Here is a 54,539-nt window from a genome sequence, read left to right on the forward strand (position 1 = left end):
AAAGATCCTGGGCGGGCTGGGGTCACGGCCTTCTCGGCGTGGTGATCTTCAGCGGATCGCTTCCGGCGACGCGGGCAGCGGTCGGCGGCTTCACGCCGCTGTTCCTGACCTCGGCCCGGGCGGTGATCGCCGCCGGGCTCGGGGCGGCGCTGCTGGCGCTGCTGCGGCAGAAGCGGCCGGGCCGGCGCGACCTCGGCGCCCTCCTGGTCGTGGCGCTGGGCGTGGTGATCGGCTTTCCCCTGCTCACGGCCCTAGCGCTGCAGCACATCACCTCGGCCCGCTCCATCGTCTTCATCGGCCTGCTGCCGCTGGCCACCGCCCTCTTCGGCGTCCTGCTGCGCGGGGGCGAGCGGCCGAGACCAGCCTTCTGGCTCTTCTCCGTGGCGGGCAGCCTGCTGGTGGCGGGCTTCGCGCTGGCGCGGGGCGAGGGCACCGATCCGGTCGGCGACCTGCTGATGGCGGCGGCGATCCTGCTCTGCGGCCTCGGCTACGCGCAGGGCGCGCTGCTGTCGCGCCGGCTCGGCGGCTGGCAGGTCATCTCCTGGGCGCTCGTGCTCTCGGCTCCCGCCATGATCGTTCTGGCAGCCGCCACCCTCCCCGCCGCGTGGAGCGGGATCGGCGCCTCGGCCTGGGCCGGGCTCGCCTACGTCTCGGTGTTCAGCATGCTGGTGGGCTTCGTGTTCTGGTACCGCGGGCTGGCCCTCGGCGGCATCGCCGGGGTTGGACAGTTGCAACTGCTCCAGCCCTTCCTCGGTCTGGCGCTCGCCGGCCTGCTGCTGCACGAGCCCGTCGAGGGCGCCATGCTCGCGGTCGCCGCCGGGGTGGTGCTCTGCGTCGTCGGCGCCAAGAGATTCGCGTGAGTCCCCCGTCAGAAGCCGCCCGCCTGATCGAAATCGAGATAGGCGGTCTCGATCACGATCTGCGTGCGGCTGATGACTTCGAGCTTGCGCAGGATCTCGGAGACGTGGGCCTTCACCGTCGAATCGCCGACCTGCAATTCGTGGGCGATCTGCTTGTTGAGCTTGCCCTGGCGGATCATGGCGAGCACCCGCATCTGCTGCGGCGTCAGGCGCGCGACGCGCTCGGCGACCGGCGGCTTGTCGCCGCCCCGCGCCGGGGCCGGGGCGAGGTCGGGCGGCATGAACAGGGCGCCGCCGAGCACCTCGGAGATCGCCCGGGTCAGGGTCGCCTTGTCCACGGCCTTGGGCACGAAGCCGGCCGCGCCGTGGCGCAGGGCCTCCTGCATGATGCGCGGCTCGGTGAGCCCCGAGACGATCAGGATCGGGATGCGGGGGAAGCGGGTGCGGATCGCCACCAGCCCGTCGAAGCCGGTCACCCCCTGCATCGAGAGGTCGAGCAGCGTCAGGTCGATGGCGGGGTTCCGGTCCAGGATCTCGCAGGCCGCGCGGATGCCGTCGGCCTCGTGCAGTTCCGCCGTGGGGAAGGCCAGGGCGATGGCGCTCGCCAGCGCCTCGCGGAAGAGCGGGTGATCGTCGACGACGAGGAGGCGCAGGGCGCTCTCGGCGTTGAGCGGTGCCGCGGCCGCGGGGCCGCCCTCGACGTCCGATGCTGCGTGAGCCATCATCGCCTTCATGCCTTCCGGCGGGCCGCGCTCCCCGGCAGGCGGCCCCTGTCCCGGACTCTTTTAAGGCATTTGGGCCGGCGCGGCTCCCGGTCTTTCGTACCCCCTTCGCGCGGTTCCTCGCGCGCTTCCCGTCCCTGCCCGTCACCCGCCCTCGAGGACGAGCTGGCGCCGGCCGGGGCGATGCCCCTCCGAGCCGGTCTCGCGAAAGCCGAGCTTGTGCAGCAGGCCCCAGGAGGCGACGTTGCCGGGCCGGCACTCGGCCACCACGACCCGGCGCGGGAAGCGGCGGCGCAGGCACGCGACGGTGGCCGAGACGGCTTCGGCCCCGAAGCCGCGCCCGCGGGCGGCCCCTCCGATCCAGTAGCCGATCTCGATCGCCCCCTCGCCGCGCAGATGTGCGCCGACGACGCCGACGAGGGAAGCGTTCCGATGACCACCTTCGTGGAGGTCGCCGGGGCTGGCGGGATCACGGTGCCAAGCGCCGAGGAAGCGGTCGCGCCCGTGCCGGGCCGAGCCGATCAGTGCCCGGGCATCGTCGAGCGTGAAGGGATCGGTGAGGAAATCGACGGCGCCGGTGATGGCGGGATCGTCGGTGAGGGCGCGCAAGGCCGGCGCGTCCCGGGCCTCCAGCGGCGCGATCGACAGGCGCGCCGTCTCGAAACCGGGCAGGTCGGTCAGGCTGTCGCGACGGGCGCGGCGGAAGAACATGGCGGAGTCTTACGCGCAGATGAGGGAGTAAACGAACGAGGCCGCCCACCCCATCCATCACATCTCGAAAAATTCCCGGCTCGAAAAAATCCGGCCGGCCCGGCATGGGAGACCTGCGGCCCGTGATGCGAACCATCGCGGCGGGCGCCGGTTGCCCTGCGAGGAGATCCCGATGACCGAGACCCGCGACGAGATCCGGGGTGACACCCGCTTCGAACCCCAGGCGCCGCTCAGCGTCGCCGCGCGCAGCGCCTGTCCGCGCTGCGGCCGGGGCCACCTGTTCAAGGGCTTCCTGGAGATCGCCCCGGCCTGCGACGCCTGCGGGCTCGACTTCTCCTTCGCCGACCCGGCCGACGGCCCGGCCTTCTTCGTGATGATGACCACGGCGATTCCCGCCGTGGCCTTCGGCCTGTGGCTGGAACTGACCTACGATCCGCCGCTCTGGCTGCACTTCGTGCTGACGCTGCCGGTGGTGTTGATCACCTGCACGCTCCCGTTGCGCTTCTTCAAGGGATGGCTGGTGGCGAGCCAGTACGTGCACCGGGCCGAGGAGGGGCGGCTCGCCCGACCCGCGCCGCCCGCGGACGCGGCCAAGCCGAGTGCCGTCGAGACGGACGCATCCGGCATCCGCTGACCGGGTTCAGGAACCGGGCCCAGGATCCGGGCCAAGGAACCGAACCAAGGAACCGAGCCAAGAAAAAGCCCGCCCCGTGGGACGGGGCGGGCTCTTCTTCGCGGCCGGTGCGGCCGGGCGTCAGTGCGCGGCGGGCGCGAGATTCGCCGGCGGGTGGATCACCATCTCGGTGAACGGGTAGACGTAGGCCTGGAGCATCACGAGGCCGCCGACGAGGCAGGCCAGCACGATCGAGTGCCAGAACACGAAGCGCAGGATCTTGCTCTCCTGGCCGAAATAGCCCGTCGCGGTCGAGGCGACGACGATCGACTGGGCGTCGATCATCTTGCCCATCACGCCGCCGGACGAGTTCGCCGAGGCCATCAGGATGCCCGATAGGCCGAGCTGCTCGGAGGTGATCCGCTGCAGGCCGCCGAACAGCACGTTGGAGGCCGTGTCCGAGCCCGTCAGCGCGACGCCGAGCCAGCCCAGCAGCGTGCCGAAGAACGGGTAGAGGATGCCCGTGCCGGCAAACGCCAGACCCAGCGTGGCGTCGACGCCCGCGTAGCGGGTGAGAACGCCGAGCGCCAGCATCGCCGCGATGGTGATGAGCGAGTAGCGCAGCACCCAGATCGTCTCGAGATAGGCGGTGACCAGGCGCGCCGGGGAGAAGCGCATGATCAGGCCGGAGATGATCGCGGCAAAGAGCACGCCCGTGCCGGTGTAGGACATGTAGGTGAAGTTGAAGATCGCGGCCTCGGCCTTGGGCGCAGCCTCCACGGGCGGCACCTTCATGATCATGTTGTGCAGGCCCGGCACCTCGTACTTCCACGAGAAGATCGGGTTGACGATCCCCTTGAACCAGCCGGTGCCCCAGATCGCGACGATGATCGAGAGGATGATCCACGGCACCCAGGCCATGAGGATCTCCTGCGAGGAGGCGGTGCGGCCGCCCAGATGCACCTTGGGCAGATCACCGGGGACGCCGGCACCGAGGGAGGCGGGCTTGGGCGCGCCGTAGCCGATCGACGGATCGTGGCCGCGCAGGGCCGGGGAGGTCCAAACCTGGGCCGGACGCCAGACCTTGAGGAAGGCGACGAGGGCGGCCATCGAGACCAGCGAGGCGCCGATGTCGACGATCCAGGGGTTGATGTAGTTCGAGATCAGGAACTGGGCGAGCGCGAAGGAGACGCCGCAGACCGCGATCGGCGGCCAGATCGCCATCATGCCGCGGAAGCCCGCGAACACCCAGATCAGCCAGAACGGCACGATCACCGAGAAGAACGGCAGTTGCCGGCCGATCATCGCGCCGAGCACGTAGGGGTCGTAGCCCGTCACCGAGGCCAGACCCTGAACCGGAGCGCCGAGCGCGCCGTAGGCGACGGGTGCGGTGTTGGCGATGAGCGAGAGGCCGGACGCGGCCAGCGGCGAGAAGCCGAGCCCGATCAGGATGGCGCCCGTGACGGCCACCGGCGTGCCGAAGCCGCCCGCGCCCTCGAAGAAGGCACCGAAGGCGAAGGCCACCAGCAGGAGCTGGATGCGCCGGTCCTCGGTGATGCCGGCCACCGATTGCTGGAGGACGGCGAACCAGCCCTTCTCCACCGTCAGGCGGTAGAGGAAGATGACGTTGAGGATGATCCAGCCGATCGGGAACATGCCCGTGACGACGCCGAGGATCGTGGCGCGGACGGCGAGATCCGTCGGCATGCCGAAGGCGACCACCGCCACGAGGAAGGCGACGATGAGGGCCAGAACGGCGGCGATGTGGACCTTGATCTTGCCGCTGGCGATCATGCCGAGCAGGGCGATGACCGGCAGCGACGCGACGAAGGTCGAGAGCCACTGGCTCCCGAATGGATCGTAGACCTGATTCCAGGGTGTCACGGGCGGCGCCCTCCTCCGATGCCCGGATCTTGTGCCGGGCCTAGCCTTGGGTGCTAGCAGAGCCGTTAATCCCGCTCAACGCACGTAATCATGTATCCAGGGCAAGTGTCGTGGATCTGCATCAGGTTAGCGCCCGCCGGGCCCGCCGCGGCGGGCAAGGGCACGCATTTTACCGGCCTTAATCGGGCGCGCCTCGGAACAGGGAGGGCGCCCCACGGTTCCCCCGCCACGACTTCAGAGGCCAGGGAGCCTTCCCCATGTTCATGCGCGTCGACAAGCTGCAGGCCGAGTTGCCCGCACCCAAGCGTCGGGATCCGAACGCGGCGGCTGCGCTGCAGGAACTGCTCGGTGGCAAATACGGCGAGATGTCCACGCTCGGGAACTACATGTTCCAGAGCTTCAACTTCCGCAGCAAGGACAAGCTCAAGCCGTTCTACAGCCTAGTGGCGAGCATCACGGCGGAGGAACTCGGCCACGTGGAACTGGTGAGCAACGGCGTGGCCATGCTCAACAACGGCCCCGACAACGATGGCGACAAGACGGATGGAGGCGACATCTCCGGGGCGCCGTTCGAGGATATGAAGGACATCCGGCTCGCCGCCGCCTTCCTCTCGAATGGCGGCGGCGCGGCGCCGATCAACAGCAACGGCGCCTCTTGGAACAACGACTTCATCACCTCGACGGGCAACGTCGTCGTCGACCTGCTGCACAACTTCCACCTCGAATGCGGCGCCCGGCTGCACAAGCTACGGGTCTACGAGACCCTCTCGGACCCCACGGGCCGGGAGGTCTGCGGCTACCTGCTGGTGCGCGGTTCGGTCCACGCCCACGCCTACGCCCTGGCGCTCAAGCAGATCACCGGCGTCGAGATCGAGAAGTTCCTGCCGACGCCCAACATCGTCCTCGACAAAATCCCGGAATGCCAGAAATACCTCCAGGAGGGCTCGCACCGCCGGCTCTATACTTGGAGCCCGAACGACTACAAGGATATCGCCGGCCTTTGGGGCAATGGCGAGCAGGCGCTGCCGGGCGACCCGCCGGGCGAACTCGAGGTCGTCGACGGCATGCCGGACGGCGGCAAGATCCACCAGCTCACCGGCGTCCCCTCCGCCTTCTCGCCGGATTACGCGCCGGAGGAGATGTTCGAGATCGCCCAGAAGCTGACGAAGAAGGCCCGCTGAGGCGACGAGGCGCGGGGCGTGAAGTGAATTCACGCCCCGCGCCGTCATCCGAGAGAACGCATTCTATCCCGCGAGATCGTCCAGGGAAACGCCGAGCGCTGCCGCGAGCTTGCCGTAGGTCTCGATGCTGCCCTCCCTGGCTCCGGTCTCGATCTGAGATAGGTAGGCCTGGGCGATGCCGGCCTTCTTCGCCAGCGCTGCCCCGCTCAAGCCGCGATGTTCGCGCCAGACGCGGACTCTGTTCTCTCCGGACAGAAGACGCTCCACGATTGCGGCCGGGATCAGCTCCTCCTCACCCGCTTCGAGTTTGCGCCGAAACTCGGCCACGGCGACGCGATCGGCGTTGTCCTCGGCGGCCGCCAGCAAGGTTTCGAAATCCGCCTCGGACAGCAGTACGAGGCGTTCGCCACCAGGGCTGGTGATGATCTGGGGATTCATGATCGTCATGCCTTCTCCACCGATCAGTCGTAAACGCCGCCGCGCGGCGCGATCCTGATGACGGCGATGATCTCGCCTTCCGCGGTGAAGAGCACACGCCAATCACCAATCCGAAGGCGCAGAACACCCGGCTCGCCTCGAAGAGTCTTTACATTGTTGGCGAGCGAATCGGGATCCACGGCGTATTGCTCGATCTTGGAACGGATTTTCCACGAGAGATCGATTGGAAGTCGGGCCAGGACCTTCAAGGCAGCCTTGCTGTAGGTAACCTGCACCATGGCCGACATCCATAGCAATTCGCTATGGATGTCTCAATCCGCGATCCGGCCGGATCGCGACATTCGGTTGCGCTCGAAGCAGGAGCCCTGCTTCTCACAGCCCCTTGCGCGCCGCCCGCCACAGCCGCCACAGGCGCCGCCAGCGCGGAATCTCGATCAGGCTGTTGAGCGGGTCGTAGCCGGGCCGCTCCATGACCGCGAGATAGGGCTCGACCAGGGCCACCGGCAGGAAGGCGGGCCGGGCTGCGGGCGCTATGGTGGCGCGGGCCGCTTCGTAAGCCTCCAGGTGCCGCCGCGCGAGCGCCCGCAGCTCGGCGCAGGCGCGCACGAGGCCGGGGCCGCCGCGGCCCGAGACGATGTCCTCGCGGGTGACGCCGTTCTGGCGCAGCAGGTCGCCGGGCAGGTAGACCTGTCCCTGCCGGGCGTGCCAGGGCAGCGCCCGCAGGAGCCCGGTGATGCCGTAGGCCACGCCCGCATGTCCCGCGGCGGCCGCCCCGCCGGGCTCGGCCCCGTCGGCGAGCACCAGCCCGGAGAGGCGGATCAGCGCGGAGGCGGTCTCGCCGCAATAGCCCTCCAGATCGTTCACCCGGGGCATCGGGTCGTCGTAGAGATCGAAGACGCGGGCGTCGATCAGGTCCACGAAGGGCTGGCGCCCGAGGCGGCGCCCGACGATCGCGTCCTCCAGGGCCGCCGCGACCGGATTGGCCCGCACGTCGCCGCGCGCCTCGCCCTGGAGTGCGTCGCGCCACCATTGCAGGCGGATCTCCCCCGCCATCGGGTTCGAGGCCGCCTCGCGGACCCGGGCGACCGTGAGGCTGAAAGCCGAGAGCGCGTAGAGATGCGGGCGGAAGGCGGCGGGCGCGAAGAGCGTGGCGAAGTAGCGGTCCGGGTCGCCCTCGCGCACCAGCTCCTCGCAGTGCCGGAACGCGAAGGCCAGACCGGCGCTGCCGGTCTCGGGGCTGCTCGTCTCGGTTCGGGTCTCGGGGCGCGTCATGGAGCGGGGCTCATGCGGCGGTGAGGAGGATCAGGCGACGGCGATCAGCGCGGCCGCGACCTTGCGGTTCTCGGCCATGAGGATGTTGTAGGTGCGCGCCGCCGCTCCCGTCTGCATGGCATCGACGCCGATGCCCGCGGCCTTGAGGCGCTGGCGCAGCGGATCGGGCAGGAAGACAATGTCGGCGCCGGTGCCGATGAGAAGAAGCTCGATGCTCTCGGCTTCCGCCAGCACCGGGCCGAGGCTGCGCGCGTCGATGGCGGCGGGCGCGTCCACCTCCCAGGCGCGGATGCCGGAGGGCAGAAGCAGGATCGAGCCGCGATGGGACATCTGCCCGAAGCGGAAGCCGCCATTGCCGTAGGCGTCGATGCCGTGACGGCCGGGCAGGAAGCCGTCGTGAATCTGGCCGGGATGACGCGTTTCGCTCACGCCGCGGCCTACTCGGCCGCCTGAGGCAGCCCGGCCTCGCGCTGCGATGATTTCGCACCCGACAGGCGCAGGCCGATATAGATCAGCGACGGCGTCGAGACGAAGATCGCCGAGTAGGTGCAGATCACCACGCCCGCGAGCATCACCACGGCGAAGCCCTTGATCGCCTCGCCGCCGAACAGCACCAGCGCCACGAGCGACAGGATCGTCGAGAGCGAGGTCATCACCGTGCGCGACATGGTGGAGTTGATCGAGAGGTTCAGGAGTTCGACCACGGGGATCGTCTTGTAACGGCGCATCAGCTCGCGGGTCCGGTCGAACACCACCACCGTCTCGTTGAGCGAGTAGCCGACGATGGTCAGGATCGCGGCGATCGAGGTCATGTTGAACTCGATGCGGGTGACGATGAAGATGCCGACGGTGAGCACGATGTCGTGCAGGGTACCGACGATGGCGCCGAGCGCCAGCTCCCGCTCGAAGCGGAACCAGAGATAGAGCAGCACCGCCAGCACCGAGAGCACGACGCCGACCGTGCCGGACTGCACCAGTTCGCCCGAGACGCGCGGACCCACGGTCTCGGTGCGGCGGAAGTCGTACCCGGCGTCGAAGGCGGCATGCGCCTTCTGCATCACCGCGGTCTGGCCCTGCTCGCCCGCCTGGAGCGGGAAGCGCACCAGCACCTGCCCCTCGCCGCCGAGTTCCTGCACCTCGGTCTCGCCGAAGCCGAAGCCGTTGGCGGTGTGGCGGATCTCCGCGACATCCGCCGTCCGACCGGCCTTGGCCTGCAGCTCGACCAGGGTGCCGCCCTTGAAGTCGATGCCGTAGTTCAGGCCGACCGTCAGGAACAGCACCACGGTCGCCACCGACACGAGCGCCGAGAGCGGGAAGGTGAAGCGCCGGAACCGCATGAAGTCGAAATGCGATTCGTCGGGCCAGAGGCGAAGGAGGCGCATGGTCGGTCTCGAAGCGTGGGAAGCGCCGGGCGCCCCCCTGAGAGTAGCATGGCGCGGCCGGGGGGCCGGCGCCGGAGGGGAGCGCGGTCGGCGCGCTCCTCAGAACGGCAGGGCCTTGGGCCGGAACACGTTGTACCACACTGCGATCATCATGCGCGTCAGCGTCACCGCCGTGATGACCGTGGTGAGGATGCCGAGGATGAACACCACGGCGAAGCCCTTCACCGGGCCGGAGCCCATGAAGAACAGCAGCAGCGCGGCGATCGCCATGGTCGAGTTCGAGTCGATGATGGTGGCGAAGGCCCGGTCGAAGCCGGCCTGGAGCGCCGAGACCAGGGAGCGGCCGGAACGGGCCTCCTCGCGCATGCGCTCGTAGATCAGCACGTTGGAATCGACCGCGGTGCCGATGGTGAGCACGATGCCGGCGATGCCCGGCAGCGTCATGGTCGCCTCCAGCACCGACATCAGGCCGAGGATCAGGCCCACGTGCACGATGAGCGCGATGTTGGCGATGAAGCCGAACACGCCGTAGGTCGCGAACATGAAGACGATGACGAGGCCCGCGGCCACCAGGGTCGCCTTCTGGCCGGCCTCGATCGAGTCGCGGCCGAGACCCGGTCCGACGACGCGGCGCTCGACCACGGTGAGCTTGGCCGGCAGCGCGCCGGCGCGCAGCAGCACCGAGAGGTCGTTGGCGTCCTTGACGGTGAAGTTGCCGGTGATCTGGCCCGAGCCGCCGGTGATCGCCGAGCGGATCACGGGGGCGGACTGGATCACGCCGTCGAGCACGATCGCCATGCGCCGGCCGACATTCTCCGAGGTCGCCTGACCGAAGCGCTGGGCCCCGCGCAGGTTGAACTTGAAGCTCACCATCGGCTCGTGGGTCTGCGGGTCGAAGGCGGGCTGGGCGTCGGTGAGGTCGCTGCCGTCGGCCATGACGCGACGCTCGACCGGCACCTTGGCCCCGCCCTCGTCCTTCGAGGGCAGCATGTCGACGTCGCCCGAGGGCGAATCGGCCAGCATGCGAAATTCGAGCTTGGCGGTCTTGCCGAGCTGGTCCTCCAGCTCCTGCGGGTTCTGCAGGCCCGGCACCTGAACCAGGATGCGGTCGGCGCCCTGCTGCTGGATCGACGGCTCCTTGGTGCCGCCGAAATCGATGCGCTTGCGCACGACCTCGATCGCCTGGCTCACCGCGCGGCGGGTGCGGTCGTTGATGCCGGCATCGGTGAGCACGAGCCCGATCGTGCCGTTCTCGGCCTCGTTGACCGCCAGCGTCTGGCCGCCGCCGGGGCCGGCGAGCGGGTTGTTGATGGGCTGGGCGAGTTCGCGCAGCTTCGGCATCACCCGGGCGCGGGCCGCCGCGTCGGGAATGCGCAGCTCGACGCCGCGGTTGATCACGCGGATGCCGCCCTCCGGCGAGACCGAGGCCTCGCGCAGGATGCGGCGCACGTCGTCGCGCAGGCCCGTGGTCAGCGAGCGGACCAAGTCGGGCTGGTCGATCTCCAGCAGGATCTGCGAGCCGCCCTGCAGGTCGAGGCCGAGCACGATCGCCCGCTGCGGGATGATCCAGCTCGGGAACCAAGAGGGCAGCGATTGAATGAAGGCCTTGCGGCTGTCGGCCGGCACGAAGCTCGGCACCGCGAGGCTGAGGCCGATCAGGATGACGGCGAGCGTCGCGACGATCTTGGTTCTCGTGAAACGCAGCATCCGCCCGATTCCGACTTTTTGTCATTGGTGCCGGGCGTCGACGCCCGGCACGCTCACGCCGTCCCTCAGGAACTCTTGCCCTCAGGAGGCCTTGACGGGCGCGCCCTTGACGCGAACCTCGGAGATCATCGAGCGGACGACCTTCACGCGCACGTTCGGGGCGATCTCGACTTCGATCTCGGAGCCCTCGTCGGACACCTTGGTGACCCGGCCGATCAGACCTCCGGTGGTCACAATCGTGTCCTCGCGGCGCACGTTCTTGACCATGTTCTGGTGATCCTTGAGCCGGCGCTGCTGCGGGCGCAGGATCAGGAAGTACATGATCACGAAGATCAGGACGAAGGGCACGAATTGCAACGCGACGTCCATGCCGCTTCCGGCACCGGCTCCTTGCGCGAAGGCGGGGGTGATCAACGCGGGTGTCTCCTGATCGAGGGCAAGGGATCGAGGGCAACCGGCCCGTGAGGCCCGGCGGCGCCGGAGCCTTACGACGACGGACCTGCCGAGAACGGCTTGCCGAAAAGCGCGCGGACTATAGCGAGGGGCGACTCGAAAGCAACGGCAGGCGGTCGCATCTGGATCGGCGATGCCGAGGTTCCCCTGTCCGGCCTCCTCGGCCTACAAGGCGCCCTCCCCCGAGACCGGACACTCGCCATGGCCTCCGAGCCGACGCCCGCCGACCCCCTTCCCCACCTTCTCCCGCTCCTGGAGCGGATCGCCGCAGCCCTGGAGCGCGCCGCCCCGCCCGCCGTCCCGCGGGTGGACACGGGCGCCGCCGACGCCTTCCTGTGGGGACCCGAGCGCCGGCTGATTCCGGTGCCGCGGGTCAACCGGGTCGAGATCGGCATCCTCACCGGGATCGACCGCGCCCGCGACACCCTGGTGGAGAACACCGAGCGCTTCGCGCGGGGGCTTCCGGCCAACAACGCCCTGCTCTGGGGCGCGCGCGGCATGGGCAAGTCCTCGCTAGTCAAGGCGGCCCATGCCGAGATCAACGCCCGGCGCTCCGCCGACACGCTGCCGATGAAGCTCGTCGAGATCCACCGGGAGGACATCGAGGCGCTGCCCGAACTCATGAGCCTGCTGCGGGGCGACCCCCACCGCTGGCTGGTGTTCTGCGACGACCTCTCGTTCGACGCCGACGACACCTCCTACAAGTCGCTCAAGACGGCGCTCGACGGCGGCATCGAGGGACGGCCGGAGAACGTCCTGTTCTACGCCACCTCGAACCGTCGCCACCTGCTCGCCAGAGAGATGGTCGAGAACGAGCGCTCCACCGCGATCAATCCCGGCGAGGCGGTGGAGGAGAAGGTCTCGCTCTCCGACCGCTTCGGCCTCTGGCTCGGCTTCCACAAGTGCAGCCAGGACGAGTACCTGGCGATGATTTCCGCCTACGCGGAGCGCTACCGGCTGGCGATGGAGCCGGACCGGCTGCGGGCCGAGGCGCTCGAATGGGCCACCACCCGCGGCTCGCGCTCGGGACGCACGGCGTTCCAGTTCATCCAGGATCTGGCCGGACGGCTGGGCCAGCGGCTGGAGGGGTAGTCTTCCGGTCGACCCGGCTCGCCGTCACCTCGCGTGCGACCGATCCGAAAGGGGCGGCGAAGCCTCGCCCTGACGGACACTGCTCGAACGAAAAGGGCGGCCCCTCGCGGGGCCGCCCTTCGTCCTCGATCCGGGAAGAAATCAGTTGCCGGCGAGATGCGGCATCGGGTCGACCGGGGTCGCGCCCTTGCGGATCTCGAAGTGCAGCTGGGGCGAGGTCACGTTGCCGGTAGCGCCGGACTTGGCGATCGTCTGGCCGCGCTTGACCTTCTCGCCGGGGCGCACGTCCAGCTCGCCGTTATGGGCGTAGGCCGAGACGTAGCCGTTGTTGTGCCGCACCAGCACCAGCTTGCCGTAGCCCTTCACGTCCGAGCCCGCATAGGCCACGGTGCCGTCCTCGGCCGCCTTGACCGGCGTGCCCTCGGGCACGGCGATGTTGATGCCCTCGTTGCCGCTCGAGCCGTAGGCGTTGATGATCCGGCCCTTGGCGGGCCAGCGGAAGGACTCGGCCGCCTGCTGGGCGGGCGGGGCCGCCGCGGGGATCGGGGCGGAGGCGTCGGCGCTCGCCACCTTCACCGGGGCGGACTCCTTCACCGGAGCCTTCGCCGTCTCTTTGGCGGCTTCCTTGGCGGCGGCCTTCGCCGCGGCCTCGGCGGCGCGCGCCTCCGCGACCTTCTTGGCGGCGTCCGCCTTGGCCTGCTTGGCCTCGGCCTCGGCCTTGCGGGCGGCCTCCGCCTTCGCGGCTTCCCTGGCGGCCTCCTTCGGATCCGGCTTGGCCTCGACCTTGGCGACCTTCTCGGGGGCCTTCTGGCCCGGGCGCACATGCGCCTTGGCATCCGCCGCCTTCTTGGCCTCAGCGGCCTTCTCAGCGGCCTTGGCGTCGGCGAGCTTCCTGGCCTGGGCGGCCTTCTCGGAGGCCTTGGCTTCGGCGGCCCGGGCCTCGGCGATCTTGGCGGCGGCGGCCTGACGCTCGGCCTCGCGGCGGGCCTCCGTGGCCTTCGCGGCCGCGGCCTCGGCGGCGCGCTTCTCCGCAGCCTTCTCGGCGGCCTTGTCGACGGGCTTGCCGAACTGGAGCTTGGGCTGCGGCACCGGGGCCGAGGCGCGCGGCGTCATCGCGCGGCCCGCATCCGGGTTCAGGCCCGACACGTTGCCGCCGAGCGACTCGGCATTGGCCACGCGGGTCGCGGTCGGGGCCGGAGCCGGGCCGATCGCCGTGGGACGCGGCCCGGCGGGGCGCGGCGACATCGACGGGCCGGGGGCCGGCAGCGCCTCGGACTGGACCCGCGGCGTGCGGATTGCCGGGGCGGGCGCCATCTCGGCCTCGCCGCCCTCCGGCAGGCTGCCGGTGGCGGAGGGCTCGCCCGTCAGCGACGCGAACGGGTTGGAGAAAGGATCGCCGAGGCGCGAGGCGTCCGACGAGCAGGCGGCGGTCCCGCCGCCGATCATTCCGATGAGGGCGAAGCGCGACAGCGTCCTCAAGCCCAGAACCGTCCCCCGAACCCGCATCGACGCACCCGTTTGACCTGACGCAACCTGATGCCGCATTCAAACGGGATTCAGGTTAAGCATCCGTTCCCGAGATGCGCGCAGCGTTCAGTTTCACGCCGGGAGCACGAGGGTTGGGACGCGCCGGACACGGGCGGAGCGCCGGTTCGAGGGCCCCTTCAGCCGGTGCGCGAGGGGGCGAGTGCCCGCCCCGGCGTCAGCGGCCCGAGCCGCAGCGTCGCCCCTTCCGTGCGCGCGAAGGCGGCCGCGCCGTCGCGGGCCAGCGTCAGGAGCCGGCTCGCCCGCCCCGTCCACAGCCCCGCCACCAGCCGCCCCCCGGAGGCGAGCGCGGCGGGCAGGTGCGGCGGCAGCGCCTCCAGACTGCCGTTGATCAGGATGCGGTCGAAGGTCTCCCCGCGCACCGCCTCCGGCGCGAGGCCGTCGGCCACCTCGACGGTGGCGTCGTTCAGATCGCGCCCGAGATTCTGGCGGGCGGCGCGGGCCAGCCCGTCGTAGCGCTCCAGGCTGCGCACGTGGACGGCCCCGAGCCGCACCAGCAGGGCGGTGACGTAGCCCGTGCCCGTGCCGACCTCCAGCACCCGCGCGCCGGGCCGCACATCGAGGGCGCCGAGCATCGCCGCGACGACGCTGGGCGCGCTCATGGTCTGGCCGCAGGCGAGCGGCAGGGCGATGTCCTGCCGGGCGTAGGCGAGCAGGCCCGGCGGGGCGAAGCGCTCCCGCGGCACCCGCTCCATCGCCCGCAGCACGGCGGTGTCGCGCACGCCCCGCTCGCGCAGGGACAGCACGAAGGCGGCGTTGCCCGTCGCGTGCGCCAGCCCCTCGGCGAGCCCGTCGGAATCGTCGGCCTCAGACGGCATGCGCGCCGCCCGGGCCCGGGCGGGCGCTCACCCCTCGAAGCCCTTGGCGAAGCGGGTCAGTTCCGGCTCGTCGGTGAGGTCGAGCCGCAGCGGCGTCACCGAGATGCGGTTCTCGGCGATGGCCTTGAGATCCGTGCCGTTGCCGGGCTCGAAGCGGGCCTTGGCGAAGGCGAGCCAGAAATAGGGGTTGCCGCGCCCGTCGTGGCGGGCGTCGATCTGCAGGAGCGCTTGGTTGCGCTGGCCCTGGGCGGAGACCGCCACGCCCTTCACGTCCCCGGGGTCGCAATCGGGGAAGTTCACGTTGACGAGGATGCCGGGCTCGATCCCGATCTCCAGGATCTTCTGGATCACCCGCGGCCCGTGCTCGGCGGCGCAGGCCCATTTCAGGTTGGCCCGCCCGCCCGCGCCGTAGGCCTGGCTGAGCGCGATCGAGCGCACCCCGAGGATGGTGCCCTCCATCGCTCCGGCGATGGTGCCCGAATAGGTCACGTCCTCGGCCACGTTCTGGCCGCGGTTGACGCCCGACAGCACGAGGTCCGGCCGGTGGTCCTTGAGGATGTGGGCGATCCCCATGATCACGCAATCGGAGGGCGTGCCCTTCACCGCGAAGCGCTTCTCGGCGATCTGCCGAAGGCGCAGGGGATCGTTCAGCGAGAGCGAGTGCGACACGCCCGACTGGTCGGATTCGGGGGCGACCACCCACACGTCGTCGCTGAGCGCGCGGGCGATGCCTTCCAGCGTCTCCAGGCCCGGCGCGTGGATGCCGTCGTCGTTGGTGACCAGGATGCGCATCAGTTCTTGGGTCCCTCGATCCGGGTGAGGCCGCCCATGTAGGGCTGGAGCGCCGACGGGATCGTGACGCTGCCGTCGGGGTTCTGGTAGTTCTCCATCACGGCGATCAGCGCGCGGCCGACCGCGACGCCGGAGCCGTTCAGGGTATGGACGAAGTTGACCGCCCTGCCCTCCCTGGACCGGTAGCGCGCGTTCATCCGCCGCGCCTGGAAATCGCCGCAGACCGAGCAGGACGAGATCTCGCGATAGGTCTGCTGGCCCGGCACCCAGACCTCGATGTCGTAGGTCTTTTGGGAGGCAAAGCCCATGTCGCCGGTGCAGAGCGTCATCACCCGGTAGGTCAGGTCGAGCTTTTTGAGCACGGCCTCGGCGCAGGCGAGCATGCGCTCGTGCTCCTCCGCCGATTTTTCGGGCGCCGTGATCGAGACCAGCTCGACCTTGTTGAACTGGTGCTGGCGCAGCATGCCGCGGGTGTCGCGCCCCGCCGCCCCGGCCTCCGCCCGGAAGCAGGGCGTGAGCGCGGTGAAGCGCAGGGGAAGCTCGTCCTCCGAGAGGATCGACTCGCGCACGAGGTTGGTGAGGGGGACCTCCGCCGTGGGGATGAGCCAGAAGCCGTCACCCGCCGCGAATTGGTCGTCGCGGAACTTCGGCAGCTGCGCCGTGCCGAACATCGCCTCGTCGCGCACGAGGACCGGCGGCACCACCTCGGTGTAACCGTGCTCGCCCGTGTGCAGGTCGAGCATGAACTGCCCGAGCGCGCGTTCCAGCCGGGCGAGCTGGCCCTTGAGCACCACGAAGCGCGAGCCGGAGAGCTTGGCCGCCGCCTCGAAATCCATCAGCCCGGTGGCCTCGCCGAGCTCGAAATGCTGGCGGCCCTCCGCCAAGCGCTCGCGCGAGGAATCGAAGCGGCGATACGCGACGTTGCCGTGCTCGTCGGCGCCGGGGGGCACGTCGTCCTTCGGCCGGTTCGGGATCGCGGCGAGGCGTTCGTCGAGGGCTTTGCCCGCCTCGGTTTGCGCCGATTCCAGCTCCGGCGCCGCTTCCTTGAGGCGGGCGACCTCGGCCATCAGCTCGGCGGCGCGGGCCTCGTCCTTCGCCTTCTTGGCGGCGCCGATCTCCTTGGAGAGCGCGTTGCGCCGCTCCTGGGCGCCCTGCGCCGCCGAGACGGCGTTCTTGCGCGCGTCGTCGAGGGCGATCAGCTCGGCGCTGAGCGGCGCGAGACCGCGGCGCTCCAGATCGCGGTCGAAGGCCTCCGGGTTCTCGCGGATGGCGCGGATGTCGTGCATTTCGGGGCTCGTGAGGTCTCAGGCGCGCGAGGGTCCCGCTTTGCCGCATCGCCCCCGGCATCACAAGAGCGGGGCGCCGGCCCCCGAACCCGCGCCTCGCGGCGCGGATTTCCCACGCGAGCGGGCCCGATCCGGCACCCGCCCGCCTCCCCCGCCCTCGACACCCCTCGCTCGAGGCAAGAATTCCTGCAAAAATGCTCGGGACAATCCGGCAATTCCCCGAGCGGGCTCTCCCGCCCACCGGCTTGCACCGAAACCGCGTCGGCATCATATCTCTGAAAGACCAGCACTTTTTCGCGCGCAATGCCCATGTCTGCAACCGGGCGTCGCCGGTTCGGCCCTCCTCCAAGCCGAACTATGAGAAATATAAGTGTAGGGTCCGCTTGAATTGCGCCCAACGAATTGTCTATATCAAGGGCGTCGAACACGAGGGACCCGCGACCGAGCGGCCACCATCTCAGTTCGAGGTTGGGCCGGTCGAGACATCGATCCTCGTATTCAAATCACTATCAGGAGACACGCCATGAAGTGGTCTGCCCCCGTCGTTGCCGAGATCTGCGTCGGCATGGAAGTCACCTCCTACGAGTCCGCCGAGATCGACACCTTCAACTAAGAAGGTTGTCGCCGGCCCCGCCGGCTCGGTTTCATTCAACGTCCTACCAGGAGATACGTCATGAAGTGGTCCGCTCCCGTCGTTGCCGAGATCTGCGTCGGCATGGAAGTCACCTCCTACGAGTCCGCCGAGATCGACACCTTCAACTAAGAAGGCTGTCGCCGGTCTGACCCGGTGATCCGAAGGGCGTCGTCCGAAAGGGCGGCGCCCTTTTTCGTTCGGGTACGCAGCGACAAAGCGGAAAGGCCGGAGGGTTCATGCGAACCCTCCGGCCTTTCCGCCTTCCGATAATCGTCCGCAATCAGAGCCGGTAGCGGATCTGGTCGGTCCAGAAGCGCTCCAGGCGGGCGAGCGCTTGGTTGAGGCGGCCGAAATCGTCCTCGGAGATGCCGCCGATCGGCTGGATCGTGCGGGCATGCTTGTCGTAGAGGCCCTGGATCAGGTCGTGGATCTCGCGGCCCTTGGGCGTCAGGCTGATGCGCACGGAGCGCCGGTCCGTCTTGGAGCGGGCATGGTGCAGGAAGCCGGCCTCGACGAGCTTCTTGACGTTGTAGGACACGTTCGAGCCGAGATAGTAGCCCTTCGAGCGCAGCTCGCTGGCGGTCAGCTCCTTGTCGCCGATGTTGTAGAGCAGAAGTGCCTGGACGCTGTTCACGTCTTCCCGGCCGCGCCGGTCGAACTCGTCCTTGATCACGTCGAGCAGGCGGCGGTGCAGACGCTCCACGAGGTGCAGCGCCTCGAGATAGGAGCCGGCGGCGCCCTGGGCCTCGGGGGCGCTCTCGGTGGTCTTGAGGGCGGTGTTGGCGGCCTTCGTGCTCATCGTCGTGCCTTCCTGTCGGTTCGCGCCGGCTCTTGCTGGCCGGCATCGCTTATGGGTCGAACCTAGGCGGCACCGATGAAAGCGAGTTTAAGCGACAGGATGAACTCCCGATTTACTTCTGTCGGTAAATGCAAAATGAAACGATGATGTTGACCACTCGTTCAGCCTACATCGCGCGCCGCCAGCCAGGATAACACGAAGTAAACGGCGACAATGCTTGCCTGCACTGCGATGACGGGTGCCGACATCGGCAGGAGCTGCGGCGTCAGCACCGCCAGCGTCAGGGCCGAGGTCGCGGCCAGCAGCCAGACCACCCCGCCCCAGGCGCTCGTCAGCCACAGGCCCACCGCCGCCACGAAGTCGATCACCGCGAAGTAGACGATGGTCGATTGCCGCCCCAGCGCGAGGTCGGCGAACGGGGTGCGGCCGGGGATCAGATCGAGGATCTCGCCCCAGGTCGCGAGGCCCTTGGCGAGCCAGACCAGCGCGCTTACGCGCATGAACCAGACCAACACCACGTCCCAGCGGGTCTGCTGCTTGGGCGAGACGCCCTCGATCCGGTCGCTCGCCCCGGCGCTCGGGCGTCCGCGCCCGTCGCGGGTGGAGCCGACCTTGGCGAGCGCCCTCACGGCCGGGCTCCTTCGTCGGGACCCTGGCTGCCGTCGAACAAGGATTCGGCGCCGTCGAGGGATGCGAGCACCGCCTCGATCGCGCCGGCATCGACGCCCTCCAGGCTGTCGGGCCGCCAGCGGGGCGCGTTGTCCTTGTCGACGATCACCGCCCGCACGCCCTCGTAGAAGTCGTGCTCCCCCATCAGCCGTTCGGCCAGCCGGTACTCGGCGAGCATGGCCTGGGCAAAGCTGAGATCGCCGCCGCGGCGCATCAGGGCGTGGGCGATGACGAGGCTGGTGGGCGAGCGGCCGCGCATCGTGGCGGCGGCGTTCTGGGCGAAGGCGGAGCCCTCTCGCGCCGCCGCGTCGAGCCGCGCCAGCACCTCCGCCACGCTGTCGCCCGCAAAGCAGGCGTCGATCAGCGCCCGCTCCGCGACCAGCGGGCCGGTTTCGGGCCGCGGCGCGTCCAGGCCTTCGAGGGCGCGCGCGATGTCCGCGCCTTCCGCGAGCCGGTCGATGATGGTTTCGAAATCGGCGGCCCGGGCCGTGTGCGTCGCCAGCCCCGCCGCCAGCGCGTCGCCCGCGCCGATCCGGCTCCCCGTCAGGGCGAGGTAGCGGCCGATGCAGCCGGGCAGGCGCGGCAGGGCGTAGGTCGTGCCGACATCGGGGAAGAAGCCGATGCCGGTCTCGGGCATGGCGAAGCTGTAGCTCTCGGCCGCCACCCGTACGTCGCCGTGCAGCGAGATGCCGACGCCGCCACCCATTACGATGCCCTCGATCAGCGCGATGTAGGGCTTCGGAAAGGTCTTCACGGCCGCGTCGAGCCAGTACTCTCCGCGCCAGAACGCCATCACCTCGGCGTCGCGCCCGGCCTTGCCCAGGGCGTAGATCTGCCGGATGTCGCCGCCCGCGCAGAAGGCGCGCCCGCCCGAGCCGCGCACCACGACCCGCGTGACCCGCGCATCCGCCGCCCAGGCCCGCAGCCGGGCATGCATCGCCCGCACCATCGGCAGGGTCAGGGCGTTGAGCGCCCGCGGCCGTCTCAGGGTGATCACCCCGGCCTGCCCGCGGATCTCGAAGCCGATCTCGGACTCCGCCGATTCTCCCTGCGGCTCCTCTCGTTCGGCCGCCTGCCCGTCCGCCATTCCGCGCTCCACCGCCCGCGCTCCCTCCACCGTGCCGTCACGCCCCGCGCGGATGCCCGCCGCGTGGCGGCACGGGCGCGGCGCGGGGCCGGTCTCGCGGCCCCTTAGACGGGCTCCCGCGCGGGGCGTCAACGCGGCGGGTCCGGTCTCCCTCGCGAGCAACCGCGCAACGCCGCGGGAGCGGTCCCGTGGCGCGAGGCGGGGTTTGGAGACGAACGTATCGTCGGGGTCGTGGCCGATCCCGGGCCGCTGCCGCGGCCTGACCACCGTGGCCGAGGGCGTCGAGGCCGCGTCGCGTCTGGCCCCCGTCACCGCCGCGGGCTGCAGCAAGGTGCAGGGCGACCGGCTCGGGCGCCCCACCCACGCGCGGGCCGCGATCACGCGGCTCGCGGCCCGCGCGAACGACGCATCGGGCGAGAAGCGGGACGAGCACGGCGCCGACGGCAGCGCGGCGGCCTGAAGCGATCGCCCTCCGTTCCTGATTTCGCCCCAGGTTCCCCCCACCCTGCATTTGTTGTTGAGGCGCCGCCGGCACCGTTGCGAGGGTGGCGTTCGTGGGGAGTCCGCGCGATCCGGATCGGGAGTGCCGGGAGCTGCCCGCGCGACGGGGCGGGAGGGGCCGGACATTGCCTCGCTACTTCTTCGACATCGCCGACGAGGCCGTCGTGATCGACGCGAGCGGCCGGGAACTGGCCGACCCGACCGCCGCGCGGGCCGAGGCGCTGGCGCGGGCGGCGGATTATGCCGCCGACCCGGCCAAGCTCGGCGGGTCCGGCATCCTCGTGGTGACCGTGCGCGAAGCGCCCGACACGGTGCTGATGCGCCTGCGCCTCGTCTGTCAGGTCGAGGATCTGACCGGCTGACCGCGGTTGCGGTGCCGGGGAGGCTGCCCTGCGGCGACGGCGCCTTTCGGGCGCGAAAGCGGATGTGGTAGGGCGCTTACCGCTGCTGCCCGCGCGCGCCGCTTTCCGCGAACCGGATGCGGGCGGGACGCGCCGCCCAGAGTCCGCGGTCCGCGCGCGACGATCCGCCGTCGCACGAAGGCTCCGAAGTCCCTGTTGTGCAAGTCCTTGTGACGGACCCTCCCCCGCGGCCGGAACGGCGTCCGGTCCGCCTCGGAAGCGTTCGAGAAGCGACCGGAGTCCCAGGACCATGTCAGACGCAACGCCGCGCCCGCTCGCCATCGAGACCGCGCGCGAGGCCGCCCCCGGCGCCGGGCCGCTGAGCCTCACCCAGCGCCCGCGCCGCAACCGCAAGGCGGAGTGGTCGCGCCGCCTCGTGCGCGAGCATACGCTCACCGTCGACGACCTGATCTGGCCGCTCTTCGTGATCGGGGGGCAGGGGCGGCGCGAGCCGATCGCCTCCATGCCCGGCGTCGAGCGCCTCAGCGTCGACGAGATCGTGCGCGAGGCCGAGCGCGCGGCCCGGCTCGGCATCCCGGCGATCTCGTTCTTTCCCTACACCGAGCCGGGCCTGCGGGACCCGACGGGCTCCGAGGCTCTGAACCGCGAAAACCTCGTCTGCCGGGCGGTGCGGGCGGTGAAGCGGGCGGTGCCGGAGATCGGTGTGATGACCGACGTTGCGCTCGATCCCTATACCAGCCACGGCCATGACGGGCTGATCGAGGACGGCGCGATCCTCAACGACGAGACCGTGGCGGTGCTGGTCGAGCAGAGCCTGATCCAGGCCGAGGCCGGCACCGACATCATCGCCCCCTCGGACATGATGGACGGGCGCGTCGGCGCGATCCGCACCGGCCTCGACCGGGCTGGCTTTCGCGACGTGCAGATCATGGCCTACGCCGCGAAATACGCCAGCGCCTTCTACGGCCCGTTCCGCGACGCCATCGGCACCAGCGCGGCGCTGGTGGGCGACAAGCGCACCTACCAGATGGACCCCGGCAACGCGGCGGAGGCCTTGCGCGAGGTCGCGCTGGATCTCGCCGAGGGCGCCGATTCGGTGATGGTCAAGCCGGGCCTGCCCTATCTCGACATCATCACCCGGGTGAAGACCGAGTTCGCGGTGCCGACCTTCGCCTACCAGGTGTCGGGCGAGTACGCGATGATCGAGGCGGCCGCCCGCAACGGCTGGCTCGACGGCGAGCGCGCCATGACCGAGAGCCTGCTCGCCTTCAAGCGGGCGGGCGCCGACGGCGTGCTGACCTACTACGCCCCGCGCGTCGCCGAGCGCCTGCGCGGCGGCGCCTGATCGGGACGCGGCCGGAATGGGCCGGAAGGGCCGGGGTGCGGCGCTGGCCGGCGCCCTCGCCGTCTGGCTCGTCGGCGGCGCGGCCTGCGACAGCGCCCTCGACGCCCGCCGCGCCGCGCTCTGCCGCCGGGCCGTGCCGGCGCTGGCCCCGCCCGGGGCCGACATCACCCTCCTGCGGGTCGGCCCCGGCGCGAGCCGCGGCAGCGTGCGCGTCGATTACCGCCTCGCAGGCGTCGGCGGGGCGCCCCCGAAGGGCGAGGCCGCCCGCCCCCGCCACCTCGTCTGCGGCTTCGGCCCGGGCGACGACCTCACCGCGGTGACGACCGAGCGGGGAGCGGTCAACGGCGCCTCCCTCTACCTGCTCAAGCGCTACTACCTGGCGAGCCCCGAGGCCGAGGCGGCCGATCCCGGCGGCGGAAGCTGACAAGCTCCGCTTCCCCCGCATGCCCTCCTCCCGGCATCCCTCTCGATAACCCTCTCGATATCCCTCTTGGCAGCGCGGCCCGGTCTTCCCACCTGAACCGGGTTGCACGCAGCGGTCGAGGGAGCGCCGGACATGACAGATTTCCAGCCCGGCTATCAGCCCGGTTACAGCGACCCCACCGGGATGCCGGGCCGGGGCGGCTTTCCCGTGCCCTACGTCCGGGCGAGCCTGGGCGGACGCACGGTCGCCTACCTGCTCGATCTGGCCTTCATTTTCGCGTTCACGGCTGTGCTCGCCACCGCGATCGCGATTCTGGGCGTTCTCACCTTCGGCTTCGCCTGGATGCTGTTCCCGATCCTCGGCATCAGCGGCATCCTCTACAGCGCGATCACCGTGGGCGGCCACAAGCAGAGCACGCTCGGCATGCGCATGATGGGCCTGCGCGTGGTGGCGCCCGAGAGCGGTCGCCCGGTCGACATGCTCACGGCGGCGATCCACGCCCTGCTGTTCTACGTGGCGATCTCGACCTTCCTGCTCTGGTGCCTCGACATCGTCTTCGGCCTCGTCCGCCCCGACCGGCGCCTCGGCCACGACCTGCTGCTCGGCCTCGCCGTCGTGCGGGTCTGACGGGGGCGGGACTACGCCGTTCGGGCGATCCCGCGGCGGCGGAAAGCCGCCGCGGGGCCCCATCTCTCCAGTTGAGCGCCGCCGCGATCCCGCTACACTGGCACCTCGGCGGTGCGGTTCTTTCGCTGCCGCCGGCCCCGAGGGCGAGCCTTCCGAGCGTGACGAGCCATCCGCGCGACACCCCGCAATTCTACCTCACGGCCCCCTCCCCCTGCCCCTACCTGCCGGGCCAGGAGGAGCGGAAGGTGTTCACCCACCTCGTCGGGCGCCGCGCGCGCGATCTCAACGAGATCCTGACCCAGGGGGGCTTTCGCCGCTCGCAGACCATCGCCTACCGGCCGGCCTGCGAGACCTGCCGCGCCTGCGTCTCGGTGCGGGTGGTGGTCGAGGATTTCGCCATCACCGGCAGCCAGCGCCGCATCCTCCAGCGCAATGCCGGGCTGATCGGCACGCCCGAGCCCAACCGCCCGGCCTCCGAGCAATACGCCCTGTTCCGCCGCTACCTCGACGCCCGCCACGGCGACGGCGGCATGGTCGACATGACCGTGCTCGACTACGCCATGATGATCGAGGACAGCCACGTCGACACGCATCTCGTGGTCTATCGCGAGCGCGGCCCCGACAGCGCGATCCACGGCCGCGGCACCGGCGCGCCCGTCGCCGTCTGCCTCACCGACGTGCTCGCCGACGGCCTGTCGATGGTCTACTCGTTCTACGATCCGGCCCAGGCCAGCCGCTCGCTCGGCACCTTCATGATCCTCGACCACATCCAGCGCGCCCGCGCGCTCGGCCTGCCGTATCTCTATCTCGGCTACTGGGTCGATGGCTCCCGCAAGATGGATTACAAGGCCAAGTTCCTGCCCCAGGAGCGGCTGATGCCCCAGGGCTGGGTGCGGGTGGAGTAGCGCGGCCCTCAGTAAAATCTTCGGAGTCCCACCCCTCCATGCCTTGAATGGTAACTTTTAAGGTACCATTTTCGATGGAAATCCGGGAATATGTGGACAGCCGAGGCCGCAGCCCTTTCAGCCGCTGGTTCGACGATCTCGATCCACAAGCCGCCGCCAAGGTCACGGTCGCGATGGCGCGCATGGAGGCGGGCAACCTTTCGAACGTGAAGGGGGTCGGAGAGGGTGTGCAGGAGTACCGGATCGCCTGGGGACCCGGCTACCGGCTGTATTTCGGGCGGGATGGGGACACGCTGATCGTTCTGCTCTGTGGCGGCACGAAGCGGCGTCAGCAAGACGACATCGCCGAGGCACTTGCCCACTGGGCGGAGTACAGGCGACGGAAGAAGGAGACCGCGTGATGGCCCTGACCCGCAGCTTCAAGGACACCGTGAAGGCACGGGCCGAACGCGACCCGGCATTCCGCGACGCTCTGCTCACCGAAGCTGTGGACCAGTTGCTCGCGGGCGACATCGAAACCGGCAAGGCGGTCTTGCGTGACTACATCAACGCCACGATCGGCTTCGAGCGTCTGGCGGAGGAGACCGGCACGTCTTCGAAGAGCCTGATGCGTATGCTCGGTCCGACCGGGAATCCGACTGCAACCAACCTATTCAGTGTTCTGAGGACGGTTCAGAAGACATCGGGCATCCAGCTTTCCGTCGCCATCGACCGCTGACCGCCTCCAGCCCACCTTCGGCTGGCCGTCTCGCTCACTCCTCGGTCCAGCGCACCACCTTCGCCGGGTTCCCCACCACCACAGCCCCCGGCGGCACGTCGCGGGTCACCACCGCGCCCGCGCCGATCACCGCTCCGTCGCCGACGGTGATGCCGGGGAGCAGGATCGCGCCGCCGCCGATCCACACGTCGTCGCCGATGCTGATGGGCCGGGCCGATTCCCAGAAGGCGGCGCGCTGGGCGCGGTCGAGGGGATGCTCGGCGGTGTAGATCTGCACCATCGGGGCGATCTGCGCGCGGTGGCCGATGGTGATCGGGGCGCAGTCGAGGAAGATGCAGTTGAAGTTGCAGAAGAAGTCGTCGCCGACCGCGATGTTGCTGCCGTAGTCGCAGGCGAAGCCCGGGCAGATCGTCGGGTTGCGCCCGGCCGATCCGAGAAGCTCGCGGACCACCGCCTCGCGGCCGGCCGCGTCCTCAGGCTCCATGGCGTTGAGCCGCAGCAGACGCCGCTTGGCGGCGTTGCGCAAGGCGACCAGTTCCGGATCGTCGCCGCGATAGGGCTTTCCGGCGAGCATCAGCTCGCGCGCGGTCTCGGCCATGTCAGCCTTCCCGAATTCCAAAAAATCATCCGCGGCTGGCGCGGAAGGTGTCGCAGGATTTGGTCTGGCCGCTCTTGTAGCCGGTCATGAACCAGCGCATCCGCTGCTCGGAGGAGCCGTGGGTGAAGGAATCCGGCACGGCGTAGCCCTGCGACTTCTCCTGCAGCTTGTCGTCGCCGATGGCGCTGGCGGCGTTGAGCGCCTCCTTGATGTCGTTCTGGTCGAGCGCGTTCCAGCGGTCGTTCGAGTTCTTGGCCCAGACGCCCGCGAGGCAGTCGGCCATCAGCTCCACGCGCACGGAGAGCTGGTTCGCCTCCGTCTTGCTGCTCGCGTTCTGCTGGCGGCTCTGCACCTTGCCGAGGATGCCGAGCACGTCCTGCACGTGGTGGCCGACCTCGTGGGCGATGACGTAGGCGTAGGCGAAATCGCCCTTCACGCCGAACTTGGTCTGCATCTCCTTGAAGAAGCCGAGGTCGATATAGACCTTCTTGTCGAGCGGGCAGTAGAACGGGCCCATCGCGGCCTGGGCCATGCCGCAGCCCGAACGGGTGCCGCCCTGGTAGAGCACCATCGTGGTGGGCGTGTATTGCCGCCCGGTCTGGTTCGGCAGAACCTCCTTCCAGACATCCTCGGTGTTGCCCAGGATCTTGGAGGCGAACTGCCCGGCGCGGTCGGTGGGGGCCTCGCCGCGGCGCGCCTGCGTCTCGGGATCGACGCGCTGCTCGCGCTGGCTTCCGCCGCCGGCCATCTGCTGGGCGCCGCCGAGCAGGATCGCCGGGTTGATGCCGGTGACCCAGGAGATCAGCAGCACGACGACGATGGTGCCGATCCCGAGGCCGCCCATGCCGCCGCCGGGGAACCCGCCGCCGCCACCGCCCTCGCCGCGCCGGTCCTCGACGTTGTCAGAAGCGCGAAAATCGTCCCAGCGCATAGAGTCTCCCGACGCCCGCGTCGCATCCGGCCTCATCGCGAGACCGGGCCTGCCTTCTAGAATGGCGAGGCGGAGGCTACGGTTCCGCTTAGGCCGCCCCGGGCCTACTTGTCCGCGGCGCTCCCGTCGAGGGCGCTCTTCAGCATGCGGAAGTCGCGCCAAGCGAGACGCTTCTGCACCGGCTGGCGCAGCAGGTAGGCCGGGTGGAGGGTGGCGAGCGCCCGGATCTCGCGGCCGTCGCGCAGGCGGTAGGGGTAGAACCGCCCGCGCGCCTTGAGGATGCCGTCCTTGGTGCCGGTGAGCGTCTGCGTCGCGGGCGCGCCGAGGCAGACGAGGATATCGGGGCTCGCGAGTTCGATCTGGCGCTCGACGAAGGGGCGGCAGATCGCGATCTCCTGCGGGGTAGGGTTTCGGTTGCCCGGCGGGCGCCAGGGCACGACGTTGGAGACGTAGGCCATCGTCCGGTCGAGCCCGATCGCCGCCATCATCCGGTCGAGGAGCTGGCCGGAGCGCCCCATGAAGGGCTTGCCGATCCGGTCCTCGTCGGCGCCGGGGGCCTCGCCCACGAACATTACCCGCGCCTGCGGGTTGCCGTCGGCGAAGACGAGGTTCTTGGCCGTGAACCGCAGCGAACAGCCCTCGAAGCCGCGCAGCAGCGCCTCCAGCTCCTCGAGGGTCTTCATCTCCGCCGCCCGCGCCCGGGCATCGTCGGCCGCCTCCCCGGGCTTGGCGCCCGCCGCGTTGCCGTAGGTGCGCGGCGGCTCGCGCGGCGGCGGATCGCGGCTCGGCAGCTCGCGCCGGAAGTCGAGGGGGGCACCCTCGCCGGAGGAAGCGTCGCGCCGGGCCGGCGGTTCAGAGCGCGGCGGGGGCTCGCGGCGCGGGGCCGGCTCTGGGCGGGGCGCCTGTGCCGCCGCCTCGGCCTCGGCGAAGCGGTCGTGGGGCCGCTCGTCGAGGGCCGCGTCGACGCCCGCCTCGACGTGGAAGTCGAGGTAGGAGATCAGGTCGGCCTTGGCGTCGTGTTCCGCGCTTCTCGCAGTCATGGGTTCCATGTGGCGTGCGGATGCCCTGTGGACAACGCCGGCGACCGTATCGCGGATCGTCGCATGGGCACGCCCTGCGCCGGCCTGCCGCTACCCGAACGGCCTTGCCTTCCTACCTTGGAATCGCTTGAGAGACATCTTGACAAGTGATTGGGCCGACGTGGCGTGAGACAGCGCCCGAACGAACGGCCGCAGGAGGAGTAAGGATGGCGCTGCCCGAACGCGAAGGCATGGATTTCGATGTGGTGATCGTCGGGGCGGGACCCGCCGGCCTCGCCGCCGCGATCCGCCTCAAGCAGCTTTCCGCGCAGAAGGGCGAGGAGATCTCGGTCGTCGTGGTGGAGAAGGGTGGCGAGGTCGGTGCGCACATCCTCTCCGGCGCGGTGGTCGATCCGCTCGGCCTCGACACCCTGCTGCCCGACTGGCGCGAGGACCCCGACCGGCCGCTCAAGACGGCGGTGGAGCGCGACGAGTTCCTGTTTTTGACGAAGAACAGCGGCGTCACCATGCCGAACGTGTTCTTCCCCAAGCTCCTGTCGAACCACGGCAATTTCGTCGGCTCGCTCTCCAACACCGTGAAGTGGCTCGGCGCAAAGGCCGAAGGTCTCGGCGTCGAGATCTATCCCGGCTTTCCGGCCTCCGAAGTGCTCACCGACGCGCGCGGCACGGTGACCGGCATCGCCACCGGCGATCTCGGCATCTCCCGCACCGGCGAGGCGCGCGACGACTTCACCCGCGGCATGGAACTGCGGGCCAAGTACACGGTCTTCGGCGAGGGCGCGCGCGGCTCGCTCACCAAGGGGCTGATCGAGCGGTTCGGGCTCAACCGCAACAGCGACCACCAGAAATACGGCCTGGGCGTCAAGGAGCTGTGGCAGCTCGCGCCGAACAAGTTCGAGCCGGGGCTGGTGCAGCACACGATGGGCTGGCCGCTGCCGAACAAGGCGGGCGGCGGCTCGTGGCTCTACCATTTCGACGACCATCTGCTCTCGGTCGGCTTCGTCACGCACCTGAACTACGAGAACCCGACCCTGTCGCCGTTCGAGGAGTTCCAGCGCTTCAAGACCCACCCGATGATCGCCGAGACCTTCGAGGGGGCCAAGCGCATCGGCTACGGCGCCCGCGCCATCATGGAGGGCGGCTGGCAGTCGGTGCCCAAGCTCGTCTTCCCCGGCGGCTGCCTCGTGGGCGATTCCGCGGGCTTCGTGAACGTGCCGCGCATCAAGGGCTCGCACAACGCGATTCTTTCGGGAATTCAGGCGGCGGACGCGATCTTCGACGCGCTCGTCCAGGGCCGTCAGGGCGACGAGCTGACCGCCTACGAGGAGGGCTGGCGCGACAGCCCGATCGGGCGCGACCTCAAGCCGGTGCGCAACGTCAAGCCGCTCTGGTCGAAATACGGCACGCTGGTCGGCGTGGGGCTGGGCGGGCTCGACATGTGGATGAATTCGATCGCCGACGCCTCACTGTTCGGCACGCTGGGCCACGGCAAGCCGGATCACGCCTGCCTCAAGCCGCTCTCGGAGGTGACGCCGATCACCTACCCGAAGCCTGACGGCCGGCTCACCTTCGACCGGCTCTCCTCGGTGTATCTCTCGAACACCAACCACGAGGAGGACCAGCCGCCCCACCTCAAGGTGAAGGATATGGAGCTGCAGAAGCGCTCCGAGCACGACGTCTACGGCGGTCCGTCCGGCCGCTACTGCCCGGCCGGCGTCTACGAGTGGGTGGAGGACACATCCGCCAGCGACGGCGTGCGCTTCCAGATCAACGCGCAGAACTGCGTCCACTGCAAGACGTGCGATATCAAGGACCCGAACCAGAACATCAACTGGGTCACCCCGGAGGGGCCGGGCGGGCCGAACTACACCAACCTGTAGGATCGCTCCCCGTCATCGCGAGCGAAATGCGAAGCGATCCAGCGGCGCGACCGATCCGGAGACGGTGCGCCCTGGGTCGCTTCGGCTCCGCCTCGCGATGACGGACGGGTTCATTCTGCTCCGTACAGATCCCGCCATGCCGGCAGATCCAGGCACGGCAGCCGGGTCGCGGCGTGGACGCCGATGGCGACCGCCCGCGCCAGGGTCTCGGCCGCCGCCGCCCCGAGGCGGGCGAGGTCGCCGACCGGATCGGCGAGCGGCACCGCGCCGGTGGCGACCGCGAACACCACGTCGCCGTCGAGCGGCGTGTGGGCCGGGTGGATCGCCCGGGCGAGGCCGTCCTGCGCGGCGATGGCGAGGCGCTTGGCCTGCGCCTTGGTGAGCCGCGCGTCGGTGGCGACGACCGCCAGCGTCGTGTTGGCGCCGGGCAGGGGCTCGCGCGGCCAGGACAGGGCGTCGTCGGGCACGCGCGGCGGCAGGCCGAGCCCGCCGAACTCAGCCTCCCGCTCGAAGGGTGCTGCCCAGAAATGCGGCCCCTGCCCCATCGTCACCCGACCGAAGGCGTTGACCGCCACCAGGGCGCCGACCTGCGCGGGCAATCCCGGCACGGGTGCGGAGGCCGAACCGAGGCCGCCCTTGAGGTTGGCGGTGCGGGCACCGAACCCGGCACCGACGGAGCCGAGGGGAAAGGCCCCGCCCCGAGCCTCCTCAGCCGCCGCGTAGCCGAGGTCGCGATAGGGCGGAAACCGACCCCAGTTCTTGTCGCCGCCGTTGAGCAGGTCGAACAGGATGGCGCCGGGCACGATCGGCACGCGCACGCCGCCCACCGCGAAGCCGCGCCCCGCCTCCCGGAGATGGGCGACCACGCCCGCCGCCGCGTCGAGCCCGAAGGCCGAGCCGCCCGCGAGCACGAGGGCATCGACGTTCTGCACGGTGGAGGCCGGATCGAGCAGGTCGGTCTCGCGGGTGCCGGGGCCGCCGCCGCGCACGTCGACGGCGCAGACGAAGGGCGCGTCGAAGACGAGCGCGGTCACGCCGCTGGCGATCCGCGCATCCTCCGCGTGGCCGACGCGCAGACCGGGGATGTCGGTGATGCGGTTGGCCCGGGTCATCGTCTCTCTCCTGCCGGCTCGCCAGCCAGCGCGGCGCGCCGTCCGCGCTCGTGGCGCAGCGCGTCGGTGGCGTAGAGCACCAGCGCCAGCCAGATCAGGCCGAACAGCACGAGGCGGTCCGGCGTCAGCGTCTCACCGTAGACGAGCGTGCTCAAGAGCATGAGGCAGGTGGGCGCGAGGTACTGCATCAGGCCGAGGGTCGCCAGCGTCAGCCGCGTCGCCGCGGCGGCGAACCAGATCAGCGGCAGCGCCGTGGTCACGCCCGTGAGCGCCAGCAGCCCCCAGGTCCGGGCGTCGTCCGGCACCGGCGGCGCGGCGAAGGCGAGGTAGCCGAGCGCGGCGGGCAGGAGCAGGAAGGTCTCCGCGCAGAAGCCGACCGTGCCGTCGACGCCGACGACCTTCCGGATCAGCCCGTAGAGCGCGAAGCTGACCGCGAGCCCCAGCGAGAGCAGCGGCAGGCGCCCCGCCATGATCAGCGCGATCACCACGCCGAGGACGACGATGGCGACCGCGGCGACCTGGACCGGGCGCAGGCGCTCGCCGAGCACGAGCGCGCCGAGCGCCACCGAGACCAGCGGGTTGATGAAGTAGCCCAGGCTCGCATCGAGCATGTGCCCGCTCGTGACCGCCAGGAGGTAGAGCAGCCAGTTGCAGGCGATCAGGAGCGCCGAGACGGCGAGCAGGGCGTGGCGCCGCCGTAAGGGGAAGGGGTTGGCGAGCCGATGGCGCAGGAGCGCGATCAGGCCGGTGACGAGCACGGCCGACCAGACGATGCGCTGCGCCAGGATCGTCCCGGGCGGAATGCCGTCGAGCAGGCGGAAATGCACCGGGACGACGAGGCCCCAGCTCAGATAGGCGGCGAGCGCGTAGATCAGGCCCACTGTGTCCCGGGTCGGCGGCGTGACGGGACGCCGCTTGTAGCCCGGACCGGGCGTCCGGTCAGCGCTTGCGGGCGGGGGCCGGGAGGGTCTCGCCGCGCATCAGGGCGTTGAGCCGCTCGGTGTCGAAGCCGGTGAGCATGCGGCTCTTGGCGGTGTCGCCCGCGTCCGGGCCCTGGGTCACCGTGCCGGTGGTGACGGGATCGGGCCGTTGCGGCGCCGCCCGCACCGGCGCGGGAGCCGGGACGGCGGCCACGGCCGGATGCGTGAGGCGATCCGCGCTCACGAGGACGACGCTGAGGGTTCCGAGGGCCGTGACGGTGCCGAAGACGATGACGCGCAGAATGCTCAAGGCGACGCACTCACAGGAACGCAGATACGCGGAACCGTGACGGAGCGGCTCCGGAAACAGGATGCCCGCCCTCTCGTTAACGAACCGGACGGCCGGGCCCGGCGCGGGCCGGCCCACTTCAAGACAACCGGCAAAGGATCTTCGCCATGAACGAACAGGCGACCGCGAGCGACAGTCCCTTCATCCAGGGGCGCAACGCGCGGCTCTACGGCAAGAGCGTCGAGGAATGCCCCTACCCGGAGGGCTCGCAGGACCGCGAGGCCTGGCTCCAGGCCTACGAGGAGGCGGCGGCCGACGATCCGAAGGCCTGACCGCCAAGCGCCTTGACGCTGCCGGCCCCGGAGGGCTGAAAGGGCCTCAGCCCGAACGCCCTCTCTTTCCCTCCGAGGCCGATGTCCAAGTCCCCTCCCCGCGACCGCGGCCGCTTCGGCGCCGACACCCGCCTCGTTCTCGCCGGGCGCGATCCGGGCGCCCAGCACGGCTTCGTCAACACGCCGATCTATCGCGGCTCGACGGTCCTCTATCCGACCTACGACGACATCAAGCACCGGCGCGGGCGCTACAATTACGGCACCTCCGGCACGCCGACGATGGACGCGCTCTGCGAGGCCTGGAGCGAGGTCGCCGGGGCGGCCGGCACGGTGCTGGCGCCGTCCGGCCTCTCGGCCCTAACGCTGGCGCTGATGACCTGCGTGAGCGCGGGCGACCACCTCCTCGTCACCGATTCCGCCTACCGCCCGACCCGCATTTTTTGCGATGGGGTGCTGCGCCGGTATGGGGTGGAGGTCGAATACTACGATCCGGTGATCGGGGCCGGCATCGCCGGGCTGATGCGCGACAACACACGCGCCGTGCTCGTGGAGGCGCCGGGCTCGCAGACCTTCGAGATGCAGGACGTGCCCGCCATCGCCGAGGCGATGCACGCCCGCGGCGGCACGGTGGTGATGGACAACACCTGGGCCACGCCGCTGCTGTTCCCGCCCCACGAGCGCGGCGTCGACCTCGCGGTGGAGGCGGGCACCAAGTATCTCAGCGGCGGCTCGGACCTGCTGCTCGGCCTCGTCTCGGCCAATGCGGCGCACTACCCGGCGCTCAAGCGCACCTACGAGCACTTTGCCAACTGCCCCGGCCCCGAGGACATCTTTCTGGGACTGCGCGGCTTGCGCACCATGGGCCTGCGCCTGCGCGAGCACGGCGCCCGGGGGCTCGCCATGGCCGAGTGGCTCCAGGCCCGCCCCGAGGTGCTGCGGGTGCTGCATCCGGCGCTTCCCGACGATCCCGGCCACGCGATCTGGAAGCGCGACTTCTCCGGCGCCTCGGGCCTGTTCGGCGTGATCCTGAAGCCGGTCTCGGAGGCGGCGCTCGCCGCCTTCCTCGACGGGCTCGAACTGTTCGGGATGGGGTTTTCCTGGGGCGGCTTCGAGAGCCTCGTCATCCCCTTCGACCCGACCGTCTACCGCACCGCCACCCGCTGGCAGCCCGGCGGCCCCGCCTTACGCTTCCATATCGGCCTGGAGGATCCGGAGGATCTGAAGGCGGATCTGGAGGCCGGTTTCGCGCGCATGGCGGCTTTGGCCTGAGGGACACACTCGGTCGGCCTGACGGTTGGATGGATTGGGGAGGGTGACCGGTTCGTTCGTCATGCGGCGCCTCCGGCCCGCCATTCCGGAGAGAGCGAGGCAGCAGGCGTCCGCAACCGGTCGCAAGCCGCCCCTCCTGCGATCAACGTGAGCCGGGCGTTGCCCCTCAGGGCGCCACCCACGTCCCCCGCCGGTCCTCTCCCTCCCGGAAGAACACCGCCCGCCGATGCCCGCGGCGGTCGAGATACAGCAGATCGAGCCGCTCGGCGCTCAGCACCACCGCGCAAAAGTTCTCGCGGCCGATCCGCGCCGCCGGATCCTCCTCCGGCAAGGTGTAGGCGTCGCCCGCCGGCAGGGCCGTGCCGGGGGCGGGCTCGACCCCATAGCAGACCCGGCTCATCGCCAGGGCGCCCGCCCAGGCGGCGTCGGCGATTGCATCGTCGACGTGAAGACTCGCTCTCGCCTCGAGGCGAAGCTGGAGCTTGGTGGCCCGATCGTAGACGTGGAGGGCGGCGCGGCCCGATTGCGCGATCTCCCGGGCCTTGTCCGAGCGCCGGTCGCAGTGGAAGCGCAGGGTCCCTGCCCCGGCGTCGCTCGCGCGCAGCACCACCGTGCGCAGGCGTGGGCGGCCCTCCGCGTCGACCGTGGCCAGCGACGGTGTGTGGAAGGGGCTGTGCCGGTTGGCGACGCCCTCCGCGAGGCACCGCCAGCCTTCCGCGCGAAAGCCGTCGAGGTCGTCGTAGAAGGAAGGCAGCGCGTCCACGCCGGGGCTCCTGCGCGAAGAGGGTTTCGGGCCGAACGGTCCGGGACGACGGCGGCCCTGCGCGAAGCTGGCGCGAGGGTCGGCCCCTGGCAAGGCGCGGACGGCTTGCGAGCCGACCGGCCGCACGCCGCGGTTCCGCACGGCTTCGTGATCCCTATCCCGGTTTGGTTGGTTGGGGTTGATCTGTCATGGCACGCGCAACGCATTGATGGCACGGCTTGCCCGCGGCCGCGTTGAACGCTCTCGAACGCTCACCGTCGCGTTTCCATCTTGCCCGCTTCCATCTTGCCCGCGTCGCCCTTGATCGCCTCACCGATGCCTCCTGCTCGCCAGACCGCCCTGCCCGGCGGGCGGCCCCGTCCGCGCTGGGATGCCGCCGCGTGAGCGGTCTGCCCCCCTTCCTCGACGGCGGCGGCGAGACGGGCGCCCTGATCCGCGCCCACGACTGGGCGGACACGCCGCTCGGGGCCCCGGAGACGTGGCCGGCCGCGCTCAAAACCCTGGTCGGCGTGATGCTCGGCTCGCGCCAGCCCATGCTGATCGTCTGGGGCGAGGGCTATGTGACGCTCTACAACGACGGCTACGCTCCGATGTGCGGCGGCCGCCATCCCTGGGCGCTCGGCCGCAGCTTCGCGGACGTCTGGCACGACATCTGGGATCAGGTGGGGCCGATCCTGTCGCGCGCCTATGCGGGCGAGGCCACGCATATGGACGACATCGCCTTCACCATGCACCGCAACGGCTTTCCGGAGGAGACCCACTTCGCCTTCGGCTACACGCCCGTTCGGATCGAGGACGGCACGGTGGCCGGCATGTTCTGCGCCTGCTCGGAGACCACCGCCGCGGTGCGGGCGGGCCGGCAGATGCGGGCCGAGCGCGAGCGCCTCGCGGGGCTGTTCGAGCAGGCGCCGAGCTTCGTCGCCGTGCTCGACGGGCCCGGCCACGTCTTCTCCTTCGCCAACGCCGCCTACCGCGGGCTCGTGGCCCACCGCGACGTGATCGGCAAACCGGTGCGCGAGGCCCTGCCGGAGATCGCGGGCCAGGGCTTCTTCGAGCTGCTCGATGAGGTCTACGCCACGGGCCGCACCCATTCGGCGCACGGCGCACCCGTGACGCTGCTGCGCGTGCCCGGGGCTGCGCCGGAGCAGCGCTTCCTCGACTTCGTCTACCAGCCCATGCGCGACGCGAGCGGGACGGTCACCGGCGTGTTCGTCGACGGGTCGGACGTCACCGAGCGGATCGCCGGCAACGCCGCGCTCGCGGAGAGCGAGGCGCGCTTCCGCACCATGGCGGACGACGCCCCCGTGATGATGTGGGTGACGGACCCGCAGGGCGCCTGCCTCTACCTGAACCGGCGCTGGTACGAGTTCACCGGCCAGGACGAGGCGGGGGCGCTCGGCCTCGGCTGGCTCGATGCGGTCCACCCGGACGATCGCGGCTGGTCGGGGGAGACCTTCCTCGCCGCCAATGCCCGGCGCGAGGCCTTCCAGCTCGAATACCGCCTGCGCCGCGCCGACGGCGCCTATCGCTGGGCGATCGATTCCGCGAGCCCGCGCTTCTCCGCCCACGGGGCCTTCCTCGGCTATATCGGCTCGGTCGTCGACATCGAGGAGCGCCGCGCCGCCGAGCTGGCACTGGCCGAGAGCGAGGAGCGCCTGCGCGTCGCGGTGGAGAACGCCGAGGTCGGCTTCTGGGACGTCGATCCGATCGCCGGCAGCCTGTTCTGGCCGGCGCGGGTGAAGGCGATGTTCGGCATCTCGCCCGAGGTGCCGGTCTCGATGGACGATTTCTACGCCGGGCTCCATCCGGAGGACCGGCCGCGAACCAGCGCCGCCTACGCCGCCGCGGCCGACCCGGACGCGCGCGCGCTCTACGACATCGAGTACCGGACCATCGGCAAGGAGGACGGCCTCGTCCGCTGGGTGGCGGCCAAGGGGCGCGGCATCTTCGACGCGCAGGGACGCTGCCTGCGCGTGCTGGGCACCGCCATCGACATCACCGCGCGCAAGGCCATCGAGGAGCGGCTTCTCGAGACCACCCGCCGCCTCGACGCGGTGCTCGACAACGCGACCCAGGCCATCTTCATGATGGATGAGCGCCAGCACTGCGCCTACATGAACCGCGCCGCCGAGCGCCTGACCGGCTACACCCTGGAGGAGACGCGGGGACAAGCGCTCCACGACGTCGTGCACCACACCCGGCCCGACGGCAGCCCCTACCCGCTGCACGACTGCCCGATCGACCAGGCCTTCCCGGAGAACAACCAGGAGCAGGGCCAGGAGATCTTCGTCCACCGGGACGGCTCGTTCTACCCCGTCGCCTTCACCGCGAGCCCGATCCGCGACGAGCGGGGCACCGCGATCGGCACGGTGATCGAGGCGCGCAACATCGAGGCGGAGCTGCGCGCCAAGGCGCAGCTGGAGGCCTTCAACGCCAGCCTGGAACAGCAGGTGGCCAGCCGCACCGCGGAGCTGATGCGGGTCGAGGAGGCCCTGCGCCAGAGCCAGAAGATGGAGGCGGTGGGCCAGCTCACCGGCGGCCTCGCCCACGACTTCAACAACCTGCTCACCGGCATCACCGGCTCGCTCGAACTGCTGCAGACCCGCCTCGCGCAGGGGCGGCTCACGGAGATCGACCGCTACGTCAACGCCGCGCAGGGCGCCGCCAAGCGCGCCGCGGCGCTGACCCACCGCCTGCTGGCCTTCTCCCGCCGCCAGACGCTCGACCCCAAGCCCACCGACGTGAACCGGCTGGTGACCGGCATGGAGGAACTGCTCCGCCGTACCATCGGCCCCTCCATCACCCTGGAGGTGGTGGCCGCGGGCGGGCTGTGGTCGGTGCTGGTCGATCCGAGCCAGCTCGAGAACGCGCTCTTGAACCTCTGCATCAACGCCCGCGACGCCATGCCGGAGGGCGGGCGCATCACCATCGAGACCGCCAACCGCTGGCTCGACGACCGGGCCGCCCGCGAGCGCGACCTCGATCCCGGCCAGTACCTCTCGCTCTGCGTGACCGACACCGGCACCGGCATGAGCCCGGACGTGATCGCCAAGGCCTTCGACCCGTTCTTCACGACGAAGCCCATCGGCCAGGGCACGGGACTCGGCCTCTCGATGATCTACGGCTTCGTCCGCCAGTCGGGCGGGCAGGTGCGGATCTATTCCGAGATCGATCAGGGCACGACGATGTGCCTCTACCTGCCGCGCCATTACGGCGCGGCGGAAGAGCCGGACGCGGCCCCGGACCTCGCCGCGGCGCCCCGCGCCGAACAGGGCGAGACGGTGCTGATCGTCGACGACGAGCCGACCGTGCGGATGCTGGTGACGGAGGTGCTGGAAGATTTCGGCTACACCGCGATCGAGGCGGCGGACGGTCCCGCGGGTCTGAAGGTGCTGCAATCGAACGCCCGCATCGACCTGCTCGTCACCGATGTCGGCCTGCCCGGCGGCATGAACGGGCGGCAGGTGGCCGATGCCGGCCGGTCCCTGCGGCCGGGCCTGAAGGTCCTGTTCATCACCGGCTACGCGGAGAACGCGGCGGTGGGCAACGGCCACCTCGAGCCCGGCATGCAGGTCATCACCAAGCCCTTCGTGATGGAGGTGCTGGCCGCGCGCATCAAGGAGATGATCAATTCGCGTTGAGGGGGACAAACCCCTGTTTTCGTAGGCGGATCGATGCCGAGCACTCCCCTCTCCCCGCCCGCGGGGAGAGGGGGAGCCCATCCGGCACTCGCGATTAAAATCTTGCCGGGTCGAGTTCGAAGGTCGGTGGGCGCGCCTCGAACCATTCGCTGTAATAGGGGTCCTTCGGGATGGCTTCCGCCCAGCGCACCCGGAAGCGGGCCTGCTCGTCCGCCGCGACGGTGCGGGCGCGGTTGCGGCTTTCGTAGTGGTAGAGCTCGATTTCGGCGCAATAGACGCTGCGCAGGCCCCGCTCGCGCAGGCGCAGGCAGAGATCGACGTCGTTGTAGTTGACGGCAAAGCCCTCGTCGAAGCCCTGGATCGCCTCGAACGCGGCCCGCCGCACCATCACGCAGGCGCCCGTCACCGCGAGATAGTTGCGGTTGCCCGCGGTCGAGAAGAAGTGGCCCGGATCCTCCCGCGGATAGGAGCGGCGGGGATGATCGGGCGTCGCGTCGATCACCGTGACGCCGACATGCTGCAATTCGCCCGTCTCGAACAGGAGCTTTGGGCCGACCGCGCCGACGCCGGGGATCTGCAGGAGCGCCAGCATCGCCTCGATCCAGTCGGGGCTGATGACCTCGATGTCGTCGTTGAGGAAGACGAGCACGGCGCCGCGCGCCGCCCGCGCGCCGAGGTTCATCTTGGCCGCGACGTTGAAGACCGGCTGGTCCCAGGTGACGGAGCGCGCCCCGAACTGCTCCAGGGCCGCACGGGTCGAGGGCCGCAGATCGCCGTTGTCGACCGCCACGATCTCGAGGTTTTCGTAGCGGCTCCGCTCGCGGATGCTGGCGAGGCAGGCGGCGAGAAGATCGACGGTGCGACCGCGGACCTCGCTGTCGCGGCCGGCGGTGGGGATCACGATCGAGACGAGGGGCCGTTCCGTCAGCGGACGGCGCAGGTGGAAGCTGCCGGCAAAGGCGGTGGGGCGCACGGAATCGAGCCCGCCGGTGCGCCGCGCCCGATCCTCCAGCGCGCGGATGGCGGCGGCGACCACGTAGCCCTTGTTGTCCATGGCCTGGGCGGTCGAGCCAGGGATCGCCCGCCAATGGTAGAGCACCTGGGGCACGTGGCGCACGCGCGTCGCGTGCTCGGTGTAGCGCAGCACGAAGTCGTAATCCTGGGCGCCCTCGCACGCCGCCCGGAAGCCGCCGATGCGGGCGACGATGTCCCGCCGGTAGAGCGCCAGATGGGCCGTGTACATGCAGGCCTCCAGCGTCTCCGGGGACCAGTCCGGCTTGAAGAACGGCTCGTAGCGCTCGCCGCGCACCGTGATCTTGTCCTCGTCCGAGTAGAGGAAATCGGTCTGCGGATCGGCGTTCAGGGCCGCGACGAGGGCGTAGAGCGCGTGCGGCGGAATCGCGTCGTCGTGGTCGATCAGGGTGAGCCAGTCGCCGGTCGCGAGCGCCAGCGCGTCGTTGCTCGCGCCGACGATGCCGCCGTTCTGGGTTCGCCGGTGCAGGCGCACCCGCGGCTCGTCGCGCACCAGCGCGTCGAGCATCGGCGCGATGTGGGGAGCGCTCGAAGCGTCGTCGGTCAGGCACAGCTCCCAGTCGGGATAGGCTTGCGCCCGGATGCTGGCGAGCGCCGCCTCGAGATAGGGTTTGGGCGTGTTGTAGACCGGCATGACGATGGAGATGCGCGGCCGCACCCGGAAGCCGGCGATCGCCGCCCGCATCGCGTCCGGGCTCGGCAGGGCCGGGCGCTCGACCTGCTCGATCCAGGCGGCGTAGGAGGCTGCGGCCGGGCGCGGCCGGGCGCTGTCCCAGAAATCCCGCCACAGGGCGCCGGGCGGGCGGCTGCGCGCGAGCTGGGCAAGGCGCCCGATCACCGCTCGCGCGCCCCGCTCCTCCTCCGGGAGCCGGGCCAGGAGCCGGCGGGCCACGGCGAGCGCGGCGGCGGGGCCGCGCAAGGGTTCGAGGGTGGCCCGCGAGAGGCGGAAGCGCCCGCTCGCGGCGAGCGGATCGAGGCGCAGGCCCCGCACCCGGCGCGGCAGGTACACGAGATCGTCGATCCCGCCTTCCTCCCGCATCTCCAGCCGGACCGCCTCGTCCTCGCGGAAGCCCGAGCCGTCATCGACGTAGAGGAGCGGCACGGTCTTGGTCGCACCGAGCCCTTCGATGTCGGCGCGGATGCGCACCCAGCCCGGGGCCAGCCGGAACGGGAACAGCCGCCCGCCCCGCGGATGGGTCAGGCGGAATTGCGGGTCGGACCCGGTGGAGCGCCAGAGGCCCTGGCCCTCCGGCTCGACCTGTCCCTTGGGTTCGATGCGGCACGCGATCATGACGCAAGGCGTTAGCGCGGCGCGAGGTGAACCGCGAGCCAGATCGTCGGATCGGCCGTGCGCTCGACCCGGTGGCGGCGGTGCGCCGGGATCAGCAGGTGGTCGCCCTCGGCGAGATGGCGCGGCGCCGGCTCGTCGGCAAAGCGCAGTTCGGCCGCGCCCTTCAGCACCGCGACCCACTCGTCCTCGGCCCCATCGTACCAGTGGCCCGGCGGGCTCGCCTGCCCTGTCGAGACGATGCGCTCGATCCGCGCGTTCGGCGCGGCCAGCAGCGTCTCGAAGATCTCCTCCTCGGCGCGCGCCGGGATGCCGGCGAACAGGTTCGGGCAGGCGGTCATGCGCAGGGGCGCTCCTCGATGGCGGGAGGGGTGGACACCGCCCGGCGTTCCGGGCGTTGAACACAGGCGGCCCGCCTCGCCTGAGCCGCCTCTTGAAGGGTGTAGCACGATGCCCGAGACCGAGCCTCCGCCGCTCCCGCCCGCCGACGCGGATGCGGGCCTGCCGACGCCGCCGAGCCCCGGCCGGGTGCGGCCCCCGCCCCTGCCGCCGGGACCGGCGCCGGACGCCCCTCCCCCCGGCGAGGCGGAGGACGAGCGGGAGGGGTAGCGCGGTGCCGGACCTCGTCGCCGCGCGCGCCCGCATGGTCGAGACGCAGCTGATCGCCCGCGGCATCCGCGATCCGGCCGTGCTCGCGGCGATGGGCAGCGTGCCGCGGGAGGCCTTCGTCGCGCCCGCGCTGGCGCAGGAGGCCTACCGCGACGGGCCGCTGCCGATCGGCGAGGGTCAGACGATCTCGCAGCCCGCCATCGTCGCCCTGATGATCGCGGCCCTGGCCGTGCAGCCCGGCGCGCGGGTGCTGGAGGTCGGGGCCGGCTGCGGCTACGCGGCGGCCGTGCTGGCGCGGATGGGCGCCGCGGTCTTCGCGGTCGAGCGCCGCGCCCGCCTCGGCGAGGCTGCCCGGGCCCGGCTCGCCGCCCTCGGCTTCGGCGCCGTGGCCCTGCGCATCGGCGACGGCCGTGCCGGCTGGCCGGAGGCCGCGCCCTTCGACGCGATCCTCGTCTCCGCGGCCGGCCCCGGACGTGCCGGCGGCACTGAAGGACCAGCTCACGCCCGGCGGCCATCTCGTCCTCCCCGTCGGCCCACCCGGCGGGCAGACGCTGCTGCGGCTGACCCGGCGCGGACCGGAGCGCTTCGCGAGCACGGATCTCGGCCCGGTCTCGTTCGTGCCGCTCGTGCGGGGGGAGGTTGCGACGGAGAGGGGGTGAGGGGCGATCCCTGAAGCACCCGATTGCGGCCCCACCGATCGCTCAAGCGGTGGCGATGCCGTCATCACCGGCCGCACGCGTCGGATCGAGACCGCCGGGAAGCCTCCGGCGCGGCTCCATCCTGTCGTGCAGGATGCGGAGGATCACGACTTCGCCCGCATCGTCCGCCGCATCCACCACCGTGAAGTAGAGGACGTGCGACGCTCCGGTCCGGCGCCTGCCGGCCAGAGCGACGTGGAACGAGCGGATTCCGGCCGCGATCTCCGGTCGGATCTTCGAGGACGGACGCCGAGGCTCTTCGGCTACCATGGCGATCGCCCTGTCGATCAACTCCGCATAGGCCTGCACCTGACGAGAGCCGAACGTGCGGAGCGTTTCCTCCAAGAGCCGCTCGATGTCCTCGTCCGCTCGACGCGTGAGCCTAAGGCGCACGGCCGGCCTTGCGCATCACGGCCTGGGCGATGCTGGCCGCGGTCCTGTCGCTGAAACGGTCAGCCCGCAGATCGTCCAGGCCGCCTTCGACCTCGCGCTTCAGGATCGCAAGCCTCTCGGCCTCGGCGGCCTTTTCCTGCTCCAGCAGGCGCAAGCCCTCCCGGACGACCTCGCTCGCCGACGCATAGCCGCCGGAACGCGTGAGTTCGTCCACGAACGACAGCAATTCAGGGGGCAGGCTCACATTCATGGTGGCCACGGCATGTCTCCCGACGGATGAGGGAACCTGATCGGCAGTTCTTGTCAACAGAAGCGCGCGGGGCGGGGCGCCTTGCGATCGTCCACGAGCGCTCATCGCCGCCCGAACAGCCGCTCGATATCGGCCAGCCCCAGGGTCACGAAGGTCGGGCGGCCGTGGTTGCACGAGCCGGAGAGCGGGGTAGCCTCCATCTCGCGCAGGAGCGCGTTCATCTCCTCGGGCTTGAGGCGGCGCCCGGCCCGGATCGAGCCGTGGCAGCTCATGCGCGACAGGAGCGCGTCGAGGCGCCGCCGCACCGGATCGGGATCGCCCCCGCCGGCGGGTCCCCCCTCCTCCACGCCGCTGGCCTGCAGCGCGTCGAGCACGTCGAGCACGAGGTGCTTCACCGAGCCGCCGGCGAGCGCCGCGGGCACCGCGCGCACCAGCACCGCGCCGGGGCCGAAGGCCTCCAGGCTCAGGCCCAGCCGCTCCAGTTCCGGCGCGGCCTCGACGAGCCGGTCGGCCTCCTCGGGCGCCATCTCGACCACGTCGGGGATCAGCAGGCCCTGGGTCGCGACGCCGCCCTCGGCGCGCTCGCGCTTCAGCCGCTCGTAGACCAGCCGCTCGTGGGCGGCGTGCTGATCGACCAGCACGATACCCTCCCGGGTCTGGGCGAGGATGTAGGTCTCGTGGATCTGGGCGCGGGCGGCGCCGAGGGGGTGAGCCTCGGAGGAAGACTCGGCCTCCGGAACCGCCTCCGGCTCGGGCCGCAGGTCGGCGCCGGGCGGGGCGAGGTCGGCGGCAAACAGCGCCTGCGGCGTCTCGGCGAAACCGGCCCGGTCCCATGCCGGGCCGGCGGCGAAGGCCGGACGCTCGGGCGCGCGGTAGCCCGCGGGCGCGGCCACGGAAGGACCGGAGAAGAGGCGGCTGGCCGGGCGGGGGCTCAAGGCGCTCGCGGCGGCGGCGCCGGAATGGACGGAGAAGCGCCCGAGCCCCGCCGGGTCGGCGGAGCCGCCCGCGCGCAGGGCGTCGAGGGCGGCCTGCGTGCCCGTGCTGGAGGAGCGCGCCCCGGCCCGGCGCAGGGCCTCGTGGATCGCGCTGACGATCAGCGCCCGCACCAGCCCCGGCTCGCGGAAGCGCAGCTCCGTCTTGGCCGGGTGCACGTTCACGTCGACGAGGGCGGGATCGCAGGTGAGGGCGAGCGCCAGGACGGGATGGCGGTCGGAGCTCATGGTGTCGGCATAGGCGCCGCGCACGGCGCCCAGCAGGAGCCGGTCGCGCACGGGGCGCCCGTTGACGACGAAGTGGATGTGGCTCGCCGCCCCCCGGTGGAAGGTCGGCAGGCCGACATGGCCGGCCAGCGCGAAGCCCTCGCGGGCCATGTCGACGGGCACGCAATTGCCGGGAAAGTCCGGCCCCAGCACGGCGCCGAGGCGGCGCAGCAGGGCGGCCGGGCCCGGCTCGCTCTCGGCGGGAAACACCGTCGGGCTGCCGCTCTCGGTGCGCAGCGTGAAGCGCACCTGCGGCTGCGCCACCGCGAGCCGACGCAGGATTTCGGAGACGGCCGCCGTCTCGGCACGGTCGGATTTGAGGAATTTCAGCCGGGCCGGGGTCGCGGCGAAGAGTTCGGTCACCTCGATGCGGGTGCCGCGGGAGGCGGGCGCCGGGCGCACCGGGCCCTTGCTCCCGGAATCGACGGTGAGACTGACGCCCTCCCCGACCGCGGTGCGCGAGGTGATGGCGAGCCGCGAGACCGCCCCGATCGAGGGCAGGGCCTCGCCGCGAAAGCCGAGAGAGCCGATCCGGGTGAGATCGCCGTCGGGGAGCTTGGAGGTGGCGTGGCGCTCCACCGCGAGCGCGAGATCGTCCGCGCCCATGCCGATCCCGTCGTCGATGACGCGGATCAGGCGCCGCCCGCCGCCCTCGATCGCCACCTCGACGCTGCGCGCGCCCGCGTCGATGGCGTTCTCGACGAGTTCCTTGACGGCCGAGGCCGGGCGCTCGACCACCTCGCCCGCGGCGATCCGGTCGACTAGGATCGGGTCGAGTCGGCGGACGGCGGCGCGCGGCGGTTCGCGAAGGTCGGGGGCGGACATCCGCAAAATATAAGCCCCCGGGCGCCGGTCCGGTAGCCGAGGCGCGCCTCCATCCCGCCCGGAGCCGGCCCGGCCGCGGGACGAGGGCCACAACTTCCGCTTGCGCGCCGCCGCGCGCCGATCCACCCTCCGCAAAGACAACCTGAGAGAGAATCATCCGCCGGGAATCACCCGAACGGAGAGGGTTGTCGGCGGGCGCTCCGTCGGGGCGCCCTTGGAGAGGGAAGACGCATCGTGATCGCAACGCGCATCGCATCGGCCGCCGGCCTCGCCGCGGCCGCGGCCGGCTGGCTCGGCTTGGCCCCCGCTCTTGCCCCCGCCCTTGCCCCCGCCCTTGCCCCTGTCCTTGTGCCCTCGGCGGCACGGGCGCAGACCGCGGCCACGACCTGCGCGCAGAGCGCGGGTTCGACCGCGGCCTCCCCGCCCGCGCCGACGGTGATCGACGCGACCTGCGCGGCACTGCCCATCGACTTCCCCGGCGCGATCGAGCAGGGCGGTTTCGACCTGTTCGCGTGGCTGAGCTTCGTTGCCGTGAATTGGCCGGTCGATCCGGCGACCTGCACGGCGGATGCGGGCGCCTCGATCCTCTCCGGCACGCCCGCGCCGGTCTGGCTGAGCTACGCCTCGGACACGAGCGTGTTCGTGCCGGCCGGGCAGAGCCCGGCGCCGTGGTGCGCGCAAGGGGCCGGGACGGCCCAAGGTCTGGGCGGCGCGGAGAAGCGGATGCAGGCGCTCTCCGCCCAGCGCGCCGCGCGGGTGGCGCTCCTGCCCGAGAAGGTCCGGGCGCTGGCCGAGGCCCATCCCCAGGTCACGCTGTTCCTGTCGCACGATGCCAAGGGGGCCGGCCTGCTGCACGACCGCGCGGCGCTCTCCGGCGCGGACGGGGTGCCGGTGTCGGGAATCCTCCAGGCGACCGGTCAACCGGTCGTCGACCAGAACGGGCGCTTCGCGCGCTACTCCGTCTTCATGAACCAAGTGGAGTACGATTACCTGACCGCCAACCGGCTCTGGACGAAGGCGGGCCAGCAGGAGATCGCCCAGATCGCCTTTCCCGCCAGCCACCGCAAGACCGGCGCGCTCGGCTCCATGGAGATCAAGGCGGCCTGGAAGGTGCTCGGCGCGGGCGACGACCCGAGCCGTTTCCTGACGCAGACGGCGATCGTCTACAACGACACCAGCGGCGATCCGAGCCCGGGGCCGAACCCGGTCACCGTCGGCCTCGCGGGTCTCCATCTGGTCCGCAAGACGCAGAGCTCGCCCGAATGGATCTGGGCGACCTTCGAGCAGATCGACAACGACACCCGCTCCTTCGCCGACCCCGCCTGCACGACCTGCGCGCCGAACCAGCCGCCGACGCTGAAGCCCTACCGGGAACTCGACGCGGCCGGCAAACCCCTCAACCCGCCGACGCAGGTGGTGCCGGTGGTCCAGCCGGAGCAATCCGCGACGCGGCTGAACGCCACCTTCCAGCCGCTGCTGAAGGGGACGCCGTTCGCCTTCTACCGGCTCATCTCGGCACAATGGACCGGCGAGTTCGGCAACACGCCCAAGCCGCCGCAGCTCGGCAATTCGGTGATCGAGACCTACGTGACGCCGGGCGCGAAAACCTACGGCTGCCTGCAATGCCACGACGGGGCGACCGCCTGGCCCTCCAACAAGCCGGCGGACCGCAGCTTCATCATCAACGCCCAGCAATAGGGCGTCGGCGAACGCTCGAGCGGTGACGCCGGCCCTCGGGCGCGGCGGCGCCGCAGGAAGGTCCTTCGCGGCGGCCGCTCACCCCCGTGGCAGCATCCGGTCGCTGATGATGCGGCGCTGGATCTCGCTGGTGCCCTCGAAGATCGTGGTGAGGCGCGCGTCGCGCCAGTAGCGCTCGACCCGCCGCTCGGTGGTGTAGCCGTTGCCGCCGTGCAGCTGCATCGCCTGGTTCGTCACCCGCACCGCCATCTCGGTGGCCAGCAGCTTCACCCCCGCCGACTCGCTCTCGGCGGGCAGGCCTTCATCCAGGAGGTGGGCCACCTGCTGCCAGTAGGCGCGGGCCTGGGCCACCTCCGCCGCCATGTCGGCGAGCGCGAAGCGCAGCGCCTGGAATTGGCCAATCGGCTGGCCGAACTGCTCGCGCTCCTGAAGGTAGGCGGTGCAATCCTCCACCGCGGCGCGGGCGACGCCCACCGCGCGGGCGGCGGTGTGGACCCGGGCGATGTTGAGGCCGCGCTGCACCGAGGCGAAGCCGCCGGAATCGGCATCCGCCCCCTCGTCGCCGTAGAGGCCGGTGAGCCGATCGCGCTCGGGCACCCGCACGCCGTCGAGGTGAAGCTCGAAGGTGAGGAAGCCGTGATAGCCGATCTTGTCGATGACGGTGCCGGTCATGCCCTTCGGAAAGGTGCCGGGCTCCTTGACCACGAGGAAGGGTTCCAGCCCCGCCGAGCGCGGCTCGCCGGGCTCCGGCTCGCGCACCCGGGCCAGCACCTCGATGAAATCGGCGCCTTGCGCGAAGCCGGCCCAACGCTTGGTGCCGGTGAGCACCCATTCGTCGCCCTCGCGCACGGCGCGGGTCTGCACGCCGGCCAGATCCGAACCGGCGGTGGGTTCGGAGAGGGCGATCGAGCCGATCCACTGCCCCCTGGCGGATTTCGCCAGCAGCGCCCGGCGGCTTTCGTCGTCCAGCGTCTGCGTGCCGAGCCCCTGGCCGCGGGCGAGGATCGAGCCGGTGGAGAGCCAGGCGCGGGCAAGCTCCTCCGAGACGAGGCAGTACTCGAACACGCCGAGCCCCATCCCGCCGTACTCGGCGGGGATGGTGATGCCGAACCAGCCCTTCCGCGCCATCGCGTCGATGAGCGAGCGGGGCATCTCGCCCTTGCGCGGATCGAGTTCGTCGGCGATGGGCAGGATCACGTCGCGGGCGAAGGTCCGGGCCTCCTCCTGCAGCGCAACGCGCCTGTCCGTGCGCCAGGGCGAGAGCAGCTCCGGCGGACGCGGCGCCTTGAAGTCCGATGGGCTCATGGTTCCCCCCTTTCGTCTCGCTCGCCCGAGCCGAACGCTTAAGGTGGCAAAACGTTCGCGTCGGCGCGGGGCCAGCCTTGGCGAAGCGGTCCGGAACCGCGGCCCCGAGCGCACACGCACGGCACCTCCGCATGGGCCGGCCGCATCGACTCCCTTGCGCTGAGACCCGCCCGCCCCCAGAACGCGCCCATGCTGCGCGTCAACGATCTCACCTACCGCATCGGCGAGCGGGTCATCCTCGATTCGGCGACCTTCTCGATCCCCGACCGGGCCCGCGTCGGGCTCGTCGGCCGCAACGGCGCGGGCAAGACCACCCTGTTCCGGGCGATCCTCGGCGAGTTGCCGACCGATGCCGGCGCGGTCTCGCTGCCCAAGGGCATGCGCATCGGCGCGGTGGCGCAGGAAGCGCCCGCCGGCCCCGAGACCCTGCACGCGGTGGTGCTCGCCGCCGACACCGAGCGCGCCCGGCTGATGCGGGAGGCGGAGGACGCCGACGGGCTGCGCCGGGCCGAGATCGAGACGCGGCTCGTCGATATCGGCGCCCACTCGGCCCCGGCCCGCGCGGCGGCGATCCTGCACGGCCTGGGCTTCGATGCGGCGGCGCAAGGCCGTCCCTGCTCGGACTTCTCCGGCGGCTGGCGGATGCGGGTGGCGCTGGCCGCGGTGCTGTTCTCCGAGCCCGACCTGCTGCTTCTCGACGAGCCCACCAACTACCTCGACATCGAGGGCACGCTCTGGCTCTACGACTATCTCGAGAAGTACCCCCGTACGGCCGTCATCATCAGCCACGACCGGGAACTGCTCGACACGAGCGTCGATCACATCTTGCATCTCGACCGGGGCAAGCTCACGATCTACCGCGGCGGCTACACCAGCTTCGCTCGCCAGCTCTCCGAGAAGCGGGTGCTGCAGGCCAAGGCGAAGGCCAAGCAGGAGGTCGAGCGGGCGCATCTGCAAAGCTTCATCGACCGCTTCAAGGCCAAGGCCACCAAGGCGCGCCAGGCCCAGTCGCGGATGAAGCGGCTCGCCAAGATGGAGCCCATCGCCGCGCTGCTCGAAGACGAGGTGCCGGTGATCCACCTGCCGAGCCCGGACAAGCCGCTCTCGCCGCCGATCGTGGCGATGGAGCGCGTCCAGGCCGGCTACGGCGAGCGGATCGTGCTCTCGGGGCTGAACCTCAGCCTCGCCCCCGACGACCGGGTGGCGCTCTTGGGCGCCAACGGCAACGGCAAGTCGACCTTCTGCAAGCTGATCGGCGGGCGGCTGCCCCCGCTCGCGGGCGAGATGCGGCGCTCCTCCAAGATGGAGGTCGCCTATTTCGCGCAGCACCAGCTCGACGAGTTGCGCCCTTCCGAGAGCGCGGTGGCCCATGTGCGCGACCGGATGCCCGACGCACCCGAGGCGAAGGTGCGCTCGGCCGCCGCGCGGCTGGGCTTCCCGGCGTCGAAGGCCGACACGCCGGTGGAGAAACTTTCCGGCGGCGAGAAGGCGCGCCTGCTGATGGGGCTCGCCGCCTTCGACGGGCCGCACCTGCTGATCCTCGACGAGCCGACCAACCACCTCGACATCGAGAGCCGGCAGGCTTTGGTGGAGGCGATCAACGACTACGAGGGGGCGGTGATCCTCGTCAGCCACGACCGCTTCCTGATCGAGGCCTGCGCCGACCGGCTCTGGATCGTCGGCGACGGCTCGGTGAAGTCCTTCGACGGCGACATGGACGATTACCGCCGCCTCGTGCTCGCCGGCCCGGAACGGGTGGACACGTCCGGCGACGGCACCGGGGGGCAGAAGGCCGAGGCCCGCCGCTCGGCGGTGGAGCGGCGCGCGGCTCTGGCGCCCCTCCGGAAGCGGCTCGAGGCGATCGAGGCGCGCATGGCCAAGCTCTCGGGAGCGATCGAGAAGATCGACGCGGCGCTCGCCGACGGCACCGCCTTCCTCAAGGACGCGGCCAAGGCCGGCGATCTCGCCCGCATGCGCGCCGAAGCCGCCGAGGCCCTGGCCAAGGCCGAAGAGGAATGGCTGGAGGTGAGCGGGGAGATCGAAGCGGCGGCCTAATCAGCGAAGATGATTATTATAAACCTTCCAATAGCTTGAACTTGAAGGGCTCCAAGTCGAAGTTTTTAAGCGACTTAGGGACAACGATCGAATACATCCCGGCTGCATCGCGCGTAATGTGAATGTGCCAATATTTTAATTTATCGTTTTCTGTCACATTCAAATCATCGACTATCTTATGAAATTCCCCTATGGGGATTGAGAAAGCCCACTCCAAGTCCATACATCCTAGTACTAAAAATCCAGACTCTCCACCCTCTAAAAACACATCCCATTTCGGGTGGTGCGCGTACCAATACGGATGAGATGGGCGCCTCGTGTGCGCCTTTGATATTGTGCATACAACCCGAATTTTGTGATCCTTGTCCCAAAATAAAGCTCTACTCTGCTTGATAAGTTTCGTACTTAAAATTTCAGAAATTGTGGATATAATTCGCGCTCGTTGAGCGGTAAGCAGCCTTGGCTCGGTGAAATCCCAGATTCCCGTCACCTTCTCTTTGATTTCGCCAGCCGAGGCCTGAATGTTTAGCTCTGGCAACGCCCCCTCTTCTTCGTCGGTGATCGCAATCTCATCTTTTATTGAAGACGAGTCTCTGGCTGCAGTAAACATGACGTCCACCAACCTGTCGAGGCGGGTGTATTCTAAGGGAGCAAGTATACTTCTTATTTTTAGATCGGTATCTGGATCCACCGAATTTTCCTTCAATATTAAAAGCTTAATCAAAGACTCCGCACTGATTAGGCGAATGTCCCAAGCATGGCGCGATCCACGAACCTGTGCCTCAAGCTCTCCAGTATCCTGCCTGCCAACAACAATCAAAACAGATGTCTCTAATGGCGAAAGTTTCTGCGAGATTGATTTCGCCCTGTACCCAATAATCGTGTCGAGAGAAACTCGGTACGCGTCGCTGGTTTTTACTTCTACGATTATCGAACCTCCCTCGGGCGCAGCCCACAATCCATCGAACCCTACTTCGCCCGAAACGCCCTGATATCTACCATTTGTAACAATATAATCCAAACGCCTACCTAATTCATTAATCAAATCCTGGAGTATCATTCCGCCTTTTCTAGTTTGCTGGACAAACACTGCTCAACATATTCGCTTAATTTCGAAGAAGCTGCACCCCTGAAATATTCCCTTATCTCTTTGGAGCACGGCGAGTTGTCGCGGAGGTTCCCATCACCCGCCGCCGAAACGATCTGCGCGATCGAAAGCTGGTCGACAGCGCCTGGATTTGTTTTCCAAAAATCTATTAGAGGCATTTTATATATTTCCAATCATTATAGCTATATCGCGCCGATTTGCGCCATACCGACAGCGCAGACCAGCGACCAAGGTCGTTATGGTGCAATTTCACATTCAAGACCAGCGATACAGATCTCAATTTTATCCCAAACATAGCAGACAACGAGCCGTAAGATGCAGCGAGTTCAGACTATGTCATAGGATGTTTTAGTTGACTGCCTCGACTGAGTGCGCCCGTCTTGATTATTGTCTGCTTCGACCGACTGAGCAGAGCCGCGATCAGTGCCGCCCCCGCCGCGAGGCCGAGCCAGAGCCCGGTCCCAATCATTTCGGCCGGGATGAACAGGGCCGGAAGCTGCACGAGGTAGCGCGGGCCGAGCAGCGTCCCGAGCCCGCCCGCGAGAACGAACAATCCGGCCGCGGCGGCATTGCGCTCGGGCGGTGCGGCCCGCAGCAGCGCCAGGACGTTGGCGACGGTGAACAGGCCGCGGCCGATGCCGAAGGCGAGGAGGCCCGCGGCCAGGATCGGCCATCCGCCCGCCGTCCCGCCGTTCGGGAGCCCCACGGCGAGAGCGGCGAGGCCGGCCGCCGCGAGCCCCATCCCGATCCGGGCGAGACGCGGCGCACCGGACCGTCCGGCATAGAAGCCCGCTCCGGCGGTGAGGGCCGCAAGCCCGAGGAACACGAGGCCCACGCCGTCCCGCGACAGGCCGTCGAACGCGGTGCGATGGGAGAGCAGGGCGATGTCCGCCGCGGTGAGGGCGACGTTGCCCGCGAAGGCCGCGGCGAGCGGCCACGCGAGGCCCGGCCGCGCGAGAAGATCGAGCGGCAGCAGCGGCGCCGGCCGCCGCCATTGCTGCCAGATCCAGAGCCCCAGCAGCATCAGCCCGAGATTGAGCACGAGCAGGGCGGCCACCGGCCGGATCGGCGCGAGCGGCACGGCGGTCAGGAGCAGCCCGAAGCAGAGCACCGAGAGGACGGCGCCGAGTCCGTCGAAGCGCGGCCACGGCGCGTCCTCCTTCGGGAGGGTGAGCAGACCGAGAATCAGGCTCGGCCCCGCCAGGAGCAGGGTGGGGACGAGGATGCCGAGGCTTCCGAACCACGACAGCGCGAACCCGGCCGACATCTGAAGAAGCAGCAGCGCCGGCAGGACGGCCGCCTCCCCCAGTCCGAGGCCGAGCCCGAGGCGCGCCTCGCCGAAGAGGCGGCGCAGCAGGCTCCAGCCCGCGCAGACGAGAAGCGCGGACGCCGCGCCTTGCGCCAGACGCAGACCGAGCAGCGGCACGAGGTCGAGCGGCAGCGCCGCGGCGGGGACGAGCCCCGTGAGGGCGAGGAGCGCGGCAAGGAAGCCGCGCCGCGCTCCGAGCCGCGCGGCCAGCGCCGCCATCGGCAGCGCGCCCAGGATCAGGCCGTAGGTGTGCGCCGTCTGAATCACCGCAGCCGTGGAGGCCGGGTGCGCCCCCTGCTGCATCACCCACGGCATCAGGAACGCCATCCCCGTGGTCGGCAGCACCGCCATCCCGAGGCCCGTCAGGACGGCGACGATGGCGAGGACGCGGCGCTCGGGCTTGCGATCTTGCATCCGGTTCCTGTCCCCTTCGACGCCTCCCGACAGCCTTTAAGGGTAAGCCGGCGCGCCGTGAACCGTGGGTGGCAGGCCTCGGCAACGTCGGCCCCCGGCCCGCGTTGTCCGTCGCCAGGACGGAACGGAGGAACCATGCGCGGCACGAGCCATCTCAAGCTCCGGAAGGCCAGGACGGCCGGCGCGCTCGCGCTGCTGCCGCTGGCTGCGGCCGGCGCCTGGATCGCCTGGAGCCATCTCGGGTTGAACCGGGCCGGCCCCCTGCCCCCGGCCCTGTCGGGGCGGCGCAGCCCCCTGCGCACGCGTTCCGGCCGGGTGAACCTCTACGCCGCGGATGCGCAGGGCGGCCGGCCGCTTCTCTTGATCCACTCGATCAACGCGGCGGCCAACGCCTACGAGGTCCGGCCGCTCTACGAGCATTACCGCTCGCGCCGCCCCGTCTACGCCCTCGAACTGCCGGGCTTCGGCCATTCCGAGCGGGCGGACCGCGTCTACACGCCCCGGCTCATGATCGACGCGATCGTGGATGCCGCCGCCGAGATCGCGGGCCGCCACGGCGGGCAGCCGCTCGACGGCGTCGCCCTGTCCCTGTCCTGCGCCTACCTCGCCCGGGCCGCCCTGGAGCGGCCGGAGCTTTTCGCCAGCCTCGGCCTGATCAGCCCCACGGGGTTCGACGGGCGCCTCTCGGGCGAGGGCCCGGCGGATGCCCATCGCGGCAATCCCCTGGCCCGGCAGCTCGCCGCCTTCCCGCTCTGGGGCCGCCCGCTCTTCGACGCGCTGGTGAGCGGGCCGAGCATGCGTTTCTTCCTGGAGAAGACCTGGGGCAGCGCCCGGATCGACGAGGGCCTGTTCGCCTATGATCGGATCTCGGCCCGCCAGCCGGGGGCGGAGCACGCGCCCTTCTCGTTCCTCTCCGGCTACCTGTTCCCCGACGACACCACCCGGGTCTACGAGGCGCTGACCCTGCCGATCTTCATGGTCTACGGGGCGCGGGGCGACTTCGTCGATTACCGCCATGTCGGCGAGGTGGCGGGCCGCCCGAACTGGACGATCCTGCGCCTGCCCACCGGCGCCTTCCCGCATTTCGAGAATCGGCCGGCGGTGACGAACGCCTACGACGCGTTCCTCACCGTGCAGGCCGCGAAGGCCGATCAGCCCACCGGCTCGATCCGGTAGCGCAGCCAGACGGTGCCGTCCTCGAACGGCTCGCAGGCGGTGCGGATGAGGCGGCGGCGCGAGCCCATGCTCTCGTCCTCGCGGCCCTCGAAGTCGAACAGGGCCGGCGTGCCGATGAGGCCGTCGACGGCCGGGGCCAGCAGCAGGCTCAGCTCGTCCACGAGCCCGGCCTTCAGCATCGAGCCGTTGATGCGCCCGCCGCCCTCCACCAGCAGCCGCTCGATGCCGAACAGCGCTTTCAGCTTGGTCAGCGCGAGGGCGAAATCGACCTCGCGCGCGCCGGCGATGATGTAGGACTGGCCGCCCGCTCTCAGGCGGCGCAGGCGGTCGTCCGAGGCCTGCCCCGTGGTCACCACCACGACGTGATCGCCCTCGATCTCGTTGCGCGCGCCCCAATCCATCGCGCCGCGGGCATCGAGCGCCACCGCGTAGCCGGGGGCGTCGGTGCGGGCGACGTGATCCTCGCGCGACACCGGCGCCTCGGGCGGTTCGGTGGCGAGCGGCTCGGCGCTGTCGGCGTAGCCCTGCATGGTGATGCGCCCGCACATCCAGGCGTCGCCGCCGAGGCGCTTGTGGACCGCCTCGTAGTGCGAATCCGCGTCGACGGTGGTCCAGCGCCGCACCTTGATGCGCCCGTCGACCGAGGTGGTCATGTGGCACAGGACGGTGGGGCGGTCGGTTCCCTCAGCCATGGTCTCGAAGCTTCCTGCTCTGCGATCTCCATGGCGGAACTAGACCGGCCTCCCCGCCCGGCCAGGACGGACCGCCGCGACGCGCCGCCGCCGGGGCGAGACTCTGCCGACTTGGCCCGACCGCACGCCGCCGGATAGGCTCTCCCCGCGACGGGAGGGACGACCATGGCGAACTACACCGCGGATGTGCGCTGGGCGCTGGCGGAGGGCGAGGATTTCGCCGCCGGGCGCTACAGCCGCGGCCACGCGATCCGCTTCGACGGCGGGATCGCGGTGCCGGGCTCGGCCTCGCCGCACGTCGTCGGCAAGTGGGCGGTGAGCGAGGCCGTCGATCCCGAGGAGATGCTGGTGGCCGCGCTCTCCTCCTGCCACATGCTGAGCTTCCTCCACGTCGCCCGGCTCGCCGGCTTCGTGGCGCACGCCTACCGCGACCACGCCGAGGGCCGCATGGAGGCGATCGCGCCGGGCCGGCAGGCGGTGACGCGGGTGGTGCTGCATCCGCGCATCGCGTGGACGGGCCCGGCACCGGACGCGGAGCGGCTCGCCGCACTTCACCACGAGGCGCACGAGACCTGCTTCATCGCCAATTCCGTGCGCGCGCAGGTGACGGTCGCCTGACACGACCGGCTTGGCGAAACCGGCCGCGGCGGTGCATGTCCTGCCCACGACCTTGCCCTTCGAGGACATCCGCATGATCGACCTGACGCTTGCCGCCGCGCAGACCCTCGTCGCCACCGCCCTGAAGACCGCCCGCGCGCGGGGGCTCAAGCCGCTCGCCGTGGTCGTCTACGACGCCCGCGGCGCCCTCAAGTGCCTGGCCGCCGAG

General features: G+C 70.4%; 57 protein-coding genes and 1 pseudogene (2 of these 58 running past the window's edge). 25 read left to right on the top strand and 33 right to left on the bottom strand.

Annotated features, from left to right (window positions below; genetic code table 11):
- Nucleotides 1-860: the 3' portion of a DMT family transporter gene (locus tag ACPCJR_RS15945; RefSeq protein WP_391513690.1), read on the top strand. It extends 16 nt beyond the left edge of the window; 860 of the gene's 876 nt are visible here — the last part of the coding sequence; its start codon lies beyond the left edge, outside the window; its stop codon occupies nt 858-860.
- 8 nt (nt 861-868) lie between these two features.
- On the opposite strand, the gene ACPCJR_RS15950 is transcribed toward ACPCJR_RS15945, so the two are convergent.
- Both ACPCJR_RS15950 and ACPCJR_RS15955 read right to left on the bottom strand, forming a co-directional pair.
- Complete coding sequence (locus tag ACPCJR_RS15950) at nt 869-1,594, bottom strand: response regulator (protein ID WP_391513688.1); 726 nt, start codon at nt 1,592-1,594, stop codon at nt 869-871.
- Between the two features lie 132 nt (nt 1,595-1,726).
- A complete protein-coding gene (locus ACPCJR_RS15955) occupies nt 1,727-2,293 on the bottom strand; it encodes a GNAT family N-acetyltransferase (protein WP_391513686.1) in 567 nt (188 codons plus the stop codon).
- A gap of 172 nt (nt 2,294-2,465) precedes the next feature.
- Between ACPCJR_RS15955 and ACPCJR_RS15960 the strand changes: the two genes are divergently transcribed.
- Nucleotides 2,466-2,927: a DUF983 domain-containing protein gene (locus tag ACPCJR_RS15960; RefSeq protein ID WP_391513684.1), complete on the top strand. Its 462-nt coding sequence runs from the start codon at nt 2,466-2,468 to the stop codon at nt 2,925-2,927.
- A gap of 120 nt (nt 2,928-3,047) precedes the next feature.
- Here ACPCJR_RS15960 and ACPCJR_RS15965 read toward each other — a convergent pair whose 3' ends face one another.
- Entirely contained in the window at nt 3,048-4,790 is a 1,743-nt protein-coding gene (locus tag ACPCJR_RS15965; RefSeq protein WP_391513682.1) for an L-lactate permease, read from the bottom strand.
- A gap of 257 nt (nt 4,791-5,047) precedes the next feature.
- Here ACPCJR_RS15965 and ACPCJR_RS15970 point away from each other — a divergent pair, with 257 nt between their 5' ends.
- Entirely contained in the window at nt 5,048-5,971 is a 924-nt protein-coding gene (locus ACPCJR_RS15970) for a manganese catalase family protein (RefSeq protein WP_391513680.1), read from the top strand.
- A 63-nt stretch (nt 5,972-6,034) separates the two neighbouring features.
- Here the strand turns inward: ACPCJR_RS15970 and ACPCJR_RS15975 are convergent, their stop codons facing one another.
- From ACPCJR_RS15975 to yajC, 7 genes are all read right to left on the bottom strand, one after another.
- Nucleotides 6,035-6,409: a helix-turn-helix domain-containing protein gene (locus ACPCJR_RS15975; protein ID WP_391513751.1), complete on the bottom strand. Its 375-nt coding sequence runs from the start codon at nt 6,407-6,409 to the stop codon at nt 6,035-6,037.
- 23 nt (nt 6,410-6,432) lie between these two features.
- Nucleotides 6,433-6,687 carry a type II toxin-antitoxin system RelE family toxin gene (locus ACPCJR_RS15980; protein WP_391513678.1) on the bottom strand — a complete coding sequence of 85 codons (255 nt, stop codon included), beginning with the start codon at nt 6,685-6,687 and terminating at the stop codon, nt 6,433-6,435.
- A 94-nt stretch (nt 6,688-6,781) separates the two neighbouring features.
- A complete protein-coding gene (locus tag ACPCJR_RS15985) occupies nt 6,782-7,681 on the bottom strand; it encodes a phytoene/squalene synthase family protein (RefSeq protein ID WP_331285764.1) in 900 nt (299 codons plus the stop codon).
- 30 nt (nt 7,682-7,711) lie between these two features.
- Nucleotides 7,712-8,110: an Mth938-like domain-containing protein gene (locus ACPCJR_RS15990; RefSeq protein ID WP_391513676.1), complete on the bottom strand. Its 399-nt coding sequence runs from the start codon at nt 8,108-8,110 to the stop codon at nt 7,712-7,714.
- A gap of 8 nt (nt 8,111-8,118) precedes the next feature.
- Nucleotides 8,119-9,063, bottom strand: coding sequence for a protein translocase subunit SecF (gene secF / locus ACPCJR_RS15995; RefSeq protein ID WP_391513674.1), 945 nt, complete (start codon nt 9,061-9,063; stop codon nt 8,119-8,121).
- A gap of 99 nt (nt 9,064-9,162) precedes the next feature.
- On the bottom strand, nt 9,163-10,770 hold the full coding sequence (gene secD / locus ACPCJR_RS16000; protein ID WP_391513673.1) for a protein translocase subunit SecD: 1,608 nt from the start codon (nt 10,768-10,770) through the stop codon (nt 9,163-9,165).
- Nucleotides 10,771-10,851: 81 nt separating this feature from the next.
- Nucleotides 10,852-11,184 carry a preprotein translocase subunit YajC gene (gene yajC / locus ACPCJR_RS16005; RefSeq protein WP_110351553.1) on the bottom strand — a complete coding sequence of 111 codons (333 nt, stop codon included), beginning with the start codon at nt 11,182-11,184 and terminating at the stop codon, nt 10,852-10,854.
- A gap of 240 nt (nt 11,185-11,424) precedes the next feature.
- Here yajC and ACPCJR_RS16010 point away from each other — a divergent pair, with 240 nt between their 5' ends.
- On the top strand, nt 11,425-12,315 hold the full coding sequence (locus tag ACPCJR_RS16010; protein ID WP_391513672.1) for an ATP-binding protein: 891 nt from the start codon (nt 11,425-11,427) through the stop codon (nt 12,313-12,315).
- A gap of 141 nt (nt 12,316-12,456) precedes the next feature.
- On the opposite strand, the gene ACPCJR_RS16015 is transcribed toward ACPCJR_RS16010, so the two are convergent.
- The 4 genes from ACPCJR_RS16015 to serS all read right to left on the bottom strand — a co-directional run bounded on the left by ACPCJR_RS16015 (nt 12,457) and on the right by serS (nt 16,756).
- Nucleotides 12,457-13,821, bottom strand: a complete 1,365-nt coding sequence (locus tag ACPCJR_RS16015; RefSeq protein WP_391513670.1) for a murein hydrolase activator EnvC family protein — start codon at nt 13,819-13,821, stop codon at nt 12,457-12,459.
- Between the two features lie 158 nt (nt 13,822-13,979).
- Complete coding sequence (locus ACPCJR_RS16020) at nt 13,980-14,678, bottom strand: protein-L-isoaspartate O-methyltransferase family protein (protein ID WP_391513668.1); 699 nt, start codon at nt 14,676-14,678, stop codon at nt 13,980-13,982.
- 27 nt (nt 14,679-14,705) lie between these two features.
- Complete coding sequence (gene surE, locus ACPCJR_RS16025) at nt 14,706-15,470, bottom strand: 5'/3'-nucleotidase SurE (RefSeq protein WP_391513666.1); 765 nt, start codon at nt 15,468-15,470, stop codon at nt 14,706-14,708.
- The gene (serS, locus tag ACPCJR_RS16030; RefSeq protein WP_391513664.1) at nt 15,470-16,756 is read right to left on the bottom strand and encodes a serine--tRNA ligase; all 1,287 of its coding nucleotides are present in this window, start codon (nt 16,754-16,756) and stop codon (nt 15,470-15,472) included. The genes surE and serS overlap by 1 nt, the downstream gene beginning before the upstream one ends.
- 523 nt (nt 16,757-17,279) lie before the next feature.
- Between serS and pqqA (ACPCJR_RS16035) the strand changes: the two genes are divergently transcribed.
- The gene (gene pqqA, locus ACPCJR_RS16035) at nt 17,280-17,369 is read left to right on the top strand and encodes a pyrroloquinoline quinone precursor peptide PqqA (RefSeq protein ID WP_015857429.1); all 90 of its coding nucleotides are present in this window, start codon (nt 17,280-17,282) and stop codon (nt 17,367-17,369) included.
- Nucleotides 17,370-17,429: 60 nt separating this feature from the next.
- Nucleotides 17,430-17,519 carry a pyrroloquinoline quinone precursor peptide PqqA gene (pqqA, locus tag ACPCJR_RS16040; protein WP_015857429.1) on the top strand — a complete coding sequence of 30 codons (90 nt, stop codon included), beginning with the start codon at nt 17,430-17,432 and terminating at the stop codon, nt 17,517-17,519.
- A 151-nt stretch (nt 17,520-17,670) separates the two neighbouring features.
- Here pqqA (ACPCJR_RS16040) and ldtR read toward each other — a convergent pair whose 3' ends face one another.
- The 3 genes from ldtR to ACPCJR_RS16055 all read right to left on the bottom strand — a co-directional run bounded on the left by ldtR (nt 17,671) and on the right by ACPCJR_RS16055 (nt 19,945).
- Nucleotides 17,671-18,189 (bottom strand): transcriptional regulator LdtR, encoded by a 519-nt coding sequence (ldtR, locus tag ACPCJR_RS16045; RefSeq protein WP_391513661.1) that lies wholly within the window; start codon nt 18,187-18,189, stop codon nt 17,671-17,673.
- A 161-nt stretch (nt 18,190-18,350) separates the two neighbouring features.
- Nucleotides 18,351-18,818: a DUF6163 family protein gene (locus ACPCJR_RS16050; protein ID WP_391513659.1), complete on the bottom strand. Its 468-nt coding sequence runs from the start codon at nt 18,816-18,818 to the stop codon at nt 18,351-18,353.
- Nucleotides 18,815-19,945 carry an enoyl-CoA hydratase/isomerase family protein gene (locus tag ACPCJR_RS16055; RefSeq protein ID WP_391513750.1) on the bottom strand — a complete coding sequence of 377 codons (1,131 nt, stop codon included), beginning with the start codon at nt 19,943-19,945 and terminating at the stop codon, nt 18,815-18,817. Before ACPCJR_RS16055 ends, ACPCJR_RS16050 begins: the two co-directional genes overlap by 4 nt.
- 205 nt (nt 19,946-20,150) lie before the next feature.
- On the opposite strand from ACPCJR_RS16055, the gene ACPCJR_RS16060 reads away from it, so the two are divergent.
- The 8 genes from ACPCJR_RS16060 (at nt 20,151) to ACPCJR_RS16095 (ending at nt 24,827) form a co-directional block, all read left to right on the top strand.
- A complete protein-coding gene (locus tag ACPCJR_RS16060; RefSeq protein ID WP_391513657.1) occupies nt 20,151-20,405 on the top strand; it encodes a hypothetical protein in 255 nt (84 codons plus the stop codon).
- Between the two features lie 166 nt (nt 20,406-20,571).
- Nucleotides 20,572-20,808, top strand: coding sequence for a DUF6894 family protein (locus tag ACPCJR_RS16065; protein WP_391513655.1), 237 nt, complete (start codon nt 20,572-20,574; stop codon nt 20,806-20,808).
- A gap of 289 nt (nt 20,809-21,097) precedes the next feature.
- Entirely contained in the window at nt 21,098-22,153 is a 1,056-nt protein-coding gene (gene hemB, locus ACPCJR_RS16070; protein WP_391513653.1) for a porphobilinogen synthase, read from the top strand.
- 16 nt (nt 22,154-22,169) lie between these two features.
- Entirely contained in the window at nt 22,170-22,577 is a 408-nt protein-coding gene (locus ACPCJR_RS16075; protein WP_391513651.1) for a hypothetical protein, read from the top strand.
- Between the two features lie 132 nt (nt 22,578-22,709).
- Nucleotides 22,710-23,204 (top strand): RDD family protein, encoded by a 495-nt coding sequence (locus ACPCJR_RS16080; protein ID WP_391513649.1) that lies wholly within the window; start codon nt 22,710-22,712, stop codon nt 23,202-23,204.
- 158 nt (nt 23,205-23,362) lie between these two features.
- Nucleotides 23,363-24,109: an arginyltransferase gene (locus ACPCJR_RS16085; RefSeq protein ID WP_391513647.1), complete on the top strand. Its 747-nt coding sequence runs from the start codon at nt 23,363-23,365 to the stop codon at nt 24,107-24,109.
- A gap of 74 nt (nt 24,110-24,183) precedes the next feature.
- On the top strand, nt 24,184-24,510 hold the full coding sequence (locus tag ACPCJR_RS16090) for a type II toxin-antitoxin system RelE/ParE family toxin (protein ID WP_391513645.1): 327 nt from the start codon (nt 24,184-24,186) through the stop codon (nt 24,508-24,510).
- On the top strand, nt 24,510-24,827 hold the full coding sequence (locus ACPCJR_RS16095) for a DNA-binding protein (protein ID WP_391513643.1): 318 nt from the start codon (nt 24,510-24,512) through the stop codon (nt 24,825-24,827). Before ACPCJR_RS16090 ends, ACPCJR_RS16095 begins: the two co-directional genes overlap by 1 nt.
- Before the next feature lie 34 nt (nt 24,828-24,861).
- Here the strand turns inward: ACPCJR_RS16095 and ACPCJR_RS16100 are convergent, their stop codons facing one another.
- From ACPCJR_RS16100 to ACPCJR_RS16110, 3 genes are all read right to left on the bottom strand, one after another.
- On the bottom strand, nt 24,862-25,425 hold the full coding sequence (locus ACPCJR_RS16100; RefSeq protein ID WP_391513642.1) for a sugar O-acetyltransferase: 564 nt from the start codon (nt 25,423-25,425) through the stop codon (nt 24,862-24,864).
- A gap of 25 nt (nt 25,426-25,450) precedes the next feature.
- The gene (gene ypfJ / locus ACPCJR_RS16105; RefSeq protein ID WP_110351570.1) at nt 25,451-26,356 is read right to left on the bottom strand and encodes a KPN_02809 family neutral zinc metallopeptidase; all 906 of its coding nucleotides are present in this window, start codon (nt 26,354-26,356) and stop codon (nt 25,451-25,453) included.
- 104 nt (nt 26,357-26,460) lie between these two features.
- Nucleotides 26,461-27,405: a uracil-DNA glycosylase gene (locus ACPCJR_RS16110; RefSeq protein WP_391513640.1), complete on the bottom strand. Its 945-nt coding sequence runs from the start codon at nt 27,403-27,405 to the stop codon at nt 26,461-26,463.
- Between the two features lie 197 nt (nt 27,406-27,602).
- Between ACPCJR_RS16110 and ACPCJR_RS16115 the strand changes: the two genes are divergently transcribed.
- Entirely contained in the window at nt 27,603-29,276 is a 1,674-nt protein-coding gene (locus tag ACPCJR_RS16115; protein ID WP_391513638.1) for an electron transfer flavoprotein-ubiquinone oxidoreductase, read from the top strand.
- Between the two features lie 110 nt (nt 29,277-29,386).
- Here the strand turns inward: ACPCJR_RS16115 and ACPCJR_RS16120 are convergent, their stop codons facing one another.
- The 3 genes from ACPCJR_RS16120 to ACPCJR_RS16130 are packed head-to-tail and all read right to left on the bottom strand — an operon-like array spanning nt 29,387 to nt 31,618.
- Nucleotides 29,387-30,388 carry a P1 family peptidase gene (locus ACPCJR_RS16120; protein WP_391513636.1) on the bottom strand — a complete coding sequence of 334 codons (1,002 nt, stop codon included), beginning with the start codon at nt 30,386-30,388 and terminating at the stop codon, nt 29,387-29,389.
- Nucleotides 30,385-31,269, bottom strand: a complete 885-nt coding sequence (rarD, locus tag ACPCJR_RS16125; protein ID WP_391513635.1) for an EamA family transporter RarD — start codon at nt 31,267-31,269, stop codon at nt 30,385-30,387. Before rarD ends, ACPCJR_RS16120 begins: the two co-directional genes overlap by 4 nt.
- Nucleotides 31,270-31,327: 58 nt before the next feature.
- On the bottom strand, nt 31,328-31,618 hold the full coding sequence (locus ACPCJR_RS16130) for a hypothetical protein (protein WP_391513633.1): 291 nt from the start codon (nt 31,616-31,618) through the stop codon (nt 31,328-31,330).
- A gap of 146 nt (nt 31,619-31,764) precedes the next feature.
- On the opposite strand from ACPCJR_RS16130, the gene ACPCJR_RS16135 reads away from it, so the two are divergent.
- Together ACPCJR_RS16135 and metC are read left to right on the top strand one after the other, a co-directional pair.
- Nucleotides 31,765-31,929, top strand: coding sequence for a ribosome modulation factor (locus ACPCJR_RS16135; protein WP_181425481.1), 165 nt, complete (start codon nt 31,765-31,767; stop codon nt 31,927-31,929).
- An 81-nt stretch (nt 31,930-32,010) separates the two neighbouring features.
- Entirely contained in the window at nt 32,011-33,198 is a 1,188-nt protein-coding gene (metC, locus tag ACPCJR_RS16140) for a cystathionine beta-lyase (RefSeq protein ID WP_391513631.1), read from the top strand.
- Nucleotides 33,199-33,364: 166 nt separating this feature from the next.
- Here metC and ACPCJR_RS16145 read toward each other — a convergent pair whose 3' ends face one another.
- Entirely contained in the window at nt 33,365-33,961 is a 597-nt protein-coding gene (locus tag ACPCJR_RS16145; protein WP_391513630.1) for a pyridoxamine 5'-phosphate oxidase family protein, read from the bottom strand.
- A 380-nt stretch (nt 33,962-34,341) separates the two neighbouring features.
- Here ACPCJR_RS16145 and ACPCJR_RS16150 point away from each other — a divergent pair, with 380 nt between their 5' ends.
- The gene (locus tag ACPCJR_RS16150; protein ID WP_391513628.1) at nt 34,342-37,602 is read left to right on the top strand and encodes a PAS domain S-box protein; all 3,261 of its coding nucleotides are present in this window, start codon (nt 34,342-34,344) and stop codon (nt 37,600-37,602) included.
- A 94-nt stretch (nt 37,603-37,696) separates the two neighbouring features.
- Here ACPCJR_RS16150 and ACPCJR_RS16155 read toward each other — a convergent pair whose 3' ends face one another.
- Nucleotides 37,697-39,925, bottom strand: a complete 2,229-nt coding sequence (locus ACPCJR_RS16155; protein WP_391513626.1) for a glycosyltransferase family 2 protein — start codon at nt 39,923-39,925, stop codon at nt 37,697-37,699.
- 11 nt (nt 39,926-39,936) lie between these two features.
- Entirely contained in the window at nt 39,937-40,263 is a 327-nt protein-coding gene (locus ACPCJR_RS16160; RefSeq protein ID WP_391513625.1) for a cupin domain-containing protein, read from the bottom strand.
- A 109-nt stretch (nt 40,264-40,372) separates the two neighbouring features.
- Here ACPCJR_RS16160 and ACPCJR_RS16165 point away from each other — a divergent pair, with 109 nt between their 5' ends.
- Together ACPCJR_RS16165 and ACPCJR_RS16170 are read left to right on the top strand one after the other, a co-directional pair.
- The gene (locus tag ACPCJR_RS16165; RefSeq protein WP_391513623.1) at nt 40,373-40,531 is read left to right on the top strand and encodes a hypothetical protein; all 159 of its coding nucleotides are present in this window, start codon (nt 40,373-40,375) and stop codon (nt 40,529-40,531) included.
- 34 nt (nt 40,532-40,565) lie between these two features.
- Nucleotides 40,566-41,190, top strand: a pseudogene (locus ACPCJR_RS16170) (protein-L-isoaspartate(D-aspartate) O-methyltransferase).
- A 42-nt stretch (nt 41,191-41,232) separates the two neighbouring features.
- Here the strand turns inward: ACPCJR_RS16170 and ACPCJR_RS16175 are convergent.
- From ACPCJR_RS16175 to mutL, 3 genes are all read right to left on the bottom strand, one after another.
- Entirely contained in the window at nt 41,233-41,574 is a 342-nt protein-coding gene (locus ACPCJR_RS16175) for a type II toxin-antitoxin system RelE/ParE family toxin (protein WP_391513622.1), read from the bottom strand.
- A 37-nt stretch (nt 41,575-41,611) separates the two neighbouring features.
- Nucleotides 41,612-41,872, bottom strand: a complete 261-nt coding sequence (locus ACPCJR_RS16180) for a type II toxin-antitoxin system ParD family antitoxin (protein WP_245421553.1) — start codon at nt 41,870-41,872, stop codon at nt 41,612-41,614.
- 101 nt (nt 41,873-41,973) lie between these two features.
- Nucleotides 41,974-43,956, bottom strand: a complete 1,983-nt coding sequence (gene mutL / locus ACPCJR_RS16185) for a DNA mismatch repair endonuclease MutL (protein ID WP_391513620.1) — start codon at nt 43,954-43,956, stop codon at nt 41,974-41,976.
- A 234-nt stretch (nt 43,957-44,190) separates the two neighbouring features.
- On the opposite strand from mutL, the gene ACPCJR_RS16190 reads away from it, so the two are divergent.
- Nucleotides 44,191-45,654, top strand: coding sequence for a hypothetical protein (locus ACPCJR_RS16190; protein ID WP_391513619.1), 1,464 nt, complete (start codon nt 44,191-44,193; stop codon nt 45,652-45,654).
- Between the two features lie 78 nt (nt 45,655-45,732).
- On the opposite strand, the gene ACPCJR_RS16195 is transcribed toward ACPCJR_RS16190, so the two are convergent.
- Nucleotides 45,733-46,959 carry an acyl-CoA dehydrogenase family protein gene (locus ACPCJR_RS16195; RefSeq protein WP_391513617.1) on the bottom strand — a complete coding sequence of 409 codons (1,227 nt, stop codon included), beginning with the start codon at nt 46,957-46,959 and terminating at the stop codon, nt 45,733-45,735.
- Between the two features lie 189 nt (nt 46,960-47,148).
- On the opposite strand from ACPCJR_RS16195, the gene ACPCJR_RS16200 reads away from it, so the two are divergent.
- Nucleotides 47,149-49,014 carry an ABC-F family ATP-binding cassette domain-containing protein gene (locus ACPCJR_RS16200; RefSeq protein WP_391513615.1) on the top strand — a complete coding sequence of 622 codons (1,866 nt, stop codon included), beginning with the start codon at nt 47,149-47,151 and terminating at the stop codon, nt 49,012-49,014.
- Between the two features lie 16 nt (nt 49,015-49,030).
- Here ACPCJR_RS16200 and ACPCJR_RS16205 read toward each other — a convergent pair whose 3' ends face one another.
- Together ACPCJR_RS16205 and ACPCJR_RS16210 are read right to left on the bottom strand one after the other, a co-directional pair.
- On the bottom strand, nt 49,031-50,074 hold the full coding sequence (locus ACPCJR_RS16205) for a hypothetical protein (RefSeq protein ID WP_391513613.1): 1,044 nt from the start codon (nt 50,072-50,074) through the stop codon (nt 49,031-49,033).
- 379 nt (nt 50,075-50,453) lie between these two features.
- Nucleotides 50,454-51,845 carry an MFS transporter gene (locus tag ACPCJR_RS16210; RefSeq protein ID WP_391513611.1) on the bottom strand — a complete coding sequence of 464 codons (1,392 nt, stop codon included), beginning with the start codon at nt 51,843-51,845 and terminating at the stop codon, nt 50,454-50,456.
- A gap of 135 nt (nt 51,846-51,980) precedes the next feature.
- On the opposite strand from ACPCJR_RS16210, the gene ACPCJR_RS16215 reads away from it, so the two are divergent.
- A complete protein-coding gene (locus ACPCJR_RS16215) occupies nt 51,981-53,021 on the top strand; it encodes an alpha/beta fold hydrolase (RefSeq protein WP_391513609.1) in 1,041 nt (346 codons plus the stop codon).
- Here the strand turns inward: ACPCJR_RS16215 and ACPCJR_RS16220 are convergent.
- Nucleotides 52,997-53,713: a dihydrofolate reductase family protein gene (locus ACPCJR_RS16220; RefSeq protein ID WP_391513607.1), complete on the bottom strand. Its 717-nt coding sequence runs from the start codon at nt 53,711-53,713 to the stop codon at nt 52,997-52,999. The genes ACPCJR_RS16215 and ACPCJR_RS16220 overlap by 25 nt on opposite strands.
- 165 nt (nt 53,714-53,878) lie before the next feature.
- On the opposite strand from ACPCJR_RS16220, the gene ACPCJR_RS16225 reads away from it, so the two are divergent.
- Together ACPCJR_RS16225 and ACPCJR_RS16230 are read left to right on the top strand one after the other, a co-directional pair.
- On the top strand, nt 53,879-54,331 hold the full coding sequence (locus ACPCJR_RS16225) for an OsmC family protein (RefSeq protein WP_391513605.1): 453 nt from the start codon (nt 53,879-53,881) through the stop codon (nt 54,329-54,331).
- A 73-nt stretch (nt 54,332-54,404) separates the two neighbouring features.
- Nucleotides 54,405-54,539, top strand: partial view of a GlcG/HbpS family heme-binding protein gene (locus ACPCJR_RS16230; protein WP_391513748.1) — the beginning only. 303 nt of this gene lie beyond the right edge of the window; the window shows 135 of its 438 coding nt (coding positions 1-135); its start codon is at nt 54,405-54,407; its stop codon lies off the right edge, out of view.

The sequence above is a fragment of the Methylobacterium sp. NPDC097929 genome, assembly GCF_049543375.1.
Lineage (GTDB): Bacteria > Pseudomonadota > Alphaproteobacteria > Rhizobiales > Beijerinckiaceae > Methylobacterium.

Bases quoted from the DNA above. Each gene is read 5' to 3' on its own strand.
- ypfJ (WP_110351570.1), bottom strand. From the start codon at position 26,356: ATGCGCTGGGACGATTTTCGCGCTTCTGACAACGTCGAGGACCGGCGC.
- metC (WP_391513631.1), top strand. From the start codon at position 32,011: ATGTCCAAGTCCCCTCCCCGCGACCGCGGCCGCTTCGGCGCCGACACC.
- ACPCJR_RS16195 (WP_391513617.1), bottom strand. From the start codon at position 46,959: ATGAGCCCATCGGACTTCAAGGCGCCGCGTCCGCCGGAGCTGCTCTCG.
- ACPCJR_RS16225 (WP_391513605.1), top strand. From the start codon at position 53,879: ATGGCGAACTACACCGCGGATGTGCGCTGGGCGCTGGCGGAGGGCGAG.
- ACPCJR_RS16020 (WP_391513668.1), bottom strand. From the start codon at position 14,678: ATGCCGTCTGAGGCCGACGATTCCGACGGGCTCGCCGAGGGGCTGGCG.
- ACPCJR_RS16155 (WP_391513626.1), bottom strand. From the start codon at position 39,925: ATGATCGCGTGCCGCATCGAACCCAAGGGACAGGTCGAGCCGGAGGGC.
- ACPCJR_RS16215 (WP_391513609.1), top strand. From the start codon at position 51,981: ATGCGCGGCACGAGCCATCTCAAGCTCCGGAAGGCCAGGACGGCCGGC.
- ACPCJR_RS16135 (WP_181425481.1), top strand. From the start codon at position 31,765: ATGAACGAACAGGCGACCGCGAGCGACAGTCCCTTCATCCAGGGGCGC.
- pqqA (WP_015857429.1), top strand. From the start codon at position 17,430: ATGAAGTGGTCCGCTCCCGTCGTTGCCGAGATCTGCGTCGGCATGGAA.
- ACPCJR_RS16100 (WP_391513642.1), bottom strand. From the start codon at position 25,425: ATGGCCGAGACCGCGCGCGAGCTGATGCTCGCCGGAAAGCCCTATCGC.
- pqqA (WP_015857429.1), top strand. From the start codon at position 17,280: ATGAAGTGGTCTGCCCCCGTCGTTGCCGAGATCTGCGTCGGCATGGAA.
- hemB (WP_391513653.1), top strand. From the start codon at position 21,098: ATGTCAGACGCAACGCCGCGCCCGCTCGCCATCGAGACCGCGCGCGAG.
- ACPCJR_RS15980 (WP_391513678.1), bottom strand. From the start codon at position 6,687: ATGGTGCAGGTTACCTACAGCAAGGCTGCCTTGAAGGTCCTGGCCCGA.
- ACPCJR_RS16095 (WP_391513643.1), top strand. From the start codon at position 24,510: ATGGCCCTGACCCGCAGCTTCAAGGACACCGTGAAGGCACGGGCCGAA.
- ACPCJR_RS15950 (WP_391513688.1), bottom strand. From the start codon at position 1,594: ATGAAGGCGATGATGGCTCACGCAGCATCGGACGTCGAGGGCGGCCCC.
- ACPCJR_RS15985 (WP_331285764.1), bottom strand. From the start codon at position 7,681: ATGACGCGCCCCGAGACCCGAACCGAGACGAGCAGCCCCGAGACCGGC.
- ACPCJR_RS15975 (WP_391513751.1), bottom strand. From the start codon at position 6,409: ATGAATCCCCAGATCATCACCAGCCCTGGTGGCGAACGCCTCGTACTG.
- ACPCJR_RS16200 (WP_391513615.1), top strand. From the start codon at position 47,149: ATGCTGCGCGTCAACGATCTCACCTACCGCATCGGCGAGCGGGTCATC.
- ACPCJR_RS16080 (WP_391513649.1), top strand. From the start codon at position 22,710: ATGACAGATTTCCAGCCCGGCTATCAGCCCGGTTACAGCGACCCCACC.
- ACPCJR_RS16015 (WP_391513670.1), bottom strand. From the start codon at position 13,821: ATGCGGGTTCGGGGGACGGTTCTGGGCTTGAGGACGCTGTCGCGCTTC.
- ACPCJR_RS16055 (WP_391513750.1), bottom strand. From the start codon at position 19,945: ATGGCGGACGGGCAGGCGGCCGAACGAGAGGAGCCGCAGGGAGAATCG.
- surE (WP_391513666.1), bottom strand. From the start codon at position 15,470: ATGCGCATCCTGGTCACCAACGACGACGGCATCCACGCGCCGGGCCTG.
- ACPCJR_RS15970 (WP_391513680.1), top strand. From the start codon at position 5,048: ATGTTCATGCGCGTCGACAAGCTGCAGGCCGAGTTGCCCGCACCCAAG.
- serS (WP_391513664.1), bottom strand. From the start codon at position 16,756: ATGCACGACATCCGCGCCATCCGCGAGAACCCGGAGGCCTTCGACCGC.
- ACPCJR_RS16115 (WP_391513638.1), top strand. From the start codon at position 27,603: ATGGCGCTGCCCGAACGCGAAGGCATGGATTTCGATGTGGTGATCGTC.
- ACPCJR_RS16120 (WP_391513636.1), bottom strand. From the start codon at position 30,388: ATGACCCGGGCCAACCGCATCACCGACATCCCCGGTCTGCGCGTCGGC.
- ACPCJR_RS16210 (WP_391513611.1), bottom strand. From the start codon at position 51,845: ATGCAAGATCGCAAGCCCGAGCGCCGCGTCCTCGCCATCGTCGCCGTC.
- ACPCJR_RS16165 (WP_391513623.1), top strand. From the start codon at position 40,373: ATGCCCGAGACCGAGCCTCCGCCGCTCCCGCCCGCCGACGCGGATGCG.
- ACPCJR_RS16160 (WP_391513625.1), bottom strand. From the start codon at position 40,263: ATGACCGCCTGCCCGAACCTGTTCGCCGGCATCCCGGCGCGCGCCGAG.
- ACPCJR_RS15955 (WP_391513686.1), bottom strand. From the start codon at position 2,293: ATGTTCTTCCGCCGCGCCCGTCGCGACAGCCTGACCGACCTGCCCGGT.
- ACPCJR_RS16180 (WP_245421553.1), bottom strand. From the start codon at position 41,872: ATGAATGTGAGCCTGCCCCCTGAATTGCTGTCGTTCGTGGACGAACTC.
- ACPCJR_RS16075 (WP_391513651.1), top strand. From the start codon at position 22,170: ATGGGCCGGAAGGGCCGGGGTGCGGCGCTGGCCGGCGCCCTCGCCGTC.
- ACPCJR_RS16010 (WP_391513672.1), top strand. From the start codon at position 11,425: ATGGCCTCCGAGCCGACGCCCGCCGACCCCCTTCCCCACCTTCTCCCG.
- ACPCJR_RS15960 (WP_391513684.1), top strand. From the start codon at position 2,466: ATGACCGAGACCCGCGACGAGATCCGGGGTGACACCCGCTTCGAACCC.
- ACPCJR_RS16205 (WP_391513613.1), bottom strand. From the start codon at position 50,074: ATGATACTCCAGGATTTGATTAATGAATTAGGTAGGCGTTTGGATTAT.
- ACPCJR_RS16110 (WP_391513640.1), bottom strand. From the start codon at position 27,405: ATGGAACCCATGACTGCGAGAAGCGCGGAACACGACGCCAAGGCCGAC.
- mutL (WP_391513620.1), bottom strand. From the start codon at position 43,956: ATGTCCGCCCCCGACCTTCGCGAACCGCCGCGCGCCGCCGTCCGCCGA.
- ACPCJR_RS16220 (WP_391513607.1), bottom strand. From the start codon at position 53,713: ATGGCTGAGGGAACCGACCGCCCCACCGTCCTGTGCCACATGACCACC.
- ldtR (WP_391513661.1), bottom strand. From the start codon at position 18,189: ATGAGCACGAAGGCCGCCAACACCGCCCTCAAGACCACCGAGAGCGCC.
- secF (WP_391513674.1), bottom strand. From the start codon at position 9,063: ATGCGCCTCCTTCGCCTCTGGCCCGACGAATCGCATTTCGACTTCATG.
- secD (WP_391513673.1), bottom strand. From the start codon at position 10,770: ATGCTGCGTTTCACGAGAACCAAGATCGTCGCGACGCTCGCCGTCATC.
- ACPCJR_RS16090 (WP_391513645.1), top strand. From the start codon at position 24,184: ATGGAAATCCGGGAATATGTGGACAGCCGAGGCCGCAGCCCTTTCAGC.